This window comes from Campylobacter sp., from assembly GCF_019423325.1.
In the GTDB taxonomy this organism is placed as follows: Bacteria; Campylobacterota; Campylobacteria; order Campylobacterales; family Campylobacteraceae; genus Campylobacter_B.
The window spans coordinates 1-57671 of sequence record NZ_JAHZBQ010000002.1 but is presented as its reverse complement, the minus strand read 5'-3'; the positions used below and the strand labels follow the sequence as shown (position 1 = coordinate 57671).

Genomic DNA, 57671 nt, shown 5'->3' with positions numbered 1-57671 from the left:
CATCTCGTGCGCGTAAGTAGAAATTTTGCAGGAGTACTCAAACACGATCTGAACGATCTTCCAAGCTTTATGCAGGCTCTCGAAGCTCCCCCGCGCGCTAAAAATTTCTTCTCCCGCGCAAAATGCGCTTCCCTCGCGCGCTAGCCGCTGCGTCTCGCAGCCTAGGCGCGCCGCTACTTCGCGCGCGATTCCTCCACCGCTAAAGATCAGATCCTGCCTCGTTACGATCGAAAGTCGCGCGGGCGCGTTTAAATCCACGAAGTCCTGTAAAAGCTCGGTCGTAAGGTCCAAAAACGCGCCGTCGCTAGCGATTAGATCGTCGATTTTACTCTGCGAAATAAACATATCTAGCCTACGAAGTGAATTTTAGCGGGCTCAAAGCGCGAATGTGCCTTTGTGACGCGAGACGGAAAGCCCAAAGGCATAATGCAAAACGCCTCTAAATGACCAGGCAGATCCAAAATTTCTCTTACGCGCTCCATCGCGTAAATATCGGGCGCTACGCCCAGCCACGTGGTGCCAAGCCCTAGATGATGCGCTGCCAGCCAGAGATTTTCTGCCGCACAAGCGCAGTCGTAGCGAGCGTAGGGCTGGAATTTTAAGCCGCTTTTGCGCGTGCAAACTACGATTGCAAGCGGCGCATCTTTCGTGCAGCCGCCGTAGGTGCCGACGCTGCTAAGTAGCGTAAGCGTGGTGCGGTCGCGTACTACGTAAAACTCCCATGAGCGCTGGTTGCCTGCGCTAGGGGCTTGCATCGCGGCTTTTAGCACGAGCTCGATCTGATCGTCGCTCGGCATTTTTTCGGTAAAATTCCGCACGCTCGTGCGTGTAAAAATTTCATTCATCGCTGCTCCTTTAAATTAAATTTCTAAATTCCGCTTTTTGCGAGCGGTAAAAAATGGAATTTAGAAGTAGGCTTGCCGCTGCGTTTGCTTGAGCCTTGCTTACACGTTGCGCTATTTAGGCGCTACGCGGCGGCCGATGCGCGCTGATTTGGTTTATTTACCCAGGTGCGCCTCTTTTTGCATCGAAAAGCGTGAAGTTGCGATAAAATTTCAGCCTCATCACTATGAAACCCGCCGCAGAGGAGAGCTGCGCGAACTTAATTCAATCAAAATTTCGCTCACGAGCAAGCTCGCGACCTGTCCATTTAAATTTTAATCCTAGGCCGCTATCTGGCGCCCGCTAAAATAACCCGCCGTATACATCAGCCTGCGCGCGTAGCTTGTGCGGTCCTTAAATTTCATCTCGCACGCAAACTTGCGCCGATCTTTGCGGATAAAATTTTATCCTTCACGGCGAACAAAATTTCGCCTTTGCGCCGAGCAAATTTTATCTTCGTCGCCCGGTAAAATTCCGCTTTCGCCGCTTTTGAATTTTAACCGCATCGCGCGCCGCAAATCACCGGCCGCGCCGTACCGCATGCAAAGCGTGCTCGGATCGTAAGCTCAAAATATCTAAAATTTAACCGCCAAGTACGACTAGGCGGAGCCATGCGCCGAAACGCTATGAAATTTAACCGCCTAAGCCTGCTTGCTTATCAGCCTGCGCACGACGTAGCTTGCGATGAAAAGCCCGAAGCTTGCGGTCACGCCCATGAAGCTGCCCATAGATTTGACGCGCGGCGGCTCGCTTGAGCAGACGACGTCAAAATCGCCCGCAAAGCCGCGCTTTCGCAGCTCAGATCTGATCTTGCGCGCGAGAGGATCGCCTTGCGTCTGCCAGATTGAGCGGATTTCGATTTTAGCGGGATCGAGCCTCTTTGCGCCGCCCATCGAGCTTACGAAGCCCGCGCCCGCCTCGCTGCAGCGCAGCGCAAGCGCGATCTTAGCGCCCACGTCGTCGATCGCGTCGATTACGAAATCAAATTGCGCCAGATCAAATTTAGATAAAAATTCCTGATCGATCCTAGCGGCGATCGGCATCACGCCTTTAAATTTGCGCGCGAAAACCTTGCATTTTAGCTCGCCTACGTGCTCGCTTCCAAGCTGGCGGTTTTGATTGGTGATCTCGAAGCGATCGCAATCGATTACGCTTAAGCTTACCGCGCCGCTGCGGTACAGCGCCTCTATCGCCGCTCCGCCCACGCCGCCGCAGCCGCAGATTAAAATTTTAGCGCTTTGAAGCCTTGCAAAATCCTCGCCGAAAAGTAGGCGCGAGCGCGAAAAGCGGTCTATTACGACCTCACTCATCGTTTTTCATCCACCTTTCTAGCGCGCTCATCTGCTCGTGCGCGGTCAAATTTAACTTAATCGGACTTAACGTCGCCCGCCCCTCAAAAAGTACCGAAATGTCGCTATTTTCGTTTTTGCTTGCATCAAAACTGAGCGTAGATTTGCCTAGCCAATAATACTCCATCCCGCGCGGATTGCGGTTTAGCTGCGCGTCGGTGTCGTAGAGCTTCTCGCCGCAGGGCGCAACCGTTAGCCCCTTAAAATCTTGCTTTGAGACGGCAGGGACGTTTAAATTTAAAAACTGCTTCGGCGGCAGCGGAAAGCCGTTTTTAAAAATTTTTTCCACCAGATCAACCGCAAGCTCGCATGCGAGATCAAACCCATATCGCTGCAGCGAATCCGCGACGTAAAACTGGCTCACCGCGAGCGCGGGAATGCCTTGCAAAACCCCCTCCATCGCGCCTCCGCAAGTGCCCGAATAGGTCACGTCCTCCGCGACATTGGCGCCGTGATTTATGCCGCTTACCACAAGATCGGGCTTGCGGTTATACAGCGCGCGGAGCGCCAAATACACGCAGTCTGCGGGCGTAGCGTCGTCGAGTTTAAAAAATCCGTCGTCGAGCTTTACAAATCTAAGCGGGCGCGCGAGCGTGAGCGAGTGCGAGCATGCCGATTTTTCCGAGCTCGGCGCTACGATGGTTACGTTTGCGACCGATCTTAGCGCACTTGCGAGCTCCAAAAGCCCGCGCGCTTCGAATCCATCGTCATTGGTAATTAAAATTTCTTTCATATTTTCTCTTTAACTAAAATTTCACGACAGACCTATCGGGGCGGAATTCCGTCTGTAAAATTTTAGCGCTTAATTCTTTACTATGCAAAAATTGCTACTTAGCCTTGCGCGGCGTAAAATTCCATCTTTTTGCTACGAAATTTTATCTTTTTTCACTACAAATTTTTATAGCCTGTCACGCAATTTCATTGCCTAAATTTCGTTTTCGAAATTCCTTAAATTAAATTTTGCGACTGCACTCCGCAACTCGCCACAAAATTTCGCCTTTTAAATTTTCGCGCCGATGTAAATCTGCGACATAAAATTACGCGAGATTATCTATAACCCTGCTTTGCGGCATATCTCCTCGCTCACCTGCGAATCAAGTAGGTGCGAGTTCGGATAATCGTAGAAAAATCGGTGCACTTCACGCACTCCGCTTCGCAATAAAGCTCGCGTACTAGGTGCATTGCAGTCATTTTCGGTAATATCCTTGGTTAGCAATTTGAGATATTTTTGCCGATCGGAGCTTTTCAGGCCCGCCCAGCCAGGGCTTAGCGAGTAGGCATAGATCAGATCGCTTCCTTGTGCGCTAATTTCTTCGAGGAAGGCAAACTGCGCAACCTTAACGTGGGGCTTGGCGCCACCTACGTCTGATGCGATCTCGCTAGCTGCGGCTTTAGCGACGAGTGCGGGCGAGCCTAGCTTACTAAGCGCCTCAAAACGCGCCGTTACTGCGGGATCCTCGGTGACTTGACGCTTTTGGTATTTAGCCGCGCCGCAACCGCCCAGCAACATCGCGAACGCGCCGCATAACGCTAAAATTTTAAAATTTTTCATCTTAAATCCTTTGTCGGCTTAATTTTAGCACATTTTGCTATAATTAACAAAAATTTAAAAGGCTAAATTTGAAATATTTAATCTCTTGCCTAGAGCCCTCTGCGAACCTCCATTTTAAAGGGGTTTTTGAGCATCTTAAAAAGCTCGATCCCGCTTGCGAGATTTGCGGAATTTTCGATGAAAAGTTTGGCTCGCCAATATATAAAAGCAGCGAGTTTTCGGCGATGGGCTTTATAGAAATTCTGCCGCTGATCTTAAAAGCTAAGCGCGCAATGGCGCAGATGACGCGACTTGCGACGGAGTGCGACCGCGTGCTACTTATCGACTCGCCCGCGTTTAATCTGCCGCTTGCTCGCGCGATCAAGGAAAGCGGCGCGCGCGCGGAAATTTCATATTATATCCTGCCGCAGGTTTGGGCGTGGAAGCCGCACAGAGCGGAGAAGCTGAAAAAATTCTGCGATAATCTGCTCTCCATCTGGCCTTTTGAGGCGAAATTTTTCGGCGCGGACTACGAGGTAGATAAAGGCGCTGCACCGCAAGAAGCGGAGAGCAAAGACTCTGCGCTACAAGAAATAAAAGACAAAGACGCTGCACCGAAAGAGGATGCCGCGCGCCAAAGCAGTCAAAGCGCCGAAACCGCGAAATACTCTTTCGTGGGGCATCCATTATTAGACGAGATAACGCTGCGAAAGCAAAGCTACGAAAAGCAGAGCAAGATCGCCTTTATGCCGGGCTCTCGCAGAGCTGAAATTTCAAGGCTGATGCCGATTTTTAGAGCACTTGCGCCTAAATTTGAAAATAGCGAGCGAGTCTTAATAATCCCGCCGCATCTGATGGATCAAAGGGATGAAATTTACGGGCCTCTGGACGGCTTTAGCATCGCAAACGATACTCCCGCCACGCTTAAAGATTGCGATTTTGCCTTCATCTGCTCGGGTACGGCGACGCTTGAGGCGGCGCTCATCGGCACTCCGTTCGTGCTGTGCTACAAGGCTCGCGCGTTTGACGTTTGGCTCGCGCGAAAGCTCGTAAAGCTAAAGCATGTGGGGCTTGCAAATATTATTTTTGATTTTTTGGGCGAGGAGCCGCTGCACGAGGAGCTTTTACAATCAGAAGTAAGCGCGCAAAACCTACTCGCCGCATACGAGCGCTGCGACGCCGCTAAATTTAAACTTGCGAGCAAGAAGCTGCGAGATTATCTAAAGCTCGGCTCCAGCGAAAACGTGGCAAAAATTTTAACGCAGCCTGCGAGCTAAAATTTTAAGGCTAAAACTTATATAATTTGATAAAAAGAAAGGAAGATTATGACGACAGAACCAATGACGCTTTACGGATATGAAAAGATCACCTCCGAGCTCAAGGAGCTTCAGAGCGTGAAGCTACCTCACATAGTGCAGCAGATAGACATCGCGCGCGGACACGGCGATCTGAAAGAAAATGCCGAGTATCACGCGGCACGCGAAGAGCAGGCGTTTCTGCTCTCGCGTATCGCTGAGCTTAGCGACATCGTCTCTCGAAGTAAAATCATCGATCCCTCGACCTACGAGCACGACCGCGTAAAATTCGGCTCCACCGTTACCTTCATGGACGTAGAGACCGAGCGGGAGGAGACCTACGTCATCGTAGGCCTTAGCGAGGCGGATATCTCGCGCAAACTCATCAACATCAATACGCCGCTCGCGCGCCAGCTTTTAGGTAAAGCCGAGGGCGATGAGGTGGTGCTTCAGCTGCCATCAGGCACGCGCGATGTGGAAATTTTAAGCGTCGAATACAAGCCGATAAAATTTGAGAATTAGCGTGAAAAAAGTAGGCATCATCGGCGTTAGCGGCTATACGGGGCTTGAGCTGATTAAGGCTCTACTTTCTCACCCGGGCTTTGAAATTTCGTATTTAGGCGCCTCGACGCAGGGCGAAATAAGCGAAATTTTCCCGCAGCTTCGCGGCGTGTTTGAGATGCGCGTAGAAGCTGCGGACGCTCGCGTTGCGGCACAAAGATGTGATCTTATTTTTTTGGCGCTGCCACATGAAAAAGCGATGGAATTTGCCCGCAAAATTTTAAAATTTAAAAGCGTCAAGGTAGTCGATCTATCGGCTGATTACCGGCTAAGTCGCGAGCTTTACGAGAAAAACTACACCGCGCATTTAGACCCTCGTAATTTAGCCCACGCCGTTTACGGACTGCCCGAGCTAAATCGCGAAAAGATCCGCGCCGCGCGCCTTACGGCAAATCCGGGCTGCTATCCCACCTGCTCTATTTTGGCGCTCGCGCCGTTTATGCGGCTACTCAATCCGGATATCGGCGTATTTATCGACGCAAAAAGCGGAGTAAGCGGCGCGGGCAAGGCTCTTAAAACGAGCAGCCATTTCGTAAGTGTAAACGAAAACGCGGGCGCCTACTCGCCGATCTCGCATCGCCACGCAGACGAGATCAAAGAGCAGCTGCAAATTTTAAAAGGCGGCGAATTTAGCACGCTTTTCGTGCCGAATTTGCTGCCGATTACGCGCGGAATGCTGGTTAGCGCGTTTGGCGTACTGCAAAAGAGCGTGGATGCAGAGGCGGTGCTACGGGAATTTTACGAAAATGAGCCTTTCGTGCGCGTCCGAAGCGAGCCCGTAAGTATAAAAAACGTCGCAGGGACGCACTTTTGCGATATTTTTGTAAAAACTGCCGGCGATAAAATTTGGATTAACTCGGCGATCGATAATCTTTTGCGCGGAGCATCGTCGCAGGCGATCGCAAACGCAAATTTAATGTGCGGATTCGCCGAAACTACGGCACTGCCGCGTATCGCACACGGAATTTAAGCGATGAACTTTTTTGCAAAAGCCGTTACGCGCGGGAGCCTAGATGCAAAATGATCAAATTCGGACGATAAAACCGGGCGCGATCTTTATCGGCGATGCGCACGCGGGCGCGAGCAGGCCGCAATTTTTGAAATTTCTGCGCGCGCTGAAGGCTGAGCCTACGCCGCCTCAAATTTTTATGATGGGCGATATGTTTGATTTTTTGGCAAACACGACCTACGTGCAGCGCTTCTACGAAGAGGAGATCGCGCTAATAAACGAGCTGTCGCAAAAATGCGAAATTTTTTACTTCGAGGGCAACCATGATTTTAATCTGCGCGAAATTTTCCCCTGCGCAAAAGTTTATCCAAACGGCGCGCAGCCCGTTAAATTTATCTGCGAGAGCGGCGAGGCGGTGCAGGTCGCGCACGGCGATCTGTTTTTGCCGCGTCTGACGCAGTTTGCTCTGCTTTCGCTGCGAAACAGAACTTTTCTGAAATTTATGGACCTGCTCGATCGCGCTTTAAAATTTAAAATTTCAAAGATGATCTTAAAATCGCAAGAGGGGAAAAACCTCTACAGAAAAATGCCAAATTTTAACGATATAATCGCGCCGAAGATCGATTCTTACGCGGCAAATTTAATCATCGAGGGGCACTATCATCAAGATGAAATTTTATATTTTGGCGAAAAAAAATATATAAATTTATGCTCGTTCGGGGTTAGGAGTAAAATTTACGAGGTCGCAAAAAGCGAAAAATTTATGCTAATTCCAAAAAACTTAAACTTAAATTAGCTATAATTCCTAAATTTTTGCGAGGATATTTATGATAAAGCTTTGTGTTTTCGACTTTGATTCTACGCTGATGGACGGCGAGACGATAAGTTTTTTCGCCGCTAAAATGGGCACGCAGCGACAAGTTAGCGAAATTACGAAGCGCGCGATGGCGGGCGAGCTTGATTTTTTCGAGAGCCTTAGCGAGCGAGTGGCGCTGATAAAGGGGATGAAGCTTAGCGATGCTAAAGCTATCGCAGAAAGCCTGCCTTTTGTTTGCGGCGCTAGCGAGATCATCGCATATCTGAAAAATAAAGGCATAAAGGTGATCGTCTTTAGCGGCGGATTTCATCTAGCCACCGACGCCGCGCAGAAAAAGCTAGGCTTTGACGCGAGCTTTGCAAACTATCTGCATGAAAAGGACGGAATTTTAACCGGGCTTTTTGGCGGCGAGATGATGTTTGGCTACTCAAAAGGCGCGCTACTTGCGCAGCTTAAATCGCTGATGGGCCTAAGCGCAAGCGAAGTAATGTGCGTGGGAGACGGCGCGAACGATGTTTCGATGTTCCGCGAGGCGGGACTTAAAATCGCCTTTTGCGCGAATGAAATTTTAAAAGAGCATGCGAGCGTCTGCATTGAAAAAAAGGATTTGAAGGAGATTATGAAATATGTATGATAAAGCCCTAAATTTCAGCCTTTGGTGCGACTTTTTGGAGCGCGATTTTATCGATAAAGATTTCGACGAGCTGATCAAAAAAGGGATAATTAACGGCGCTACCTCCAATCCCGCGATCTTTAAAAACGCGATCCTAAGCTCCCCAGCATACGATGCGGCTAAAGAGGAATTTAGAAAAAAAGAGCCCAAAAAGCTGTATGAAATTTTAGCCACCGCGGACATCAGAAGCGCGGCGGAGAGCCTGCTTAAAAATTTTATTAACGACGATGACGGCTTTGTGAGTATTGAGGTCGATCCATATTTCGCAGACGACGCCGAGGCGATGTATCGCGAGGGCAAACACCTATACGGCACGATCGGCATGCCAAACGTAATGATAAAAATCCCCGCGACCAAGGCAGGTTACGAAGCGATGCGCGATCTGCTAAAAAAGGGGATCAGCGTAAACGCGACCTTGGTTTTTTCGCCCGAGCAAACCGCAAAATGTATCGAGGCGATAAAAGAGGGTATCGCGGGCTTTCGCCGCTACTTCCCGAAAGCAAATTTACCAAAAACCGTAATTAGCATCTTCGTTAGCCGCTTCGATAGGTTACTGGATGAAAAAATGGCCGCGTCGGGCCTTCCTACCGGCAAAATCGGCACGATGAACGCTTCAAAATGCTACAATATCATCGCTAAAGAAAATTTAAACTACGTAAAACCGCTGTTTGCGAGTACGGGCGTAAAAGGAGACGATCTGCCGAAGGATTACTACGTCAGCGAGCTAATGTATCCGGGCTGCGTAAATACTGCGCCGCTTGAGACGATAGAGGCTTTTATAAGCGGCGATCAAAAGCCCAAAATGCCGCCTAGCGACGCGCAGATAGAGCATTTTTTCGCTCGCGTAGCGGATGCGAAGATCGATATGAAAAAGGCATATAAAAAGCTGCTGGATGACGGACTGGTGGCCTTTGAAGAAGCATTTAAAGAGATAATAAAAACACTTAAAAAGGAGAAATGATGGCGGGTTCTATAGATTATTCGCAGTATCAAGTTGACGCTTCTACGCTGGATTTTAAGCAGCGAGATAGGCTAAATAAATATCTGGAATTTTTGATCCAAAATGGCGGTAGCGACCTTCACATAAAATCAGGCGCGGTCATCAGAGGGCGCATCCACGGCGAGCTAGTAAAATTTAGTAAAACGCCTTTTTTAAAAGAGGATGCGATGACGCTAGCTAAGGAGCTTCTCATTACGCGCTTTCCGGAGCTTATCGAGAAAAAGAGCGTGGATTTTACCTATAAGCTAAACGAAGATTATCGCTTCCGCGTTAATATTTTCTTTCAGATCGACGGTATCAGCGCGGTTTTCCGAACGATTCCGGTTAAAATTCCGGAGATCGACGATCTAGGTCTGCCGCCTTCGATCAAAGATATTTGCGACACGGCTATGCGCGGCGTCGTGCTGCTTACGGGACCTACCGGAAGCGGAAAGACGACAACGATCGCAAGCATGATCAATCGCATAAATAGACAAAGAACTAGCCACGTCGTTACGATCGAGGATCCCGTCGAGTTCGTATTTAAAGACGATAAATGCATCATCAATCAGCGCGCTATCGGCGAGGACTGCAACAACTTCGCCGATTCGCTTCGCGCCGCGCTGCGAGAGGATCCAGACGTCATATTTGTGGGCGAGATGCGCGATTTGGAGACGATCGAGACCGCGCTTCACGCCGCAGAAACGGGACACTTAGTGTTTTCGACGGTGCACACCATCGACGCAAAAGAGACGGTAAACCGAATCATCGCGATGTTTGAGCAGGCTGAGCAGGAGCGTATCCGAATGACGCTAGCATCCGTCCTAGAGGCGGTCATCTCTCAGCGCCTTGCCCGTACTATCGAGGGCAAGCGCGTGGCTGTCGTTGAAATTCTACGCAAAAACACCCGTATTAAGGATATGATACTTGATGCGCGCGACGATGAAATTCCAGACGCGATCGCCGACGGTCGCAACACATATGGCATGCAGACCTTTGATCAGCACCTGCTTGATCTTTACAGAGACGGCATCATTACCCGTGAGGAAGCACTGGATAAGGCTTCTAAGCGAAACGATCTCGATCTGCAGATAAAAAACGTGGATCTTGCCAAAAAAAGAGATTTGGCGGCAGAATCCGGAGAGAGCGCCGAAGAGATGCTCGCCGGCGAAGTCGTACAGCTAAAAGAGATCCGCTAAGTCGTAAATTTTAAAATTCTAAATTTTTACGATTTGAAATTTTAAATAATTCTGCCTGCCGCCGCGCAGGCAGAATTCTATTCGCTTGCCCGCTGCTACTCGGGTAGATGCTACGTTAAATTTCATTTTAAAATATCTATAATTTCGATTAAAATTCCACGTCCGATTAATCTTATAAAATTTCTATTCATTTAATCTTTGATAAACAAAATTTCAACCAAATTTCAGGGGGGGGGGTATAATTACGCATATTTTTTCTAAAAGGAGTAAGAGATGGCAAGTCATGGACCAAGAAATCACGACAACAGAACCAGGACGGGATCTTGCAGAACCCCCAAGCAAAGAGCGGGCGATAAAAAACGCCGCAAAAAGTAGCGATCTCGCGTCGTAAGCCGGCGTAAGATTAAAATTTAAAGCGCTGCGAGCCGAAACTCTCGGCGCTTTAATAAATTTTAAATCGTGCAAACAACCAAATGGATAAAATTTTAGAATTTCATCGCAAGAGAATTTCATGAAATACGAGATAATCGACGTCCATACTGCACTAGAAATCGTTTTTAAAAATTTTAAATGGACTTTGCTCATTGGAATTTTGCTGTTGCCGTTAGGCGTGGGTGCCGTGATTTTAGTATTTTTGCCGTTTCAAAGCATTTTGATCTACAACAAAAATAAAAGATACCTGATTGATATGCAAACAGGTAAAATCACTTTCCCTAGAAGCGACGTTGAAAATAGCATTGTAGCCGTTTTGCTCTGTGCGCCGTATTGGAATTTAATGCGCAGCAGAACCGTCACGGCAGATCAAATCGAGGATATGCGCTTAGAGAAAAAAGAGGTAAAAAGCGTAAATATTTTTAAAATTTTCCTAGCGGTGATTAAATTTTTTAGGATGAGCTCCAAAAACGCCAAAAACGCTAGGCTGGGGCGGCGCATTAATGACATCCAAACAAGATATTATCTCTACGTCTTAGGAAGCTTCGGCTCGACGGGACTATACTTTTATGACAAACAAAAGCGCGACGAGGTACGTAACGCCATACGAGAATGCGTGCGTAAATTTAGCGCCAAAAATATAGATAGGAATTTATTCTGAGATGATAATTATAAATCGAATGTTTTCGGGCGGCTATTTGAACGAGAGCTTGGGGCACGAAATCATCAATCTTTTTAAGGCAGACAACGGCAGGCATTACATCTACGTAAATCCTTACGGCACGATAAACGAGGATGCAAAGGACGCACACAAAGTCCTTTTAGTGCGTGCTATCTCGAAACACTGTTTCGAAATTTTAGCTTGCGCTAGCGAGTTAAAGCTTCTTTTGGGCGATGAACTTTTTGCTAGCAGCAGAAAGCGTGGCGCTAAAGAGGAGCTTAAAAGACAATCCGAAATGATTGAAGCACAAAATATCGCTTACGGCGGTGTGCCTCTAAACGAGCTATTTGAAAGCGAAAACGATAGCCCCAATGCGGCGTATATAACATTTGAGACGTCGAATTTTAAAAAACCAAAATTTAAATTTTACATCGTTGATGATGAGAAACTGATAGACGAAACGCATTTTTTAGTGCCATTTAAATTTTCCTCGCAATCTTTAAAGCAATATGTCCAGGGCGAAAGCGCGCTGGATAAAATTTTCTCGCCCGAGCTTTGGCAAGAGAACGATACTACGAAGCGGATCGGGCTAAATGAAATTTTAAATTTCAAAGCTAAAGAGCAAAATATCTTAGAGATAATCGGCAAGATGGACGATGAGTTAAGCTTTTCAAATTGGATAGTCTATTATCTGCGAAACGATGCGAAGCTATTTTTAAAATTTGCGAGCGAAATTTTACGGCTAAACATAAGCGAGGATGCGCAAATTTTAAGAGAATACAAAAATATAGATATTTTCATAAAAGATCAAAACCACGCAATCGTCATCGAAAATAAGATCAAATCCGGTATCAACGGGATAAGACACGATTTGCAAAGCGGCGTAATACGCTCTCAGCTAGATAAATATTCAAAGATTGCCGATAAGCAGGATTCAGGCGGCAGGGCAAAGTGCTTTTTGCTTCTACCTGATTATAGCTATATAGATAGGGAGTTAGCGAAATTTGATGAGTATGGGCGCTATTCGGTCATAAGATACAGCGCGCTTTTAAGATTTTTTGAAACTTGCGAGTGCGGCTTGAAATTCTACGACGAATTCAAAGACGCGTTGCGAAAGCATGCGAGCGAATACAAAAAGGATTTTTACGAAATCATGGGGGAGCGGCTAATTATGATAATTTTGCGGCATAAACAAGGTGCGTGATAAGTCACGTATTTTTTAAAAAATAAAGGAGAAAAAATGGAAACCGTTCATAACATAGTTTCGGTGCTGACGCCAATTACTCTAGTTATACTTATAGCACTTTTTATCAAGTGGAGAAGAGCATTTCGGAATGCAGCTATATTTTTATTTATATTAAGCTTAGTGAGCTTTTTAATTACCGATTGGCTTGGAGTAAATATAGATATCGCAGGGCTTATAAGTATGAGTATTTTTATTGGTATATCAATAATGATGTATTCGGGTGTAATAAAAGATGAAATGGAAGCTAAAGAGAAAGCCGAAAAAGAAAGACTGGAAGCCGAGGAAGAAGCAGAAAGAAAGCGAATAAGAGAAGAAAGACTAAAAAGAGAGGCTGAGGAGGAGGCTAAACGAAAAAGGATCCGAGCCAAAGAGGAAGCTGAAAGACAAAGAATAAAAGCTGAAAAAGAAGCTGAAAGGCAACGACAAATAGAAGAACATAAAAAAAATTTTGAGCGTTTAAAAGAAACAATAATGCAAATAGACGATGAAAAAGAATTAGATGAGCTTAAAGAAAATGGCAAAAAAATCAGACTAGTAGTAAAAAATATCGAAGAACAGGGGGAAGATTTCAAAAGAACGGAATATGAATTTCTAAGAAAAGCTGAAAAATACGGCGCAAATTTAATCTTGATAAAAGAAAAAGCCTTAAATAAAACCCAAGTAGATACTGGCGAGCGCGAAGAAATAGAGACGATAACCAAAACAGGGCAGCCGAGAAAGGTAAAAAGGGCCGTTATGAAGGATGTGGAATTCTATAAGATTGTGGGTGATTTTTATAAGATGGCGGATTAAATCCGCCTTTGAATTCCGATAGGCGCTTAAATAGATTTAAAGCAACATTTAGCTATTATCACGCTTCATTTTTTCACAAAGGAAACCTAATGTTAGAAGGTATCGTTAGAGATAGTATCGGTAAAAGGGCTTCAAAATCCCTAAAACGAGATGGTTATCTAATCGCTAATATTTATGCGAAAGGATTTGAAAATATTAACGCAGCGTTTAAGGTAAACGACTTTATCAAAGCTATGCGCGCAAAAGAGGATCTTCCTTTCGAGGTTAGCGTGGGCGGTAAGACATATCGCGTTATAGTGCAAGAATACCAAAAGCACCCCGTCACAAACACCCTAACTCACGTAGATTTGCGCGTAGTTCAGGATGACGTGGTAAGTAAATATCTAGTGCCGGTTAAGGTAACTGGCGTCGCTAAAGGCTTAAAAAACAAAGGTATTTTGGTGCAATCCAAGCGCCGTATCGCCGTAAAATGCGCAGGCAAAGATCTACCAAACGATTTTACGCTCGATGTGAGCGATCTTGACGTAGGCGATTCGCTTTTGATCCGAGACATTCCGGTAAAAGAGGGCGTCGGCATCATTCTAGACGGCTCAGTAGCGGTAGTCGGAGTTACTTCGGCTAAATAGGGGCGCCTATGATACTGATCGCAGGACTTGGGAATCCTGCTCAGAAATACGCAGACACCAGACACAATGTCGGTTTTATGCTAATCGACGAAATTTTAAAGACGGGCGGCTTTAGCGAGCTCGGCTCGTCTAAATTCCAAGGCGAGCTTTTTAAAAAGGGCTCGCTTCTTCTTTTAAAACCCCAAACTTTTATGAACTTAAGCGGCAACTCCGTAAAGGCGGTGAACGATTTTTATAAGCCCGAGCGCATCATTGTGGTGCACGACGATATAGATTTGGATCTGGGCGCCGTTAAATTTAAAAAAGGCGGCAGTAGCGGCGGGCACAACGGGATCAAATCGATCGACGCGCTAATCGGCGCGGATTACGAGCGCGTGCGTATCGGCGTGGGTAAAAAACAGCAAGGGCAGGACGCGGCAAATTTCGTACTCGGAAATTTTAACGAAAGCGAGCGCGAGAAGCTGAGTGAAATTTTACCCTATGTCGCGCGCGCGGTAGAAGAGCTCATTTGCTCGGATATAGAGCAGATCGCGCAAAAATTTACGATTAAAAAGGCTAGGGTGTGAAGTTATACGTAAAATACGCGGCTCTTTCTTATCTGAAGTATTTTTTTATCCTGCTAATAGCCCTTGAGTGCTTTTATGTAGGCATCGATGTGCTTACTAATCTCAAAGATTTTCCTTCAAGCGCGAATACCGCTCTTTTGTATATCGCTCTAACTGCAGCGGTCGCGCTTAGTTACACGCTGCCGCTAAGTCTTATTTTTGCGCTTATTTTGATGGGCTTTAATATGATCCGTAGCAACGAGCTGGTGAGCTTTTATGCGCTTGGAGTTAGCAAAAACGCGCTGATAATCCCTCCATTTTTGATCGCACTTGCGATTACTGCAGGCTTTATAGCTTTAAATTCCACCCCGTTTGCATACGCATTAAAATTTCAAAAGAATTTAACCGATTTATCGCCTACGGGGGGAGATATGTTTTTGAAATTTGAGGGTAAATATATCTACATCAAAGCTCTAAACGGCAAAAACGCAAATGATATAACGATCTTTGATATAGGGGATAACTCCGTTGCTTCGCGCTCGCATGCAAGCTCTGGCGAATACGCAGGCAAAATTTGGCATCTGCGCGACGTAAATACCACCACTTTACCAGCGCAGCTTAAGCTTGGAGGAAGTGGATTAAGAAGTGAGTTTAGCGCGCAGAGCGAGGCGCTTAAGGGCTTTGATCCAAGCTCAATTGCAAGCGTTTATGATACGAGTAATGTATATTCGATCAGGGATGCTTTGCGTTCGATCCGCACCTTTTCGCATCAAGGCGTGAATATCTCCACTATAAAAGCAAGTCTTTATAATATGATATTTTTTCCGTTATTTGCGCCTTTAGCGGTATTGGTGCTGTATTATTACCTGCCCGTTACGGGGCGATTTTTTAATCTCGCGCTACTAAGCTTTGGATTTTTTATCGCTACGCTATGCGCTTGGGGCGTGCTTTTCGTGTTAATTAGGTTTTCTCTCAACGGCGTCATCATCCCAGAACTTGGCATTATCGTGCCCATAACAGCGCTATTAGGCTTTGCGGCATTTTTAGTTTTTAAGCATCGTTAAGCCTTGATTTGTTAGAATGGCGCAAAATTTATCGGTGGAAATTCTATGGATTATTCAAGCTTAGCCCGCAAATACGGCACTCCTTTATACGTTTACGATTTTAACGAGATACAAAAGAATTTTATAGCGCTCAAAGAGGCCTTCGCAGCGCGCAAGTCGCTCGTCTGCTTCGCGATTAAGGCAAGCTCTAATTTAAGCATTTTAAAATTTCTATCGGATCTGGGCAGCGGCTTTGACTGCGTCAGTATCGGCGAGTTGCGCCGCGCTCTGTATATCGGCGCAAAGAGCTATAAGATCATATTTTCAGGCGTCGGTAAGCAAGATAGCGAGCTCGAGTTTGCGCTAAAGTCGGACATCTTGCTGATAAATTTAGAAAGCGAAGCCGAGATGCTGCGCCTCGAGCAAATCGCGCAAAAGCTAAATAAGCCCGTTCGCATTAGCATCCGCGTAAATCCGAACGTTGATGCTAAGACCCACCCCTACATCTCCACGGGGCTAAATGAGAACAAATTCGGCGTTAGTATCGGGACCGCGCGCAAGATGTATATCTACGCCAAAAAGAGCAAATTTTTAAATCCCGTCGGTATCCACTTTCACATCGGCAGCCAGCTTACGGACATTTCTCCGATCTGCGATGCCGCAAAGATCGTAAGCGATCTGCTGCGAGAGCTGCGAGCCCTTGAGATCGATATAAAATTTTTCGACGTGGGCGGCGGCATCGGCATCCGCTACGAGGATGAAAAACAGATCGTGCTCTACGACTACGCGCAGGGGATCTTGCGCAGTCTAAGCGGGCTAGACGTCACGATCGTGTGCGAGCCAGGGCGCTTCATCGCGGGGGCTGCGGGGGTATTTCTTACCCGCGTGCTTTATGAAAAACAAAACTGCGGCAAGCGCTTCGTCATCGTTGACGGCGCGATGAACGATCTCATACGTCCGAGCCTCTACGGCGCGCACCACGCCATCGAGATCGTTAGCGCTTCGGAGGGTATAAATTTAGACGAAGCTGGCGCGAGCGAAGTAAATTTAAGCGGCAGGGGCTCGGATCAAACAAGCGGCTGCTGCGCGGATGAAAAAATTTTGGGCGGCGCAAATTTAGCCGCAGCTAGCCTCTGCGACGTCGTGGGGCCGATCTGCGAAAGCGGCGATTTTTTGGCCAAAGGCGTTAGCCTGCCTAGCCTACAAAGCGGCGATCTGCTCGCGATCAAAAGCGCCGGCGCCTACGGCTTTTCGATGTCGAGCAACTACAACACCCGCTGTCGCGCCGCCGAGGTCGCGGTTTACGACGGACAGGACCGCCTGATTAGAAAGCGCGAGAGCTTTGATGATCTAATCGCGCTCGAAAAGGATCTCGTATGAGCCGCGCGGCGAGCCGTCTAAAACAGGGCGCGATCTTAAATTTCAAATCTGAGCGCGCAGCGGCTTTAAATTTTAACGCAGCAGCAAGCACGGTCTTAAATTTTAAACGCACCGCTGCTTTAAATTCCAAGCCAGGATGCATGGCCCCTTTAAATTTTAGATCTCGCTGCGACGGATTTTATCGCGCCTTCTTAGTGCGCGGAAGTTGCGGCACAGTAATCGCAAGCGATGAAATTTTAAGTTCGCGCGGTAAAAATTTCAAAGCGTACGGCAAAAGAGGCGGCGTGAAATTTCTAAAATCCGTGCCGAAATTTGAGGGCAAGCAAAAGGAGGGTTGTGATGCAAAACATCGATGATCTGCGCGTTTGTATCGACAGGCTGGATGATGAAATTTTGCGCCTTATCGACGAGCGCATGGGGTTTGTCAAAAAGATCGGCGAGCTGAAGCAGACCGCTGGCAGCGCGATCTACCGCCCGGAGCGCGAGCGCTCGATCATCAGTAGGCTGGATGGCGGAAAGGCGCGAAATTTAAGCAAAGAGGCGATCGAGGCGATATTTTTTGAAATTTTTTCGGTTTCGCGAAATTTAGAAAAGCCGCAAATCGTCGCGTTTTTAGGGCCTTTCGGCACCTATTCGCACCAAGCCGCCAAGAGCCGTTTCGGCGCGGTAAGCTCCTATCTGCCGCTATCGAACATCGAGGCGGTCTTTAAGGAGCTTGATAGTGGAGAGGCCAAATACGGCGTCGTGCCGATCGAAAACAACACCGAAGGCGCGGTGGGCGCGACGCTTGATTGCTTGCGAAAATATGAGGGCGTCAAGATCGTCGCCGAAATTTATATGGATATCCACCACTGTTTTGCGAGCCACTGCGACGACGTAAGCACGGTGGATCAGATATTCTCGCATCCGCAAGGATATAATCAGTGCCTTAAATTTCTAGACGATCACGGCCTTAGCGGAGTTAAATTTACCGCGACCAAATCGACTGCGCTTGCGGCGCAGATGGCAGCCGCTACGCCGCACTCCGCCGCGATCTGCTCCAAGATCGCCGCCGATCTTTACGGCGTGCCGATGATGTTTCAAAAGATCGAGGACAACTCCGCCAATCGCACGCGCTTTTTCGTGCTGAGCGACTTTAAAAACCAAAAGAGCGACCGCAACAAAACGAGCATCCTAGCCAAAACAGACGACCGTCCGGGCGGACTCGTGGACTTTTTGCAGATGTTTCGCAACGAGGGGATAAATTTAACCAAATTAGAAAGCCGCCCTGTCAAGCTTAGGGATTTTAAATGTGTCTTTTATGTCGATTTTGAGGGACATATCGACGACGAGCGAGTGGCGCGCGTGCTGCAAAACGCGCAGAAAAACGGCCACGAAATCACATGGCTGGGAAGTTACATAAACGGAGGGGAGTGATGAAATTTAATGAATTTGTAGAAAATTTAAGCAATTACGAAGCGGGCAAGCCGATCGAGCTTGTGGTGCGGGAGTTTGGTATCCGCAAGCAGGACGTGCTAAAGCTTGCCAGCAACGAAAACCCCTTCGGCACTAGTGAGGCGGTGCAGGAGGTAATCGTGCAAAATGCCGCCTGTGCGCATCTTTACCCCGATGATTCGATGTATGAGCTAAAGGGCGCGCTCGCCTCTAAATTCAGCATAGAGCCGCAAAATATCATCATCGGCGCGGGCAGCGATCAGATCATCGAGTTTGCGCTGCACGCCAAGCTCAATTCGCGCCGCGCGATACTGCAAGCGGGCGTCACTTTCGCGATGTACGGCATCTACGCAAGCCACTGCGAGGCTAAAGTTTACAAAACGAGCGCACAGGAGCACGATCTGGCTGAGCTTTTAAAAATTTATAACGCGCACAGGGATGAAATTTCGGTCATCTTTTTGTGCGTGCCGAACAATCCGCTAGGCGAGTGCTTGGATGCGGAGGCAGTGTATGAGTTCGCTCGTAGCGTGGATGAGGATACGCTTTTGGTGATCGATGCCGCATATAACGAATTTGCGGCGTTTAAAGATAAACGCAAAAAGCTCGATCCGAAATTTTTAATTCAAAATTTTAAAAACGTGCTCTATCTAGGCACCTTCTCAAAGGTTTACGGCCTGGGCGGTATGCGCGTAGGCTACGGCATCGCGCCGCGCGTAATCATAAACGCGCTTTATAAGCTACGCCCGCCTTTTAATATCACTACGCTTAGCCTCGCAGCGGCGATTGCGGCACTAAAAGACGAGGCTTTCGTGCAAAAGAGCTTGCAAAACAACGCCGCGCAGATGAGCCGCTTCGAGGATTTTGCGCGCGAGCGAAATTTAGAATTTACCCCTAGCTACGCAAATTTCATCACGTTTAAACTTAGCCGGCCGATAGATAGCAGCGAGCTTTGCGAGAGCCTTCTGCGCCGTGGCATCATCGTTAGAAATTTAAAAAGCTACGGGCTAAACGCCGTGCGTATCACGATCGGCACACAGGGGCAAAACGATCGCGTCTTGGGCGCTCTGGGAGAGATTTTGAGTGGATATTAAAAACAAAAATCTAGAGGAGCTACGGGAACTCTGCACGCAGATCAGAGCGCGCATAATCAAAGTCGTGAGCAAAAACGGCGGCCATTTAAGCTCAAATATGGGCGCCGTCGAGCTCATCGTGGCGATGCACTACGTATTCGACGCCGCGAGCGATCCGTTTATCTTCGACGTAAGCCACCAAAGCTACGCACACAAGCTTCTGACGGACCGCTGGGAGGAGTTCGGCTCGCTTAGGCAGTTCGGCGGTATCAGCGGCTACACGAAGCCTAGCGAGAGTAAATTTGATTACTTCGTCGCAGGGCACGCCTCGACGTCGATCTCTTTAGCCGTGGGCGCGGCAAAAGCGATAAGCCTAAAGCGCGAAGATCGCGTGCCGGTCGTACTCATCGGCGACGGATCGATGAGCGGCGGCATGACTTATGAGGCGATGAACGAGCTCGGCGATCTGCGCCTGCCCTGCATCATCATCCTAAACGACAACAAAATGAGTATCAGCAAGCCGATCGGCGCCTTTAGCAAATATCTAAGCCAAGCGATGGCGGGCGAGACCTATCAAAAATTTAAATCCCACGTAAGAGAGCTGCTCTCCCACGCTCCGCAAAGTGCCACATACATGGCAAAGCGCTTTGAAAATTCCCTAAAGCTCATTATACCTGGGATGTATTTTGAGGAGCTGGGGCTCGAATACATCGGCCCGGTGGACGGCCATAACCTAGCCGATCTCATATCGGCGCTAAAGACGGCAAAAAGCGCACGCAAACCCGTCGTCGTGCACGCTCAAACGATCAAAGGCAAGGGGTACGACAAGGCCGAGGGCTATTTGGAGAGCTGGCACGGCGTAGGGCCTTTCGACATTCAAAGCGGAGAATTTAAGAAAAAATCCGCCGCCAAAAGTGCCACGCAAATTTATGCCGAAGCGCTTTTAAGCTTAGCCGCCAAGCATGAAAACGTCGTGGGCGTGACTGCCGCGATGCCAAGCGGCACGGGTATGGATAAGCTGATCGAGAAATTTCCGCACCGCTTCTGGGATGTAGCGATCGCAGAGCCGCATGCGCTAAGCTCGATGGCTGCGATGGCGCGCGAAGGTTTTAAGCCGTACGTTACGATATATTCGACCTTCATGCAGCGCGCGTTCGATCAGATCGTTCACGACGCGGCGATTATGAATCTAAGCTTAGTCCTTGCGATGGATCGCGCGGGCATCGTGGGCGAGGACGGCGAGACGCACGAGGGGGTCTTTGATGTGAGCTTCTTAAACGCGATCCCGAACGTCAGCATGTGCGCGCCGAGGGACGAGGCGAGCTTCAAACGGATCATCGAGTACTCCTACGCGCACGAGGGGGTTTTGGCGATCCGCTATCCGCGCGGAAGCTTTATCTTGGGCTGCGACGAGGCCAGCGCGCCTGCGGTGGAGCTTACAAAATCGGTGTTTTTAAAGCGCAGCGATAGCGCGCAAGTGGCGCTGATCGGCTACGGAAACGGCGCTGGCAGAGCGTATAAAACGGCTGAAGCGCTAGAGGGACAGATGGAGGTGGACGTCGTGGATCTAGTCTTTGCAAAGCCTTTGGACGCCGAGTTTTTGCGAAATTTGGCTCGCAAAGATAAAATTTGGTACGTCTTTAGCGACAACGCCAAAAAGGGCGGCATCGGTGAAATTTTAAGCGCATTTTTGCAAGAAAATGAAATTTCGGACGTAAAGATCGTGAGCTTTGAGTTTGCCGATATCTTTTTGCCGCACGGCAAGACCGCCGACGTGGAGCGCAGCTTGGGCTTGGATATCCAAACTCTAACCGAGCGAATATTAAGTGATAAAAAGTATTAGTTAATATCAACTTTGTTTAAAGTAAAATTTGATAATATAACTTTAAAATTTTTTGAAGGACAAAAATGAGCCACGTAGAACTACTCAAAACTTGCGGTTTGAAAGCAACTCCTCAAAGATTGTGCATCCTAAAGGTGCTCGATCGCCACGAACATCCAAGCATAGATGACCTATACGAGGGGATTAAGGAGGACTATCCATCTATTTCGCTAGCGACGGTTTATAAAAATTTAAACACCCTGCTCGACGAAGGGGTCGTGGTCGAGGTGAACGCGCCGAATAAAAAGAGCCGCTACGACATCTATCAGATGCCGCATATCCACGTCGTCTGCGAAAAATGCGGCAACGTCACGGATCTTTTCATGGACGATGCCTTTAATAAGGATGTTTTGAAAAACATCGAGCGCAAAGCGGGCAATTTCATCCGCAAGCTAAATATCACCGCTACGGTCGAAGACTGCGAAAAGTGTAGATAGTTTAAAGAATTTTCTGCTATTATTACCCACTTTATTTTTGGAGCGGGTATGCAAACTAAGCGTAAATTTTTATTGAGCGACGATTCGATTCTGCGGACGCTAGAGCGTGCGGGGCTGAAATGTCGCAAGGTAAAGATCGCTTGGTTTTATACTTCGTTCTATCCCGAAATTTACTACATCCGCCAAAACGACGAATGCTCTTTGCACCACAAAAAAGAGGATCTCGACAGACAAACTCTAAATTTTAAAATTTCAAAAGATGATTTCAAAGAGGCTTTAAAAAGCAGGGTCGCTCGCGTCGTGCAAAAGAACCGCTACGGCTTTGCCAGCGACGAAGCGGAGTTTTGGCTAGAGCTTTACGGCGGCGAGTTAAGCACGCTCGTGATTTTACGAGCAAAATTTCAAAGCGAGGCGGCAAGCGCAAATTTTGATTTTGTAAAAACCTTCGGCAGCACCGATTTTTGCGAGATCACCGACGATTATCGCTACAAAAGCCGCTATCTGGCGCGCTACGGCATACCGCCGCGATCTCTTGATTTCGCACACGCTCGCAACGTTTTTAAAAAATTTAGCCGAGTTAAATTTTTCGCGCCGCCCTATGCGGACAGCGTTAAGCTCGCGCGCTTGGCGCTTGAGCTAGCGTGGATACGGGCATGCGGCGCAAAAAGCGAGTATCAAAAGAACCTCTCCCCCGAAGCTCTTCACGAGCTGCGCGTGCAAACCCGCAAGGCAAGGGCGCTTCTAAAGCTATCCGCGCCGCTTTTCGAAGCGGAAAAAAAGGATGAAATTTTAAAACTGCTCGCAGAATTTATGAGCCGCACCAATCAGCTGCGGGACCTTCACGTTTTTGCGGAGTTTTTAAAAGCCGATGACGCGCCTGCGAGCTTTTTGCAGCAGCTAAATCTTATCGCAAAGCGCTCGGAGGATAAAATTTTAGAATTTCTTTCTAGCGCGGAATTTGCAGATTTAAACGGCGTTCTTAGCGGCTTTTTAAGTGGCGCGGACGGCATCTACGCGCGCAGCGAATATGAAAAAATTTCAAAAAAGTTCGCCTCCGCTCGCCTCTGCAAGCTGATTAAAAGCTTGCGCGCGGAGCTAAAAAATTTGAAGCAAGGCTCATCGCTGCAGGCATTTCACGACGCGCGCATAGGGCTAAAGAGACTGCGATACGCGCTTGAAATTTTTGCAAGAAGCTTTGATGAAGGCTGCGTCAGGGAGCTGTTTAAACGCACCAAGGTCGCCTGCGAGGATTTCGGCGCGCTGCAAGATATCAGCGTGTGGCAAAATTTTATCGCGATCTATCAAAAAGCAAGCGATAAAAGCGGCGTCGCGTTTGCGTATCTGCTGGCTCTGGACGCCCGCCTAAACGACCGCCGCGCCGAGCTGGAGGAAAAAATTTTAAATGAAAAAGAGGCTCTTTTGCGCGCTCTGAAAAGATCGCTACGTAAAATCAAAGCATACGAATAAGGAAGACCCGTGCAAAAACAGGAAAAAATCATAAAGATGTTTGATGAGATCGCGCCTACCTACGATCTGGCAAACCGCGCCATCAGCTTCGGCGTGGACGTTTCGTGGCGCAAAAAGGCGGTAGAGCTGACGCTTGAAAAGCTTAAAGGAAGGCTCGTGAGTATCGCCGACGTCGCGTGCGGTACGGGCGATATGATAAGCTCGTGGCGCGACGGCGCAGCGCAGCACGGCGTGCAGATCGAGCGGATCGTGGGGATAGATCCTAGCGAGGGGATGCTTGAAGTAGCTAGGCAAAAATTCCCTAGCTGCGAGTTTATCAAAGCGACCGCGGGCGCCACGACGCTAGATGATGCAAGCGTGGATATTTTAAGCATCAGCTATGGCATAAGAAACGTCGTGGAGCTGGACGCGGCGCTTGCGGAGTTTAATAGGATCATCAAACCGGGCGGATCGCTCGTGGTTTTGGAATTTACCAAAGCTGCAAGCGGCGGGCTCGCGTTTAAAATCAGAGATTTTTACGTGAGCAAAATTTTACCCAAAATCGGCGCCTTTATCTCGAAAAACAAAGAAGCCTACGAGTATCTACCAAGCTCCATCGGTAGCTTTCTAGACGCCGCGAGCTTTAGCGAAAAGCTCAAAAATGCGGGCTTTGAGCTGCGCGTACAAAAGGGCTTCAGCTTCGACGTCAGCACGCTTTTCATCGCGGAGAAAATCGCGCGGAAGAGCGACGATGCTTAGCGTAAGCGAGTTAAACGCCCAAGCCAAGACGCTTTTGGAGACGAGCTTTAGCTTCGTCGAAGTCGAGGGCGAAATATCTAAGTTTAGAATTCAAAGCACGAGCGGACACTGGTATTTCACGATCAAAGACGCGAGCGCGGCGATCGATTGCGCGATGTTTAAATTTAACGCCGCGCGGATAAATTTTATCCCCGCCGTCGGCGATAAGCTCATCGTAAACGGCAAGGTCTCGCTATACGCCCCCACGGGCGCGTATCAGATCCAGGTCTCAAATATCCGCAAAAGCGGCGAGGGCGAGCTGGAAGCGGCATTTGCCGCGCTAAAGCAGAAGCTTAGCAAAGAGGGGCTTTTCGATGCTGCGCACAAAAAACAGCTTCCGAAATTTGCCCAAAGCATCGCGATCATCACGAGTGCGGGTTCCGCGGCGCAGGCGGATATGCTTCGCACGGCGCAGGACCGCTTCGCGCTTTGCAAGATCGATCTGTATAACGCGCTAGTGCAAGGCGAAGGCGCGCCTGCTTCGATCATAAGCGCATTGCGCGTAGCCGACGGGAAGGGCTACGATGCGATCGTCATCGCTCGCGGCGGCGGTTCGCGCGAGGATCTGTGGTGCTTCAACGACGAGGCCTTGGCGCGCGCGATCTACGCAGCCAAAACGCCCGTCATCTCGGCGGTAGGGCACGAGATCGATTTTAGTATCAGCGATTTCGTAGCCGATCACCGAAGCCTCACGCCCACCGCCGCGATGATCGATCTGCTACCCGATATTTGCGCGATCTTTCAGAGCCTAGACGGTATAAGCGACGCCTTTGATAGGCTGATAAAAGATAAAATTTCATCCGCACAAAACGCGCTGAGCCTCGCAGCTTTACAGCTTAAATCAAAATCTATCGAGCCAAAAATTTCAGGCTCGCTTGCAAAGCTTTTAAATTTCGAGCTTAAATTTAAAAACTTCATCGGCTCCAGGCTAAGCGCGGCAGAGCACGCGCTAAGCGCAAAGGACGAGCTTTTGGCGCAAAAGGCGAAATTTTTTGAGATCACCAAAGACCTCGTTCAAATCCAAAAGGGCGGTAAAACGGTGAGCTTGGGTGAGCTTGCCGCGGGCGACGAGTTCGTCCTTTGCTCGCAGCAGCTCAGCAAAAATGCAAAAATCATCTAAAGGAGGCAAAATGGATAGGATTTTAAATTTTAGCGCAGGACCTAGCACCATCCCGCTGGGCGTGCTAAAGCAGGCTCAAGAGGAGCTGCTGAATTACAGGGGGCTGGGATTTTCGATAATGGAGATCTCGCACCGCACCAAAATTTTTGAGGAGGTTTTACATAGCGCGATGAGCCGCGTGCGCGATCTCTACGGCTTTTCGGATGATTTTACGATTTTATTTTTACAAGGCGGCGCGAGCCTTCAGTTCGCGCAGGTGCCTATGAACTTATACGCGGGCGGCGTCGCAGAATACGCCAACACGGGCAACTGGACGAGCAAGGCGATCAAAGAAGCGGGCGTGCTCGGCATAAACTACCGCGTGGTCGCAAGCAGCGAGGAGAGCAAATTCGACCGCATTCCCGAGGTCAAATTCTCTGGTGACGCCGATTACGGCTACATCTGCTCGAACAACACGATCTACGGCACGCAGTATCCGCAGTTGCCGCAGTGCGGCTGTCCGCTCGTAGTCGATAGCTCGAGCGATCTGTTTTCGCGCCCCGTGGATCTTAGCAGCGTGGGGATGTTTTACGGCGGCATTCAGAAAAACGGCGGCCCCGCTGGCGTTACGATGGTGGCGATCCGCAAGGATCTGCTGGACCGCGCAAACCCCAAAACGCCGATGATCCTGCGCTACAAAACGCAGGCGGACGCGGACTCGATGAGCAACACCCCGAATACTTTCGGAATTTACATGCTAAATTTAATGCTCGGCTGGATCAAGGACGAAATCGGCGGGCTCGCGGCGATGCACGAGCGCAACAAGCGCAAAGCGGCGCTACTTTACGGCACGATCGATGCTAGCGGCGGCTTCTACCGCGGCCACGCGCAAAAAACTAGCCGTAGCCTGATGAACGTGAGCTTTAATATCGCAGACGCCGCGCTTGAGCCCGTTTTCGTCGCGCAGGCGGAGGCAGCGGGGATGATCGGGCTTAAAGGACACCGCGTTTTAGGCGGCATCCGCGCATCGATCTACAACGCGATAAACTACGAGGACGTGGGAAAACTAGTCGCTTTTATGAGCGAGTTTGCGCGCAAAAACGGCTAGCGGGCGGTTAAATTTAGAGGGTTTGAGCGCAGCTCGCGCTTATAGACGAGATTGTTTAGGATCCGCGCCTGCCTTGCCGCTAAGCTGGTATTTACCATAGTCCTCGCTTTTATAGCCGGTATTTTACGGCAGAAATAGCTTTGATGCGGCTTGGATTTCGCTGTTAGAATTTTATTGAAGACAAAATTTATGATGTTAAAATTTTGCATTGGATGAAGTCTGGTGGCTTTGATTTTACATCGGCGAGCGGACTTGGCGCTGCTGGGATTTATTAGGTAGGATTTAACATTGAAACGCTATTATCGGTGTTCGAGGAGGGTCGGCGTTTATTTATTTAGACGCAGGTTACTTAGCTTATCTGGCGTCTAAATTTAAGCTTAACCCTAAAAACGGGCAAAATTAAACGAAAGGATTTAAATGAGTTTTAAGAGATTTTTTGCAGTAGCGCTTGCGGTGGGCGCTTTCGCTTCGGTGAGCGCAGAGGCTAGCGCTGCTGGGGATTTTTGTATCAAAAATGGCGGCGAGCTGATCGTCCGCAAAGACGGCAACGGCGTGGATTACACCGTTTGTAAGCTGCCTGACGGTACTATGATCGACGCTGAAGAATTTTATAAAACAGGCGGTGATTTGAGTAAATTTAAGAGCGTAAATCGATAGAATTTTATCGCTTGCGAGATTTGCGGCAGCGAAATTCCATAAAATTCTGCGTCAAAATTACTCTTTAAAATTTAGATAAATTCTAACTAGCAAGCGTTAGTGCAAGTAAATTATTTGGGTACCTCATACAAAGTGAGGGCAGCAGGGTGATGGAAAAAATTCAATTATCCAAACATCAACGATGTGTGGAGATTTTGCTCCAGTAAGGCGCTGAAAGTGGCGGCTACGCAAAGCAGAAATATTTTAAGCGATTTGACGCAACGTAGACAACCTGCTAGATTGCTTGATTACGACGCAGGTTTTTTGGATATGCGATAAGCGTTTGCGCTCATAGTTGCTGAGCTTAAATTTCAGCCGTTCGTGGACGTCGCTCGCTTTATTGTTAAAAAAGCTCAAATTTTAACTGCTTGCGAGCGTTCATTCGCTTCCTTTGCCTGCGTAAATTTAGCGCGTAAAAACCACGATCTCGCCGCGCTCAAACGTGATCTGCCGTCCCGCTAGATACAGCTCGAAGTAGGGCTTCAAAAAGTCCTCCTGCGGCCTTTGCGCGTAGTTTGGATACTGCAAGTACGCCGAGAGCAGGTAGTCGCAGTTGATCGAATAGTACGCCTCGCCGAGCACCCATAGCTTCATATCGAGCTTGGGCGAATCTATCATCCACTCCGTGATCGCCTCATAGACGGCGCACGCAAGCTCGTCTTTACTATGCGCGAGATCAAAGTTCTCCTGCACGCGAGCGGATTTTATCTGCTCAAGCATCTCTAAAAGCTCGTCATCGCCGAGAAACTCGGCGAAAATTTTTAAATTTCGAACGTGCGCTAAAGCTAGGCTCTTAAGTCCTTCGTCATCAAATTTCGGATCCTGCGGCGGGCAAAAATACCCGGGCGCCATGCCCTGATCGAATGCTTCCCGCGTCCGCTGCGCCGTGACTGCGTAGATCGGCATTATGCGCGCTTGTAGCTCAGCGCCGTTTTGCAGCGGCGCAAACACCGCTCCCACGCCCGCGCCCTCGGGCATAAAGCACTGAAAAAGCCCGTAAAACTTATCCTGCAGATCGATCTCTTTGCAATCTAAATCAAGATCCAGCCCCGCAGCCTCGTCAATGCGGCGTGCGTACTTGAAATTCGTCATCTTCGCCCTTTTAAATTTTGACCGTCAAAGCGTTTGGGTGGAATTTACCTAAATTTTGCGTATTTTCCGAATTAAATTTACGCGCGATAAGACTTTTGTAGAATTTAAAATTTAGCGGTTCGGTTTGGGTTCAGTACTGCGACAAAGCGGCAGAGCGATTGGCGGCGGCAGGTGTCGCGTGACGGGGTGATGAGCGGCGGAGATGGGTTATCGCGCGGCGGAGGCGTCGCCCGACAGCGGCACCTACTGCATGTGGCGACGGGCGATAACCGATGGTCGCGACCGCAGAGCTCGCAGGTTACTTGCTCGCAGAAGCGGACTTTTCGCGCTCAGGCCGTCGCAAAATGGCGGGCAGTGTCTTGGATGACGGCAGCACTCGCAGTCGCTTACAAAAACGGGCTTTTCGCCGCTCAGAGCGCGCATTAGCGGCGCAAGGTCGGCGGCATTATCCGATCCGTTGCGCGCGAAATGAAATTTAGCTCTAAATTTAAAAGGACGAAATTTTCAAACCGCGCATTAAGTAGTGTGAAATTTTATTTGGTTTTGTTTCGCCGCGCAGCGGTTTGCGCGGCTTGCTTTAAATTTTATTCTATCCCCGCAAATGCTGCTTTTGCGTCCGCCAGATCCTTCTCGTCGGGGTGTTTCGCAGCCTCCGCCCAGCGCGCAAGTCGCTCGGGGGTGATAGGGTGGGGCGAGTTGCCGCCGGCCGCCATTTTGCGCATCATTTCAAGTAGATTCGGATCGATCGCGCCCTGGCAGGCAAACTCCCTTACAATCTCGTTGCCGTTTGCTTTAAGCCCCTCTTCAAAGGTATCCAGGCACTTGCGCGAGTGCTCGCCGTCCGGCTCCGCGCCCAGAGTCATAAAAACGCCAAGCTTCTTGCCGTGAATCTTGCGTAAAAAGCGCATAAATTTCGCTTCGGCTTCGCCCTTATCGACGTAAAAGCCCAAGGCTATGAAATCGTAGTCATCGACCTCACCCTCAAAGTCGCGGAAATTTAGACTCTCGCAGCCCAGTTGCTCGGCGATCGCGTCGCCCACCTTTTTCGTGTTACCCGTTTGTGAGGTGTAAAGCACGATTTTTTTCATACAAAATCCTTTCTAACAATGTTTGCTATCTCTTCGTTGATGTTGTTGCCCCAAAAAATTCCGTCCAAGCTCAAGATCGATCTTTGATCTTTTAGCTCTAAAAGCCCCCAGCTCTCAAATTCTTTGAGCTTTTGCACCGCTTCGTCGTAAATGCTCGCACTCAGAGCCTCTTTTAGCTCGTTTAAGCTTACGATCGGGTATTGAAACAGATTGTTTAGCGCGCTATATTTTGCCTCGCGCTCATCGATTCGCGAGATCATCTTGTGTCCCGACACGCCGTAAATTCCGAAGCCTGCTACGTGTCCGCCCGCGCCGTTGCCGATAGGCAGGATATCCGTGCCCTTGTGGCTTAGCTTGATGTAGCCGTAGTTATCGCGACCTTTGCGAGCAAGCTTGGTAAGCTCCAAAACCTCGAAATTCCCGCTTTGCAGTAGCGCCTCTGCGAAAGCGTGGTGCAGCTTCTTATCGATCTCTAGATCATAGTAGGATTTGTCGATCTTTTTGGATAGCTCCGAGCCATCGAAAAACATCAGCGAGTAAAAGCTAGCGCTATCTAGACCTAGCTCATCTACATAGCGCGCGTCCGCGACCGCCTCCTCTACGCTTTCGTTCGGGAAGTTGTAGATGATGTCGCAACAGAGCATGCCGTCAAATTTTTCTCTAAGATCCTTTAGTCGCTCGATTGCGCGAGCGGGCTTATGCACGCGGTTCAGAAGCGCGCGCCCCTGTCTGCTGAAGGTCTGCACGCCGATGCTAAAGCGGTTTACGCCGAAGCTTTGCAAGGCAAGCGCTTTTTGCGTATCTAGATTATGCAGCGTGGTTTCTATGCTGATCTCGCAGTCGTCCGCGATTTTAAAATTTTTATGCAGCGCGCCCAGAACCTTTTCGAAGTGAGCTTCGCTAAATACGCTCGGCGTACCGCCGCCGAAGTAGATACTTTTAACGCTTTTGGTATCGAAGTAGGGCATCTCGCCGTAGTCTTTGATCTGGCGGATTAAAAATTTAGCGTATTCGTCCAGCTCGTCGCCGAGTTTGGAGCGCATCATCGAACAAAACGAGCAGATATTATCGCAAAAGGGCACATGAAGATAGATCACGCAATCGCTGTCTTTCGCAGGCTGCTCCAGCGCGTCGAACAGCTCGTTTTCGCTTGCGGAAACGCTCTCGAAAAGTTTGGAGCGGTGGTGGGATTTAATGCGTTCTTTAAACATCTATTTCGTTGCCTCCGCGTAAATTTCATCCACCGTCTCGCCGATCTGCGGGCTGCCCCGCAAGATGAGCGTCGGAGCTTTTAAAATTTTGCCCGATTTTACCGCTTTGGTGTTGCTAAGGATCGGATTTGCCTTTAAAAAATCCTCCGTCTCGCCGCCCACAACTACGATTATATCGGGGTTTTGCTCGAGGATATATTCGGCAGATACCGAAGGCGTGCTACCTTTTAGGCCGTCTGCGATGTTTTTAGCGCCGAGACGAGCAAAAATATCGCCGATGAGGGTTTTGTCGTTGAAAGCCATCGTAGCGTTCGCGCCGAAAAACATAGCCACTTTTTTACTGCGAAGCGCGGGTTTATTCGCAAAGACGCCGTCCATCTGCGCGCAAATTTTATCCGCCTCGCTCTCCTTTTTTACGATCACCGCGACCTTCTTTACGTTTTGGCAGATATCTGCGGTAGAGTTTGCATCCATCGCAAGGCTTTTAAGTCCCAGCTTTTGTAGATTCTCGCTAACGCCTGCGGAGCGGAAGCTCGTAATAACCAGATCAGGCTTAAGCTCGACGATCTTTTCCATATTCGGCTTTACGTAGGTGCCTACGCTAGGCAGTTTTGCGGTTTCAGCCTGCGGGCGGATCTTGCTCATCGAAGTGGTGGCGATCGCAGCGATCTGATCCTGCGCGCCCAAAGCGTAGATGATCTCGACTGCGGCGGGATCAAGTACGACTAGACCTTTGGCAAATACAAAGCTCGCCGCAGTCAAAGCTATAAGAATTTTTTTCATAATTTCTCCTTTTTGGGTAGTATAAACTTTACTCCGTTTTCTTCTACTATTAAGGCTTCAAAGCCGTAAATTTCTTTTATGATCTGCGGCGTAAAAAGTTCGCTCGCACTGCCGCGATATCTCACTGCGCCGTCTTTTAGCATAAAAATTTCATCGCAAAATAGCGAGGCTAAATTTAGATCGTGCAGCACGATGACGCTCGTTAAATTTAAAGAGCGCGTCAGGTTTTCGCAGATGCTCATCGCCTCGATGGCGTAGTTCATATCTAGCGCGCCCGTGGGCTCATCGAGCAGTAAAATTTCAGGCTCGCTGACGAGCGCTCTAGCAAGCAGCACGCGCCCGAACTCCCCGCCGCTTAGCTCAAATGCGCTACGCTCTAGGAATTTTTTCACGTCCAAAAGCTCTGCCATTTGCTCCACTTTAGCGTGATCGCTCGCATCGTAGCCGCTAAAAGCGCTTTTTAATCGGCAAAATCTGCCCGCAAGCAAAATTTCTTTCACGCTAAGCGGCGCGGCGAGGGCTGTTTTTTGCGGTACGAAGCCGATGAGTGCGGCAAGCTCTTTTAGGCCGTATTCGCTTGCTCTTTTGCCGTTTATTTCGATGATCCCGCTTGCAGGCTTTAAAATTTGCAATATGTTTTTTAGCAAAGTGCTCTTGCCACAGCCGTTAGGGCCCAAAATCCCGTAAAATTTACCCCGTTCTAAATTCAGACATACGTCTTGCAGGATCGCCCGCTTGCCGTAGCTGAAGTTTAGCGCTGAAATTTTCATGCATGCTTCCTAAACGCGAGGTATAGGAAAAATGGCGCTCCGAAAAACGAAGTCACCACGCCGATCGGAATTTCTACCGGTGAGAGGATGTTTTTGGCTATGACGTCGCAAAACAAAAGAAAAAGCCCGCCCGTAAGCGCGCTAGCGGGGATCAGCACGGCGTTGCTAGACGTGCGAAGCGCCATGCGAAGCGTATGCGGAATGATGAGCCCCACGAAGCCTATCATCCCCGTAAATGCGACCGAAAAGCCGATGATGAGCGAGGAGACGATGAGCAGGCTTTTTTTGGATTTCTCGACGTTGAGCCCCAGCGACTTCGCCTCCTCGTCGCCGTTTAAGATGATATTTAGCTCGTGGCGCTTCGCGTAAAAATACGCCATGCAAAACAGCAACGGCGGCAGTAAAAGCGCGATCTTCTGCCAGTTGGCGCCGCCTAGATAGCCCATCATCCACGCCGTAATCCTAAAGCTATCCTCTCCGATGAGATAGACCGCGAAAGAGGTAAATGCGCCCAAAAACGAAGACACGGCGATACCTACGATCAGTAGCGTCGAGATCGAGCGGGTGTGAGCGGCGAGCTTAAAGATCACGATCGACAACGCGCTTGCGCTTAAAAACGCGAAAATTCCGTAAAAAACGTCGCTAAGCCCTAGTAGATAGGCTATGACTGCGCCAAAAGTCGCTGCCGAGGCGATGCCGATGATGTAAGGGTCTGCGAGCGGGTTTAAAAATACGCTTTGCACAACCACCCCCGAAGTTGCCAGCAGCGCACCCACTAAGATGCCCATTACTAGGCGCGGCAGGCGCATTTGTAGCAAGATGAGCTGCTTGGTCTCGTCTATCTCGCCGAAGGTGAAAAATTTCGCGATGTCGCCTAGCGAAATGCTCGCTCCGCCGCTACTTACGGCTACTAAAGCAAGCAATACGAAAGCTGCGATTAGAAAGAGATAAAATTTAAAGCTCATAGCCCACCAGGCGAACTACACGCGCAAATTTCGTCGCGGCGGATATTTTTAAAATTTAAGCGGCGCCAGGAATTTATGCGCGTGGAATTTATGAAATTCTCGCGGCTCGCATCGTCGTTTTTACGGCTTGCATAGCTTTTGATATCAGCACGAAAAAGTACGTAGCCGCACACCTGATCCGGCATAAATTTCCTCCTAAAAGTATTCGCGATTTTTATTAAGAAATTAAAATCGTTATCATGGGATTTTATCGCTTGATTTCTTAAACCGCGATAAATTCCGTAACGTCTAAGAGCTGCGGGGTTAAATTTAGGACGATTAAATGTTAAAATTTCGTGCGCCGCCAAGCCGTATATTTAAATTTGAAATTCAAAATTTAGGCGTTAAATTTAAACGCCGAAAGAGCTCTTTTTAATTTCGCGATTCAGCTTTAAATTATAAAAACGCCGATAAAATACGCACTAAATTTTATTTAACGAGTCCCGCTTTAAAGGCGCAAGCCGTTTTGTTAAACGACGAATTGCGCCAAAGCCGCTCGCTAAGCTTTAAGGAGTGAGCATGAAATTTTGGCAAAAGATCCTTTGGGCGGCGGTTGCCGTCATAGGAGCGTGGTGTTTCGGCGTACTTGCGCTAAATAAGGGCGAGAGTATCAGCGCCGTCTGGCTCGTAGTGGCCAGCGCGTGCATCTATCTGATCGGATACACCTTCTACGGGCGCTTTATCGCGTATCGCGTCTTTGAGCTGAACGATCGCCGCGCAACTCCTGCGGTGATCCGAAACGACGGACGCGATTACGTCCCTACGAACAAATACGTCCTTTTCGGCCACCATTTCGCCGCTATCGCTGGCGCCGGACCGCTCGTAGGTCCAGTAGTGGCCGCACAGATGGGCTATCTGCCCGGCACTATTTGGCTTTTGGTAGGCGTCGTGCTCGCAGGCGCGGTGCATGATTTCATCGTGCTCGTGCTCTCCACACGACGCGGCGGCAAGAGCCTCGGCGAGATGATCAAAGAGGAGATGGGTAAGCTCACGGGCGGCATCGCGATGATCGGGATTTTTTTCATCATGCTGATCATCGTGGCGATCTTGGCGATGGTCGTCGTAAAGGCGCTCGCAAACTCGCCGTGGGGGCTTTTTACGATCGCGATGACGATACCGATCGCCATATTTATGGGAATTTACATGAGGTTCTTGCGCCCGGGCAAGGTCAGCGAGGCATCGATCATCGGCTTTGTTTTGCTGATGCTTGCGCTTTGGGGCGGACATTACGTCTCGATCGATCCGTACTGGCACGACGTTTTTTCGCTAAAGGGTGAGACGCTCGCGCTTCTTACGATCGGCTACGGCTTTATCGCGGCGATCTTGCCCGTGTGGCTGCTGCTTGCGCCGCGCGATTATCTAAGCACCTTCCTTAAGCTTGGCGTAATCATCGGCATGGCAGTCGCGATAATCTTTGTCGCACCCGAGCTTAAAATGCCCGCTACGACGAAATTTATCGACGGCACGGGTCCTGTTTTTGCAGGCCCGATATTTCCGTTTTTGTTTATTACGATCGCGTGCGGCGCGATCTCGGGCTTTCATGCGCTGATCTCCAGCGGTACGACGCCGAAGATGCTCGAGCGCGAAACCCACACTCTTTTCATCGGCTACGGCTCGATGCTTATGGAAAGCCTCGTGGGCGTAATGGCGCTCGTAGCGGCGTGCATCCTAAGCCCGGGCGAATACTTCGCTATCAACTCGCCAGCTGCGGTACTGGGCAAAGACGCGGTAAGCGCCGCGGCGTACATAAATTCTATCGGATTTAGCATTACGCCCGAGCAGATCGGCGCCTTGGCTTCAAACGTCGGCGAAACCACGATGATGAGCCGCACGGGCGGCGCTCCTACCTTTGCGATGGGACTAACGATGCTGCTGCATCAGATCATCGGCGGCAAGGAGCTGATGGCGTTTTGGTACCATTTCGCGATTTTATTTGAGGCGCTATTTATTCTAACCGCGGTCGATGCTGGCACGCGCACCGGTCGCTTTATGGTGCAAGAAATTTTAGGCAACGTCTATAAGCCATTCTCCGATACCAAAAACTCCCTCTACGGCATCATTGCGACGCTGATCTGCGTGGCGGGCTGGGGCTATCTGCTCTACAGCGGCGTTACCGATCCTATGGGCGGAATTTACACGCTGTGGCCGCTTTTCGGCGCGTCCAATCAGATGCTCGCGGGCATCGCGCTGTTGCTCGCTACGGTGGTGCTTTTTAAAATGGGCAAGCAAAAATACGCCTTCGTCACGATCGCTCCTGCGATCTGGGTGCTTATAACCACGCTTTATGCGGCGATCTTGAAGCTGATGCCGGCTAACGGTGAGCGCGTGCACGACGCGGTAAGCCACGTGGCTATCGCGCAAAATACCGCCGCTAAGCTCGCTAGTCTAAGCGATCCTGCGGCGATCGAAAAGGCGCAGGCTATCATCAGAAATAACGTCATCGACGCCGTGCTATGTGCTCTTTTCGTCGTCGTTACGATCATCGTCATCGCCCAAACGATAAGGATGTGCCTTAAAATTTCAAAAGGCGGCGCGAGCGAGGGATATTTTAAGCTGGCGGAAAGCGAGTACGTGGATAGGGGCGTTTATGAAAAAGTTTAAATTTAATCCGCTCGCAGCCCCGAAGGCAGTGGCGAGGTTTTTGGCGCGCGCGGATGCCGCACTTACGCCGCTCATCGGGCTCGGCGATTACGAGGGCTATCTACGCCATTTCAGAAGCGCTCATCCGGACGAAATCCCGCTAAGCAGGGCGGAATTTTTCCGCGCGATGCAAGACAGCAAGGCAAAAAACGTCAAGTGCTGATAGCGGCGAAAGGGCGCGGTCGCGCCGTACAAATCGTCGTTGATCTGAAATTTTAAATTTGATAGGGTGCGGGCGCGCCGTACTCAGCGCCGTAGAATTTGAAATTTAGAACGCACCGCTCGAGATAAAATTTTGCGAATGCCTTTTGAATAGCGCTTTAAATTTGCTCGCACTTAGGGCGTTAAGATTTATCCTTGCCGTCGCGCCCTATTCATCGCAAACCCGCGATTTTTTGCAATGGTCTCGCCTGCATGTCGTAGAATTTTTAAACGGGTATTTGCCGCGTCTTGGTAGAATTCTATATAAAATTTTTGCAAAATTTTTAGCAAACCTGCCTTAATTAAAGGCGTGAAATCATAGCTGCAAATTTTAAATCAGGAATATATGCGTGCTTGAATGGACCATGGCTTAGATCTCATAGCAGGTTAAAATTTGCTCCATATCCTCGTCGTAGGCGTTATCGACTAGTACGAGATCGCGGGCGCGCTCGGGCGTGCGATGCCTGCGTTTTTCATTTTCACCGTGAGCGAGGAGTGAATATTCACGGTTTTCGATACCGCGGCCGCCTTCGGGCGCTAAATTTTGCTCGGCAAATGCGTCCTTTTGCTCCGCTTTGTATTTTGCGCTCGCAGCCCGGCAAGAAGCAGCCGTAACGACGCCTAAAATTCTCGCGCCCTTTTGTTTAAATTTATGCGTCAAAACAGGCTTTGTCGCGAGATATCGGACGGGCTCATTTTGTTCAAATTTATCCATCGCTTCGCACCTGGATTTACTCGCCTCGCCCTGAGTAAATTTGCCCGAGCTGCCGTGCTCAAAGCCGCCCGCCTCGCTACGCAGATCAAGAACTCTCAGCTCATTCGGCTCGTTTATAAAGTGCCCGCGCCAGCAGTCCGGTCCATCCGCCGCAAGCTCGAATCTATCGAAATCAAAATCGAGCTTCACGTAGAATTTAACGTTAAAATTTGCGTCCGTAAAAACAAGCTCGTTAGCACTCTTTATTTCGCCGTTTTCGCCAGCCTCGCCCGCGCGAATGCAATATCCGCCGCTCGCGCGCTGTGCCTGCGTCATAGGGCAAGTTTTAGCGATGATTTTAAGCTCGCAACCGCTTAAATTTAAGCCGTAAATTTGACCCGAGCGCGTAAAAATCAAGAAATTTAGCTCATCTTGCTTAAAAATCGCCGTGCAGCCCTTTAATCGCTTTCGCGTGCCCGTCTGCGTCTTAAAATCGTAGATAAAAAGCGTGTCATCGGTCGCCGTAATGGCCTTTTTATCGCCGTCCTTGCTACTTAGTGCGATAAAGTTGCCGTATTTTAGCACGCCCTTTTTGTGCTTTGAGATGAGCGCGAGATCTGCAGCGTTAAATTTATAAATCGTGTCAATAAAGCCCAAAACTACGAGCGTGCGGCCGTCATCGTCAAAGGTCGCAGCGCGGGTAAAATCACGGAAAGGCGCGCCGGCTAGCTGCTCGCCGCTTGCGAGCGAGAATTTTCTAAGCTTCATCTGCTTGTTCGTCGTTATCACCTATGTAAAATGCGCGATCGCCCTTTATCAGGACGTTTTCGCCGATATCGCGAAGTCTGTTTTGAAGCCTACTTTGCCATAAAATTTTCATCGGTCGCTCCTTCCGTCTGCGCGCAAAGAACGCAGCGCGATTTATCGCTTTAATTTGCGCTAGCGGTTTTTCAGCGCGCGTGCCAATCCTTGAATTTATTGCATTGAAATTTACGCTATTTGCGCGGTGCTCGCTACCAATTTAATCGACATTTTAACTATGCTTTGCAGGCAAATTTATCTGCGCAGCGTTTGTACCGGGCTAGAAATTTAGCTGCGCGCTGTTTGAGCGAAACCGCAAAATTAGCCTCGCAAATTTAGATCATTTTTTCGGTTTATTTTCTTTGATATAATCCACGGCAATACGCTGGCAGGCGATTTTATCGTTCTTTTCGAGGCATAAAGTCTCCAGCTCCTCGCGGCTGAAATTTTTGTAATCCTTGATCGTCTTTTTGCCGCCGTCACCCATCACGAAGTATATGAGAGCCGCTAAAATCGCCATCACGGCGATTAATCTAAGCATAATTACCTCCTTGAATTTTATAAATTTTGCACTGAATACACGTATAAAATTTATGCGCGCATTTGTTTAAAATAGGCAATCAAAATTCTACGCCACGCGGATTTTGCGAGCAGCGCATTTTAAAATTTAAAGCAAATTAATCTGCTTCGGAAAGTACCTATCCAGCGTCTGCGCTACCTGCTCTAACCAGACCTTTCGCTCGACCTCGTCGCTATCTGCGACCACTCTAAACATCAGCCGCTCAAGGGTTTTTATATCGCAAAATCAGAAACGGAGCTTTGCCCACGCAAGCCCCCAATGAACGCGTTTAGACTTTTTATTAAGGATGCGCCGAAACGACGTAGATTTCTTTTATCTTAATCTTCCTATTTTTTGCATTTCACACGCTTAATTAAATTACACATAATTATAGTGGAAATTTTACCTATATTTTTTTGTTGGTATTTCTGTTGGCAAATATGACATCAGGGCTGACACAAATTTTTTCTTATTTTCTTCATCTTTAGACATCATACCGATGACTGTTGCGATATATTCTTTATTTTCAATTCCAAAATAGTGACCGATCGTACTTGCCAAGTTCTTTTCATTGAATATTTTAATAATATCTTTGTAATTATCGTTTGATAATGCATTTTGAAATTTGTCATTTTGTTCTTTCCATATATCTTCATATTTTAAGGATGATATAAAATTTTTAAGCGAATTATCTATTTCCTTTTTATTTTTGCCGTCTATAGCGGAATTTGATAACCTATACTTTATCTCATACAAGACGCTCTTGGATATTTGGCTATCGATTTGTTTTTCAAATCTTTCTTTTACTATATAATTTTTAATTGTTGAAAAAATATCATTTTCATCCTTACCAAAAAGATTAGATATAAATCGCACAACTTCTTCGGTTATAAATAAATTTTCAATTTCCGCGACATTAATGGCATACACATTTTTCGCTTTATATATTTCCAATTCATGTTCACTACGAAAATCTCTATCTATTATTCCATATACTTCAAAATGATGTAGTGTATTGGTATTTCTAAATGCTTTTGTTCGAGATATAACCTGCTCGCAGCTTCCACAAGGAATTATGTAATAATCTGGATACAATATTGAATAAAGTCGTATATCACAACTAAATTTACCGCCCTCGACAAACAATACGCTTTTTCTACTTCCAAGTATATCCAGTAGTAAATTTTCAGGAAGATTTATATCTTTTTCAATTTTCTTAAAAACCCATTTTACACCATCATATTGTTTTATCCAAAATTTGTCTGCATGCTCATGTAAAGTAGCAAAATTTATATCGTGTGTAATATAAATAAATAAACAATCTTTACGATATTGCTCGAGCGTAGTCCATAAAGTGTTCATTATAGATTCGTGCAAATGAATTTCTGGCTCATCTATGATTAAAATTTTATCTTTAGGAACGCATAATACCTGAGAGGCAAAATATAAAACTGAACGCTCACCGTCACTCATTTGATTAGCAGGATATTTTTGATCCCCCAATACTGCATAAAATTTTGAATCACATATATAAAGTTTCCTTTGAGGAAATACGTAATCCCATATAGTCTGTAGCTTATCAATAACTGTTGTTGGAGGATCAGGCATGTTGTTGTGATTTGATTCTTTACCTTTCTTGTATTCACTAACAAATGCATCATTTTCTTCATTTTTTAATGCAAGTATAGCCGAGAGAACAGCTTCAAAATCATCTATCATTTTTGTTGTCAATTGTCTTCCCCAGTCCCATCGATAGTTCTTATCTATCTTAAAGTTAGGATCAACAGTCCCATAAAATACTAGATCTTCTGATTGGGAATAATTTCTTAAAGAAATATTTTCATTGAAATTTAAATTCCTTTGTGCTCCTATGCGATGAACCAAATCCATACTCTGCTGTTCTATCCATGCTCCCAGTTTACTTTTTCCAGAGCCATTAGCGCCGACTACAATAATTGCATTTTTATCTGTTTCATACTCTTTTTTCTCATTTTCTTCGTCTGGCAACCAATATTTAAATTTCATATCTTTGGCTCTTTGCATTAAATTGATTTATAAATTTTTTACTCCCACTCTATCGTTGCGGGCGGTTTGCTCGAGATGTCGTAAACTACGCGGTTGATGCCGTCTACTTCGTTTATTATGCGGCGAGAGATGTTTTCTAGCAAGTCGTACGGCAGGCGCGAAAAGCTAGCCGTCATTCCGTCACTAGCGTCCACTACGCGTATGCACACGGCGTTTTCGTAGGTGCGGTTATCGCCCATGACGCCCACGGAGTGCACGTTTAGTAGTACGCAAAACGCCTGCCATGTTTTGTTGTACCAGCCGCTTGATTTTAGCTCGTCGCGTAGGATCACGTCGGCTTTGCGCAGTAGCTCGAGGCTCGGCGTATTTACCTCGCCCATTATGCGGATCGCAAGGCCCGGCCCCGGGAATGGATGGCGGAAAACGACTTCGCGCGAAAGACCTAGCTCAAGCCCTAGCTGGCGCACTTCGTCTTTAAAAATTTCGCGCAAAGGCTCGATCAGTTCAAATTTCATATCCTTAGGCAGGCCGCCTACGTTGTGATGGCTTTTGATCGTCTTACTTGAGCCTGCGACCGAGCTTTCGATGATGTCGGTATAGAGCGTGCCTTGAGCTAGAAATTTTACGTTTTTGTGTTTTGCCGCTTCTTTGCTGAAAACTTCAATGAAGGTCGCGCCGATGATTTTGCGTTTTTGCTCGGGATCGACCACCCCTTTCAGTCTGCTTAAAAACAGCTCGCTGGCATCGATCACGTCTAAGCTCACGCCGAGTTTGAGCCTAAACATCTCCTCTACCGCCTTGCGCTCGCCCGTGCGAAGTAGTCCGTTGTCGACGAAAACCGCTATTAGGCCCTGCGGCACCGCATGCGCCAAAAGCGCTGCTACGACCGAACTATCCACGCCGCCGCTTACCGCGCAAAGCACTTTGGCGCTGCCTACGCGCTCTTTTATTTTGATCATCTGCTCTTTGGCGAAGCTACCCATATTCCAAGTGCTGGTTATTCCGCAGATCTCTTTGGCAAAATTTTTTAAAATTCTATCGCCGAACTCGCTGTGGCAGACTTCGGGGTGAAACTGTAGCGCGTAAATTTTACGGGTCTCGTCACCAAATACGCACCACTCGCTCTCATCCGAGCTTGCCATCACCTCAAAGCCCTCCGGCAGGCTCTCGACCTTGTCCGAGTGGCTCATCCAGACAGTAGAGTTATCCTCCACGCCGCCAAATAGCCTGCTAGCGCGAAGCAGTTTCAAAGAGGCTTTGCCATACTCTTTTTTACCCGCAGGCACGACGCTGGCGCCAAATTTATGCGCGATGAGCTGCATGCCGTAGCAGATACCTAAAATTGGAATTCCAAGCTCAAAAATTCTATCGTCGCAAAAATACGCATCTTTGGCGTAAACGCTAGCGGGTCCTCCGCTTAAAATAAGGCCTTTAGGGTTTTTTGCTTTTATCTTATCGATCGGTGCGTCGTATGCGATCAGCTCGGTGTAAACGCCTTGTTCGCGCAAGCGCCTAGCGATCAGCTGGGTGTATTGGGAGCCGAAGTCCAACACTAAAATGTCTGCCGTCTGCATGAAATTCCTTTGTAAAAATTTTTAAAAGTATAACAAAGCAAAGCTAAAAGTAGGCTATTTATCGCGTAAAATTCTAACGCCGCCTTTCGTGTCGTTTGTTTTGTTGCCATCCGCGGCGGATGCTTCTGCGTTCGCGGTTTGCTCATCCGCGTCCGAGTAAAAAGGCGGTGCTTTGTATCCGCAGCCGCTAAGCAAAACTAAGATAAAAAATGCTAAAATCCGTCTATGGAAAATGCAAGAGAAATAATCGCTCATATCAGAAAAAATCCTTTATATGCCAAGATGCGAGAAAGAGGCGAGTTTTTAGCGATTTTGCCGCTTAGTTGGCAAAGGCTGATCGCTTTCATCTACGTCAAAGATGGCATTTTGATGATAGCCGCGAAGCATCCGGCGGGGCTTTGCGAACTAAAACGCGATAGTAATATAAATTTAATAAAAGACGTATTAAAGCGATTCGTAGCCGCTAGAGAGACGGCGGAGCTTTACGGTGTGCGCGATATAAAATTTTTCGTCGCAGATAGAGTAATGAGCAGAAGAAGGGCGCAAATTTATAAAGCTCATTTGCGCCGGGATGGCGAAGCTTTATCTTTGGAGCGCGCAAAGGGGGAGTTTAAAAACAAAATCCAAGATCCGCAAATTTATAAAATTTTTGAAGAGATAAGAGGACTGATCCTTGCTAATAGAGGAGATTAAGAGCCTGCCTGCCAGACCCGGCGTGTATCAATACTTCGACGCCGCGGGCAAGCTGCTATACGTTGGCAAGGCAAAAATTTTAAAAAATCGCGTCAAAAGCTACTTTTCTTTCACGCCCGCTCTCGCTCCGAGCCCGCGCTTAAGTGCGCGCATCGCAAAGATGATAAGCGAGGCGGCGCATTTAGAATACATCATAACGCCCAGCGAGAGCGACGCGCTGATACTAGAAAATTCCTTCATCAAGCAGCTAAAGCCCAAATACAACATCCTGCTTCGCGACGATAAGACCTATCCATATATTTACGTAAATTTAGACGACGACTTTCCGCGCTTTGAGATCACGCGAAAGATCATAAAGGGCAGAAACATCAGATATTTCGGCCCATATTTTCACGGCGCGAAGGAAATTTTACAGACGCTTTACATGCAGTTTCCGCTCGTGCAGAAGAAAAATTGCGTCAAGGGCAAAAAGGCCTGTTTGTTCTACCAGATCGGGCGTTGCGCCGCTCCGTGCGAGGATAAAATTTCAAAGCAGGATTACGTTCGTATCGTGCAGAGCGCGCTTGCCGCCCTAAAAAATCCGCAAAAGATGGTGCCGCAGCTTTTGCAGCGGATGGCGCGGCTCGCGCAGAGCGAAAATTTTGAAGAAGCCGCGCAGATCCGCGATAAGATTGAAATTTTAAAACAGATGAACGTAAAGGTAGAGGTCGATCTGGCAAAGCTCGATGATTTCGAGGTCTTTGCGATTGCCGCACGCGACGGGCTCGTCTGCGCCGTGCATTTTAGCATACGCGAGGGTAAAATTTCAGCTTCAAGCTCGCATATAATTAACTGCAAAGCCCCGAGCGCCGATGATATCGCAAACGCCTACAAGCAGATGATCTTAAGCGCCTTTCCTGCCGCAGCTCCCGTGGCGTGCGCTAAAATTTACGTCTACGACGAGTTTGACGATGCGGATCTGGTATGCGAAATTTTATCCAAGCGGCACGAAAGAGCGTTTAAAATTTATGCGCCGAAAATCGGCGAGAAGCGTAAAATTTGCGAGATCGCATACCAAAACTGCGAGATCAATATCAAAAAGCATCTAAAAACGCACGATTACGCGTTTTTGCAGGAGCTGAAGGATTATTTTGATCTTACGAATTTGCCGGTAAATATCGAAGTTTTCGACAATTCGCATATGTTCGGCGCCGCGCCCGTGGGAGCTATGATAAGCTTTCAAGACGGCGAGTTTAACAAGCAAAACTACCGCCACAAGCACCTTAGCTCAAATAACGACTACGATCAGATGCGCGAGTATCTAACTAGCCGCGCGCTTAAATTTGACGAGCTCGCAGCGCCCGATCTGTGGCTCATCGACGGCGGAACGGCTCTGCTAAACTTGGCAGAGGAAATAATTTGCAGCGTCGGAGCAAACGTCGATATAATCGCTATCTCTAAAGAAAAGATCGACGCTAAAGCCCACCGCGCAAAGGGGGCCGCGAAGGATAAAATTTGCACGAAGGGCGGGATTTTTTCGCTAGCAACGGATGATAAAAAATTGCAGTTTTTTCAGCGTCTGCGCGATGAAGCGCACCGCTTTGCGATCTCGTTTCACCAAAAGAGCAAACGCAAGCTCGATCTGCAAAGCTCAAAGCTGCTAAGCTTGGGCGTTAGCAAAGGAAGCCTGAAGAAGCTTTTGGACTTTTACGGCGATTTTGAGAGCATTTATGCGGCGAGCTTCGATGAGATCAGATCGCTTACGAATATCCAAACCGCCGAAAAAATTTTAAACAATCATTAACGAAAACCTAACGCAAAAAGCTATATTTAAAGATTTGTTTAGTAAAATCACCCATTAACTTTGCAGGACGGCTAAATCGTCTCCGCCTAGCGTGACGGAAGCGACTTCGTTTCTCCGGTTGAATAAAATTTAACGTCGCGTAAGCTGCGCTTTGAAGGATTTTGTATGAATTTAAATACTACAAGTGCTTTGAGACTTGTTAGCGGTATCCCGCTACTTTTGATTTTCGCGTTTGCATCATATTTCTTGTTTATTTCCTTACAGGATTACGCCAGAGTTGGAATTTTGCAGCAGCAGATTGCTAAAAATAGCAATCTCGCGGCGTTAGTAGAGCAGGTAGATAAAGAGCGCGGTATCACTTCGGCGTTTTTGGGTAGCGAGGGAAACCCTGGTATGGGAACCCTTCTATCGGGTCAACGCAAAAAAACAGACGATGCGCTTGCAAAGTACAAAGAAAGCAAAAATATCAGTGAAAATGTCGTAAAAAAGACCATTTTTGATATTTTCGCTTACGGCACCGGTAATGACGAGCTTTTGGCTGCCGAGACCGATATAGACGGTTTATTAGACAAGCTTCCGCAGGTAAGAAGGGATGTCGATGCTCAAAGCAAAAGCTTCGGTGAGCTTTTCAGCTCATATTTTCAAAAATTCGACGATGATGTAAAAACAATCCAACGAGTGCTAAGAGAGGGTCTTGTAAGCTCAAATATTACCGTTTGGACGGTTTCATTGCTTAATACCTATGAGGCGATGGATGCCACTGCATCGGAGCGCGACTATATTATCGAATACATTATCGGTAGCAAGGCGATGAATCAGGCGCAGCTAAGGACTTGGGCTAGCTTCAACCTATCTAGTTCGCTTCCTAATTACTACTTCTTGCCGGAATCGGATGCTAGAGCCGCGATTTTAAAAATTCTAGACGGAGAGGAATTTCAAAACGCATTAAGAGAAACTGCTAAAATTTCAGCCACATTGCAGCAAGAAGCGGACGAAGGACACTATAGCGTACCTTTTCAAGAGTGGTTTGCCTCTACTACACTTAAATATAAAAAGCTAAGCGAAATTTCTGAAAAGATCAATGCTGAGCTTGCGGCGCATGCCGATACTTACCTAGCACAAAGACTAAGAAACCTATTTATCGCTCTTGGTATATGGGTTTTAGCGGCTATTTTGGTCGTTTTTGCCTTGGGTATTACAAGACGTTTAAGACAGAACGTTACCGACCTTGGCAACGTGCTTAGCCGAATCGGCGATTTGACGAATCAGCACGAGCATATCGACGTTAGGACTAGTGAGGGTGTTAACAAGGCATATTCGCTTATCGAGGACGCGCTCGATCTGATTGCATATCAAAAGGGCGCTGCGGAGGATGCCAACAAGGCAAAATCGATCTTCCTGGCCAATATGTCGCACGAGATCAGGACGCCGCTTAACGGCATCATCGGCTTTACGGAGCTTCTTAAAAATACCGATTTGGACGAGGAGAAGCGCGATTATGTTGATACTATCGAAAAATCGTCCGAAAACCTTCTAACGATCATTAATAACATTTTGGATGTCTCTAAGATCGAGAGCAATAAGGTCGAGCTTGAGGATATTTTATTCAATCCGATCCAAGACTTTGAAAGCGCCGTTGAAATTTACGTCGCAAAAGCCGCGGAGAAAAATATCGACATCCTACTCTACATCGATCCTACACTCGTGCACCATCTATACGGAGACATCACGAAGATCAAAGAGGTTCTTATCAACCTCATGTCAAATGCTGTCAAATTTACCCCTGAGCACGGCACTATCGTAGTTGAAATTTTAAGGGAGCCTAGCAAAGCTCCTGGAGAGGCGATCGTAACGTTTAGCGTAGAAGATACCGGCATTGGAATTTCTGAAGATAAGCTCGCAAATGTATTTAACGCCTTCTCTCAAGCTGACTCTACAATCACGCGCAAATATGGCGGAACAGGTCTTGGACTTACGATTTCATCGAAATACGTAGCGATGATGGGCGGTAAGCTTCAGGTCAAATCTACAGTAGGAAAGGGTACTAGATTTTATTTCACCCTTGCTTTCAAAGAGACACAAAAGACTGATGCGGACGCAGTATTTGAAAGTATCAAAGGACTAAATTTTGCGCTTTTAGCCGATAGCGCCGATACGATGTATAATGATATCGTTAAAAACTACATCAGCAAGCTAGGTGGTAAAATTTCGATATTTAATACGAACGCGCAGTTCCGCTCAGCGCAAAATAATAACAAATATGATGCTCTTATCACTAGATTTAAGAATTACGGCGAGGTTAGCGATATATTGAGTATGCCTACGATCTTAACTCTTAAGCCAAAAGAGCTTCAAAGTATTAGTATTTCAAATTCCAAAATTTTTACCCTTACAGAGCCTTTTAACTTAACTAAATTCGTTAAGACGCTAGATAAAATTTCAAAATCCGGAATTGCTCTAAGTAGATCGGATTTTGCTCCACAGACGCATGAGATTAAGCTGGATGCCGAGGTAGAAAAGCCTATCGTCGCTGATGAAATGATTATGGAAGAGCCAATAGTAAAAGAAAGACCTATCATCAACAAGCTCGATGAATTACGACATGCTACTACTTCGTCGGCAGACGAGCTACGCGCTATCTTGCAAAGCAGAAGACGTACGCATGATGCCAAGGCTCATTCTGCGCATAAAGAGGAGGCTGTTAGTAAGTCTAGTATCGCTCAAGAGCTCAAAAAAGAAGCTCCTAAAGCAGAAGAGCCGGTCATTAAGCCTATAGATATCGAGCCTATGAGTGATATTAAGATTGAAAAGACAGAGCCTGAATCACCAAAGATCGATATTGATATTCCTGAAATAGTAATCCCGCACGCAGAAAAGCCAAAAGTAGAGCCTTCAAGCACAAAGGATGCCCAGACCGATATCGATGAGCCTATATCTTTGGAAATTCCTGATGATTTTGTGGGGCTCAAAACACATGCGGCGCAGACCCAGGCTCCTAAAGCCGAAACTCCTAGCATTGATCTTTCCGATATCGAAATAGAGCTTCCTAAGATTAAGAAAGAGGAAGAAGAAGTAAAGGTTGAGCCTGCAAAAATAGAAATTCCAAAGGCTAAGGTTGAGACGCCTAAGGCTGAGATTGAAATTCCTGATATAGATATCGATCTTTCGGATATCAAACCGAGCGTCAAAGCGCAAGAGCCTGTTAAAAAGGTTGAAATTCCAAGCGTAGAAGAAGAAATTCCTGTAGCCATTAAAACCGAGCCTGAAATTCCTATCGCTAAAGCTTCGAAGCCTGATACTTCAAGTGTTTCTACTCATGAAGATGAAATTTCAAGTGTTAAACTTTCAGAACCTGAAATTCCAACTGAAAAGATAATCGAATCAGAACCTATCGCTGTTGAGCCAGAGCCGGTAGCAATTGAGCCCGAACTAAAACCTATAGAGCCAAAACTTGAAGAGGTTAAACAGGAGCCTTCAAATATCGAGTTTGAATCGATAACGCCAGTAGTAGAACCAGCGGCTCAAAATATTCCTGCCGAAGAGCCGAGTATTGAGCCGGAGCCTGTGGATATTCAAAAGGTAGAGCCTGCTACTCAAAACGTCCATGTCGAAGAGCCCGAGATCGAGCCTGTTAGCGTAAAAGTCGAACCGGTAGTTATCTCGCAGCCTGAGGAAGAGGAGATGGTCGAGGTGCCCGTTACCGTGTACGAAGACGAGCAGCAGGAAGAAACCATTATGGTCGAAGAGGATGTCGAAGTCGAAGAAGAGGTTGAAGTACCGGTAGAGCGAAATCCTGCCGACGAAAATGTACCTTTGGTCAATAGAAAATATAACGCCAAAATCCTTATTGCGGAGGATAATGAGATCAACCAAAAGCTTATGAAGCATACACTAAATAGCTTTAATATGAATTTAACGATAGTCGAAAACGGGCTTTTGGCGCTGGAAGCCAGAAAAGCCAATAACGACTATGATCTCATATTTATGGATATTTCGATGCCTGTTATGGACGGTATCGAATCTACAAAGCAGATCAAGCAATACGAACACGAGAATAATCTCCGCCACATCCCGATCGTGGCTGTTACTGCCAATGCGCTAAAGGGCGATAGAGAGAAATTTATGGCAGCAGGGCTTGACGAATACTGCACCAAGCCGATCAAAAAGGATATCTTAGCCCAAATGCTAGATAATTTTATCGGCGATAAACGATCCGATGCAGCGCCTGCCGGTGGAACTACAAAGAAGCTGGTTAAAAAGCTTGTAAAACGTCAGGTACCTAAGACGGTCATTAAAACTGTCAAAGTGCCAAAGACGATAATGAAGCTAGTTCCTAAAAAAAGCATAGTTTCTGATGACGTAGTGAAAGCTAAGGGTGCACGCGTGCCGACAAAAGATATACTTATATGTAAGGCAAACATTATGGAAAGTAAAATTTTTGCCAGCATATTAAAACACCAGTATAAAGACGTAGAAATTGCGGGCAATTTCGACCAGCTTATTTCTATGGCGGCTACGGGCAGCTATAAGCTTGTTTTGATTGATAAAAAGCTAGCGGGGCTAGATTTAGCGGCGTTAGAGAGCTTGCGCCGAAAAGCATCTGCGACCAAGCTAGTGCTGTTTTCTAACGACAACGATGAAAATCCACTATTTAGCGAAGTCGCTAGTTACAATATCACCAAGTCGGGTCTTGAGAAACTCGCACAAAAATATATATAAGGATGAGGTCTTAAATGAGAGATTTGAAAGTTTTAACGGTTGATGACGACGCTATAAATTTAAAGCTACTTGAAGTTATGCTAAAAAAATACGGCAAATTCCAAACCATACTCCAAGCCAAAAACGGCTTGGACGCCCTTGCCGTACTCGAAGTTCAGCCCGTTGATTTGATTTTATTAGATATTGTAATGCCTGTGATGAATGGGCTGGAATTTTTAGATAATCTTCACGCTAGAGAAAGTATAGCTCATATCCCCGTCATCGTCCTTACGACGGACGAGACCGCTAAACGAGAGGCTTTAAATAAGGGTGCTTATGACTTTATGACAAAGCCCATCAACGATAAAGATCTTCACAAAAAACTAGACGACGTTATGAATATTATCGGCGATTAAATTGCCGATTTTGTCCTCGTAGCTCAGTAGGATAGAGCGCAAAATTCCTAATTTTGAGGCCACAGGTTCGAATCCTGTCGGGGACACCATCTATCAAATTTCCCCCCTAATTTTAGTTTTTTGATTTTTTTAGAAGCCCTGTTTTACGGCTTTTTCAAATTTTTTAAAAAAATTTCAAATCTTAAAAATGCTAGACTATGCAGTAGGCTTAAGAGAAACTAATATATATTAAAAAATATATATTAGTTCTAAACTCTTTGAAAACTTTTATAATCTCTCCTATGAAAATATATGAAATTTTAAAGGATAAACGGTTATGAAAGTTTTTTCCAAAATTAAAGACGATCCGGCTTTTAAAACAGACCCCGATAAAGTCATCTAGACATATTGTTCGCTCTTTTTTTATTGCGCTTCGCTTTTAAAATTTTCATAATGCACATCCGCTCCTTTGTGATAGATTTTGTGGTAAATTTAAAGATTACCGCTCCTATTATAACGGGAGAATAAAAAAATGGTAGGAAGCTTTGTTATTCTTTAGGAGCCTCGTTGTTTTTCAGAGGTGTCATCGTTTTTTATAGAAAAGGCTTGGTGATAGAGAATGGTAAAATCTGATATGTGGATGTTTTGAATGGTATGAGGGAATAAGTGTTCATTTTTTGAATTAGACTTTATGGGGGGGGGGGGGTCTATAAAAAGATCGAGATTGCGGGTGTGATAAAATCTAAAATCTCAATTAGCACCAAAACCTAAGAAACCTTACCAAAAAATTTAAAAAATTAGTGTATTATCGCCAATTTTAATTGATAGCTCCTAGTGGAAGACAAAGCCTATAAAAAGCGAATATATGCCAATAGATGCTTTGCCATGCTTAAACTATAAAGTTTTTTGCGGCGATATTCCAATCGTAAAAAATAGGCGCAATCGATGTTTTATAAAAACCATTATCTTATCGCTACGATAGTAAATTTAAAGGAGCCTCTTTGCAACCCCGCGGCGTTAAAAGCGTCAAGCTTATTCTGGTCTCTATCTTTATAGGCTTAAGCCTAGCTCTTAAAGTGTTAATGGCTACTCCTGCCGATATTTCTGGCGCCATAAATTCCGAAGAGCAAAGAATAAGATCAATTAGACAAGGCGCCGAGGATCCCTTCATAACGATACGCAGCGAAGAGTCTCCCGTTTCAAACGCAACCGCGGAGCCCAAGAAAGCAGGAATTTGCTTTAAAATTTATGAGATCAAACTGATTAACGCAGAAGCGCAAAACGAGCAGAAAAGTAGCGCGGATTCTAAATTTAACGAAGCGGATTACGAATCTAAAAACAAAGATGATCTGAAAACTCCAGCCGTCAACCCTAAATACGGTGCCGGCTCGGGCGTCATTATCTATAAACCGAATGATGAAAACTTGGGGCGCGCGAAAGTAAAAACTCCCGCTAAGTCCATTGGTCCTACCTCGAATTCCGACCATTCAGTTCCGCCGGGGTTTGAAAGAATTTTAAACTCAACTCTAAAAGAGCTTAAATTTAAAAGCAGCGATTGCTTGGGAGGCGATGAAATTTTAGCTCTGGCAAGAGCGTATAACAATAAAATCATATCCGCAGGCTTTATTACTACCTCCGTTTCCATCCCCCAGCAAAACATCTCCTCGGGCACCCTTCTTTTAGCTCTGCATCCAGGACGCATAGGCGAGATATCGCTTGAGCCCGGCTCTGAAGCTAAGAACCAAAGAAGTATCTTTACCGCATTCGGCGGCGATAAGAGGGGAGAGATTTTAAACTTAAGAGATCTGGAGCAGGCTATGGAAAATTTCAATGCCGCTTCAAGAAGCGAGGCGGAGATAAGCTTAAGCCCTTCCGCAAAGCAGGGCTACTCCGATATCAATATCTCTAAACAGCAAAGCTTGCCTCTGCTGTTTAGACTAAGCGCTGATAATCTGGGTTCCAAATCTAGCGGCAAATACCAAGGCACGGCTATGCTTTACGGCTTAAATTTACTTGGATTAAACGAGAGCGTATTTGCTTCTTACGGTAGAAATTTTTTAAGAGGAGATAAAAAATCTTTAGGGGATGATAGCAAAAGCGGCAGATCAGCTAACTACTACGCAGGCTTTAGTATACCTTTCGGATACTTCTCTCTATCTTTTTGGCAGAACAGATACACCTACGATCAAATAGTGCCTGGAGCGTATGAGCTTTATACCTATAGCGGAAGCAGCGTTAGAAGAAATTTGGATCTTAACTACGTATATTTTAGAAATCAAAACTCCAAAAATTCTCTGTTTTTTAGAATTTGGCAAAAAAAGTATAAAAACTATATACAAGATTATGAGCTTAGTAACCAAAGAAAACGTGAGGGCGGCTATGAAGCGGGGCTAAAATCCAAGGTATTTTTTGATAACTCTTCGGTGGAGATGATGCTTTCGTACCTAAAATCCACGGGGGCGTTTAACGCCCTAAGAGCGCCCGATGAAGACTTCGGCGGCGGGAGCTCAAGGTATCATTTGATAAACGCTGCGTTAAATTTTAAAACTAGATCCTCCGCTATCCCTTTAAGCTACGAGCTGGAACTTTACGCAAGAAGAGCCAGCACCCATCTTAGCCCTATAGATAGGCTAAATATCGGCGGATACTATAGCGTTAGAGGATTTGACTCTCAGATGAGCCTGCTTGGAGATAGCGGCTTTTATATAAGAAATACCTTGGAATATAAGTATTTTAAAAATAACGGCGTTTACCTGGCCTTTGATGTCGGTAAGCTTAGCTCTAAGGGAAAAGATTATCCCTCGCAGGGCGAAATGCTTAGCGGCGGGGGCGTAGGCCTTAGAGGAAATATTTCAGGCTCTTTTGGATATGATCTTTTGGTAGCTTTTCCTATTAGTAAACCGGAAAATTTTAAAACGGACACTCCTGCTTTAAATTTCTCTTTAAGCTACGACTTTTAAATTTATCGTTTAAAAATGTAGCGAAATTTTATCGGCGCTTATCGCGGCATTTAATATAAACGAAGACTATATAACTCTTAGTAAATTTTACTAACTATTTTAGCGCAGATACGCCATACTAAGAGCCGAAAAATAGCAGTCCTGCGCCCAAATCGAGCCCTAAAATAAATTCAAACAAATTTTAAATAAAATATTTGAAATTTACTATTTTTTTAAGAAAGTATTCAAGAAATTTAAGATATAAAACCATCGCAATCGGAGGTTATAGGTATGCAAATTGTAGGTTTTAATTCTATCTTTAATAGCTCGGGGCGACTTGGCGCTTCTACTGATACAAAAGGATATTTCGACGTCTTTACCCAAGTAAGCAAGCGCCTTGCCGCTCTTTTGCTTCTTAGCTTGCTGGCTCCTTGTTTTTCATATTGCGAGATAATACCCGATAACTCCGCCCCCGTAAATCATAGAGCTTCGGTGTCTCAAACTCCGAATGCTCCGGCCATTCAAATAGATATCGCCTCTCCTAACGACAAGGGGATTTCTATCAACGAATACTCCAAGCTTAACACTCCTAAAGAGGGCACGGTATTTAATAACTCTCAAGGCGGAGCCATAAGTAAAACTGCAGGCTATATACCGCCAAATCCGAGGCTCAATCGCGGCGAGGCTAAGCTTATAATCAATCAGGTAAACTCGCCTCTTCCTTCAAATTTACAAGGGAGTATTGAGATAGCAGGCAGAAAAGCCGATCTCATCATCGCCAATCCTAGCGGCATCAACGTAAACGGCGCTACCATAATAAATTCCTCCTCCACTACGTTAAGCACCGCCACGCCCTCCTATGAAAACGGACATCTTAAATCTCTAAACATAAGCAAAGATGGTTCTATAAATATAGGAGCGGACGGCCTAAACGATAACGGAGATTATCTAAACGTAATATCTAATAGCCTAAAGCTGGAGGGTAAAATTTACGCAAACGAGATAAACGTAGTAGCGACGGACGGTAAGGTATCTTTAAAAAATACAAACTCCGGATTGAGGCAGGATAATTTAAAGATCGAGCAAGAAGGAGGATCGCATCCTAAGGGCGTATCCATAGACTCCTCAGCCCTAGGGGGAATGTATGCGGGCAAGATAAATATAATATCTACTAAAGATGGAGCGGGCATCAATAATAAAGGGGCTATCTTAGCGGACAGCTCTTTAAAGATAGACGCCAACGGAGATCTGATAAATGAAGGAAAGCTGGGTTCCAACGGACAGGCTCAAATCAGCTCAAAGACCATCTCCAACCAAAAGGGCTCTAAAATTTCAGCCTCCAATCTGGGTATAAAAGCCTCCTCGGTAGAAAACAGAGGAAATATACAGGCTAATACTCTAAAGATAAAAGCCGATAGGTTAGATAATATAAAAGGCTCCATAAGCTCAAGCTCCGCCTTAAAGATAGAGGCCAGAAGCCTAAGCAACAAAGATAGAGCCGTAATAGGAGCGGCTAAGAGCGAAAGACTAAAGGAGTTAAGCTTAGATGAGAGCAAAGACTCTTTTAAAACAGGAGTTATTCCTCCTTCCAAAAACGAGCTTAGCATAATAAGCGCGGATCACATATCAAATATAGGCGGAGCGATACTTTCAAACGAAAGCTATTTGGATATAAAAGAGAGTCTCTTAAATGATAATAGCCTAATGGTATTAAGGGCATTGGATTCCGAAATTCCAAATTTTTATAACCTTTCAGGTTCTACCTTTATAGTACAAGAGGGCTTAAGCTTGCGCGGCAACAATCTACGCAACGAAAGCTCAAAGATCATCTCCCTAGGAGGCGTTCTTTTGGGCTACGACAGCATAGATAATTCTAAGGGCTCTATCCTAAGCGGAGGAAATTTAATCATAAACAAAGGCGCTCTTAATAATGAAGAGGGACTTATAAGCTCCAAAGGAGATCTCGCTTTAAACCTAGATAGTCTTAGCGCTTTAGGTAAGCTAAACTCGGACGGTAGTTTATATCTGGGGCTAAAGGAGGATTTGAGCTATAACGGAGGGATCTACGCAAGCGGCGATATATATTTAAACCTACAAGGAAATTTTATTGCCTTGCAAAGGCTGATCTCCAATAAAGATCTGATCATAAACGCAAAGGGTATCAAAAACGAAAGCATCATAGCCGCACTTAGAAATTTGGCTTTAAAAGCAAAGGAGCAAATTTTAAATTTAGGCTCTTTAATCGCGCGCGGCGAGCTGATAACAAACTCTGAAAGCCTAATAAACAAAAAAGCCCTCGTTTATGCGCAAGACGGCATGGCTTTAAACGCTAAAAATATCCTCAATCAAGACGCGTCCAATATACTTAGCGGAGGGGATATAGTTATAAATACGAGCTTTCTTAGCAACGAAGCGCTATCTAACATCATCTCTCAAAGAAATTTAAATATTTTTAATGAAAGAGGCGGGGAGGGCAAGGCAGACGAGATAACCAACGCCTCCTCTTTGATATATGCAAGGGGCGCTCTTAATATCAATACTAAAAAGCTAAATAACCGCTCGGTTAACGAGCCCGTAAAGAGAGTTCAAAGCACCGGCTATAATATAGATTTTACCTGCAATGGTGACGGTTGGGGTTGCAGCGGCGTAGCCATCCCTTTAAAGGTCAATGCAGCCGAGATAAAAGAGCGCATCCTTAAGCAAAATCCTAATATTAGCCAGGACGAGTTAAACGCTAAGATCATGGAGGAGCTTAGCGAGCAGGATATGAATCTATACGTATTAAGCTTATATAAAAATACTAGGCTTCCAGGGGAGGATACTAGGCTATATGACGCTATAATGTTAAATTTAAAAGATAATCTTTTCGGCATAAGAAGAAGCAAGCCTCATAAGAAGGAGAGATTAAGGCAGATAAGCTACAGCATCAATAAAGAGTATATAACTGAAGATAGCCTAAGTAAATTTATGGGCTCAAACATAATCTCCGCAGGGGATAGCAACCTTAACATAGATGAGCTAAATAACGATAAGAGCGTAATTTATGCCTATAACGATCTATCTTTAAATGTAAAGAGCCTAAACAACCGCTCTTTAAGTCTAAATCATAGTATAACGAGCCAGGCGGAGTATAGATGGAAACATAAAAGCCACGGCGGTAAAGGCGGCTATAGCGACCAAAAGAATATCTACTACTCCCAGCCTGCTATTATCTCCATAATAGGAGCTAAAAAAGATATAAAAGGCTACGCGGGCGATATTTCAAATTTAAACTCACACGGGCAGATAAACTCTGGTAACGCTCCTGCTCTTATAAAGGAAGCTTTTTCTAAAATAGATTACTCCCTAATAGGCAAGGGGCTCGGTAATCCTAACGCTTTAAATCTAAATAAAAACGATCTTGCGCCTAGCCTTAATAACGAAGCGGATATGCAAGATATCATTAGACCTAGCTATATAAACAATCTCTTTTCGCCTATAAGCAGTAAATTTTATAACACCTTCTACGTTTATAGCGAGCTGATACCGGATTTTTCATATATGCACAATAAGCTAAGCTTGCTTTATGATAAAAAAAGGACATCCTTGAACTCTTCGGAGGAAGATGACGGCACTCTACTTGGCTCCGCACCTTCTTTGATATACGCAGGAGGCAGCATAGATCTAAGCGTAAACGGCGATCTTAGAAACGAAGGGATAATCTACGCGGGCTCTAATATGAGCCTCAAAGCGGGCAGCGTATCAAATTTAAACTCCGCCTCCATCATCGCCGCGAACGCCTTAAGCATATCGGCCAAAAAGGATATAATAAACGCATCCTCTTTGATACAAGGACGCAGCGTAAGCTTAAACGCCGGTAGAGATATAGTACATAAAACTCTAAGTAAAGAGATAAACCTAAATAGAGCCTACGGCGATCAAAGCAGCACCTATATAGGCACTATCTCAAATATAAAATCTACCGAAGGCAGCGTAGCATTAAATGCGGCTCGCGATATAACCGTAACCGGAGCGAGCATAGACTCGGCTGCAAATTTAATCCTAAACGCCGCAAAGAGCGTAGACATAAATAGCGCGGAGGAGAAGCTAAGCTATAACTTTAAAAGCAAGGGCGGATACTATAAAGAGGATATCGTTAAGAATACAAGCTCTAAACTTAACGCCAAAGATAATATCCTAATTAAAGCAGGCGGTATAGGTATAAGCGGAGCGGATATTAATGCGCGCGGCGGAGATGCTTTGCTGCAGGCAAAGAACTCCATAAATCTAAGTGGGGATATCGATAGCAACTACTACGAGAGCGAATTTAAAGAAAAGGGCTTTGCGTCTAAAAAAAGCACTACTACTAAAGCTTTAAATCAAAGCGTAGTGCCTACTAGCATAAGCGCTAAAAATATAATGCTTAGCTCGCAAGAGGCCGATATTAATATAGCAGGCTCTGCGTTAAAAGCTAAAGAAGCCATAGATATGCAGGCGGGAAACAATATAAATATATCGCCTCTAAGCTATAGCTTCTTAAACTATAAAAATAGCTCCAAATCCTCTTTGGGTGGATTGAAAGCTAGTATGGATATGCACTCGCTTTATAAACGAAATTTGCAAAGCTCCTCCCTCTCTAGCGAAACAGCAGATATAAACTTAAGAGCAAAGAACGATCTAAGCTTAATATCTGCGGATATTTCAAGCGGACGCAATCTAAACTTAGGCGCGGGAAATTCCATAAATATCCTAGCAGCCAAGGAATATAAAGAGGAGCGAAGCGCCCATAAAAAAACGAGATTCAACCCTATATCGGTTCTAACATATTCCGGTTTGGTAGCAGCATCTATCATAGCTCCGGAAAATGCTATAGCTGCTATAGGAGTAGAAAAGATAGGCGGCAAGACCTTTACTGAGATATATAGATCGGATTATAATAGCAAGCAGGTAAAGGAAGGTATATCTAAACTATCCGATATCAAAGCTGCGGGCGATATAGGCTTAAACTCTCCTACAGCTTTTATAACTTCAAATATGAAAGCGGGCGGAGATATAAATGTAGACGCCAAAAACCTAACGATATCCGCTGCCGCTAACGAATATAGCGAACAAAGCTTGCAAAAAAGCACCTCCGTATCTGTTGCTAAAGTAAAAGATATCCTAAGTCAGATGAAGCCGAAGTCCTTAGACGAACTTAAGAAGGATACGAGCATTAAAGTAAAGCTAGCCGATGCCTCATACGATAAATCCAATACGAACCTATACGGTACCGAGACCGTCTCTTCTAATATGGAAGCTAAAAATATAACTCTTAGAGGGGATAATAGCCTAAGCGTTATAGGCTCAAACTTAAAGGCCGAAGAGGATCTTAACTTAATATCCAAAGATGGAAATATAAATATAATAAATTCCACCGATACCGCAAGCTCCTCATCTAACTCTAAGCATCTGGAAGGCTCCATATCTCTTACCGTTCAAAACGAATACGCTCAAATAGCTCCTGCGGCTATCGCCTTGCAAGAAGCGATAAAACAGCTAAATCAGACCAAAAAGCAATATAAGGAGTATAAGGATCAGAAAAATGCTCTACAAGACAAACTTGTTGAGTTAAAGAACCGCTATAAGGCTAAAGAGGTAGGCATAGACTACTCCGATATCGAAGACCTACAAAACATAATAGAGGACGTAAAGGACGAGGAGAAATACTATCTATCAAATATCGCTCTAGCTACCGCCAACGTAGCCTCTAAAACCGCTGCCCTCATCTCCCAAGGATCTGCCGCATCCTCTAGCTGGGTTACCTGGGGCTTTA

General features: G+C 46.4%; 51 protein-coding genes and 1 tRNA gene (1 of these 52 running past the window's edge). 34 read left to right on the top strand and 18 right to left on the bottom strand.

Annotated features, from left to right (window positions below; genetic code table 11):
• The 5 genes from modD to QZ367_RS05085 all read right to left on the bottom strand — a co-directional run.
• Positions 1 to 345 carry the start of a ModD protein gene (gene modD / locus QZ367_RS05105; protein WP_291938253.1) on the bottom strand. 507 nt of this gene lie to the left of the window's left edge, so the window shows 345 of its 852 coding nt (coding positions 1-345); the start codon lies at positions 343 to 345; its stop codon lies off the left edge, out of view.
• Positions 346 to 347: 2 nt separating this feature from the next.
• Positions 348 to 845, bottom strand: coding sequence for a nitroreductase family protein (locus QZ367_RS05100; protein ID WP_291938251.1), 498 nt, complete (start codon positions 843 to 845; stop codon positions 348 to 350).
• 678 nt (positions 846 to 1523) lie between these two features.
• On the bottom strand, positions 1524 to 2192 hold the full coding sequence (locus QZ367_RS05095; protein ID WP_291938249.1) for a ThiF family adenylyltransferase: 669 nt from the start codon (positions 2190 to 2192) through the stop codon (positions 1524 to 1526).
• Positions 2185 to 2964 (bottom strand): 5'/3'-nucleotidase SurE, encoded by a 780-nt coding sequence (gene surE / locus QZ367_RS05090; protein WP_291938247.1) that lies wholly within the window; start codon positions 2962 to 2964, stop codon positions 2185 to 2187. The genes QZ367_RS05095 and surE overlap by 8 nt, the downstream gene beginning before the upstream one ends.
• Positions 2965 to 3282: 318 nt before the next feature.
• Entirely contained in the window at positions 3283 to 3783 is a 501-nt protein-coding gene (locus tag QZ367_RS05085) for a hypothetical protein (RefSeq protein WP_291938245.1), read from the bottom strand.
• A gap of 68 nt (positions 3784 to 3851) precedes the next feature.
• On the opposite strand from QZ367_RS05085, the gene QZ367_RS05080 reads away from it, so the two are divergent.
• The 24 genes from QZ367_RS05080 to QZ367_RS04965 all read left to right on the top strand — a co-directional run bounded on the left by QZ367_RS05080 (position 3852) and on the right by QZ367_RS04965 (position 26891).
• A complete protein-coding gene (locus QZ367_RS05080) occupies positions 3852 to 5039 on the top strand; it encodes a lipid-A-disaccharide synthase (RefSeq protein ID WP_291938243.1) in 1188 nt (395 codons plus the stop codon).
• A 48-nt stretch (positions 5040 to 5087) separates the two neighbouring features.
• Positions 5088 to 5579: a transcription elongation factor GreA gene (gene greA / locus QZ367_RS05075; protein WP_291938241.1), complete on the top strand. Its 492-nt coding sequence runs from the start codon at positions 5088 to 5090 to the stop codon at positions 5577 to 5579.
• A gap of 1 nt (position 5580) precedes the next feature.
• The gene (argC, locus tag QZ367_RS05070) at positions 5581 to 6588 is read left to right on the top strand and encodes an N-acetyl-gamma-glutamyl-phosphate reductase (RefSeq protein ID WP_291938239.1); all 1008 of its coding nucleotides are present in this window, start codon (positions 5581 to 5583) and stop codon (positions 6586 to 6588) included.
• Between the two features lie 43 nt (positions 6589 to 6631).
• Positions 6632 to 7363 (top strand): metallophosphoesterase, encoded by a 732-nt coding sequence (locus QZ367_RS05065; protein ID WP_291938237.1) that lies wholly within the window; start codon positions 6632 to 6634, stop codon positions 7361 to 7363.
• A 31-nt stretch (positions 7364 to 7394) separates the two neighbouring features.
• Positions 7395 to 8018, top strand: a complete 624-nt coding sequence (gene serB, locus QZ367_RS05060) for a phosphoserine phosphatase SerB (protein WP_291938235.1) — start codon at positions 7395 to 7397, stop codon at positions 8016 to 8018.
• Positions 8011 to 9018 (top strand): transaldolase, encoded by a 1008-nt coding sequence (locus QZ367_RS05055; RefSeq protein ID WP_291938233.1) that lies wholly within the window; start codon positions 8011 to 8013, stop codon positions 9016 to 9018. Before serB ends, QZ367_RS05055 begins: the two co-directional genes overlap by 8 nt.
• Entirely contained in the window at positions 9018 to 10235 is a 1218-nt protein-coding gene (locus tag QZ367_RS05050) for a type IV pilus twitching motility protein PilT (protein WP_177388521.1), read from the top strand. The genes QZ367_RS05055 and QZ367_RS05050 overlap by 1 nt, the downstream gene beginning before the upstream one ends.
• 511 nt (positions 10236 to 10746) lie before the next feature.
• A complete protein-coding gene (locus tag QZ367_RS05045; protein ID WP_291938229.1) occupies positions 10747 to 11328 on the top strand; it encodes a hypothetical protein in 582 nt (193 codons plus the stop codon).
• A 1-nt stretch (position 11329) separates the two neighbouring features.
• Positions 11330 to 12532, top strand: a complete 1203-nt coding sequence (locus QZ367_RS05040) for a PD-(D/E)XK nuclease family protein (RefSeq protein ID WP_291938227.1) — start codon at positions 11330 to 11332, stop codon at positions 12530 to 12532.
• Positions 12533 to 12568: 36 nt separating this feature from the next.
• Entirely contained in the window at positions 12569 to 13366 is a 798-nt protein-coding gene (locus tag QZ367_RS05035; RefSeq protein WP_291938225.1) for a hypothetical protein, read from the top strand.
• A gap of 89 nt (positions 13367 to 13455) precedes the next feature.
• Complete coding sequence (locus QZ367_RS05030) at positions 13456 to 13992, top strand: 50S ribosomal protein L25/general stress protein Ctc (RefSeq protein ID WP_291938224.1); 537 nt, start codon at positions 13456 to 13458, stop codon at positions 13990 to 13992.
• An 8-nt stretch (positions 13993 to 14000) separates the two neighbouring features.
• Positions 14001 to 14558, top strand: coding sequence for an aminoacyl-tRNA hydrolase (gene pth, locus QZ367_RS05025; protein ID WP_291938222.1), 558 nt, complete (start codon positions 14001 to 14003; stop codon positions 14556 to 14558).
• Positions 14555 to 15601 (top strand): LptF/LptG family permease, encoded by a 1047-nt coding sequence (locus QZ367_RS05020; RefSeq protein WP_291938220.1) that lies wholly within the window; start codon positions 14555 to 14557, stop codon positions 15599 to 15601. The genes pth and QZ367_RS05020 overlap by 4 nt, the downstream gene beginning before the upstream one ends.
• A gap of 45 nt (positions 15602 to 15646) precedes the next feature.
• Positions 15647 to 16960 carry a diaminopimelate decarboxylase gene (gene lysA, locus QZ367_RS05015; protein ID WP_291938219.1) on the top strand — a complete coding sequence of 438 codons (1314 nt, stop codon included), beginning with the start codon at positions 15647 to 15649 and terminating at the stop codon, positions 16958 to 16960.
• Positions 16957 to 17316, top strand: a complete 360-nt coding sequence (locus tag QZ367_RS05010; RefSeq protein ID WP_291938217.1) for a hypothetical protein — start codon at positions 16957 to 16959, stop codon at positions 17314 to 17316. Before lysA ends, QZ367_RS05010 begins: the two co-directional genes overlap by 4 nt.
• Positions 17300 to 18376, top strand: a complete 1077-nt coding sequence (pheA, locus tag QZ367_RS05005; RefSeq protein ID WP_005869547.1) for a prephenate dehydratase — start codon at positions 17300 to 17302, stop codon at positions 18374 to 18376. The genes QZ367_RS05010 and pheA overlap by 17 nt, the downstream gene beginning before the upstream one ends.
• Complete coding sequence (gene hisC / locus QZ367_RS05000) at positions 18376 to 19485, top strand: histidinol-phosphate transaminase (protein WP_291938214.1); 1110 nt, start codon at positions 18376 to 18378, stop codon at positions 19483 to 19485. Before pheA ends, hisC begins: the two co-directional genes overlap by 1 nt.
• On the top strand, positions 19475 to 21307 hold the full coding sequence (gene dxs, locus QZ367_RS04995) for a 1-deoxy-D-xylulose-5-phosphate synthase (protein WP_291938212.1): 1833 nt from the start codon (positions 19475 to 19477) through the stop codon (positions 21305 to 21307). The genes hisC and dxs overlap by 11 nt, the downstream gene beginning before the upstream one ends.
• Positions 21308 to 21372: 65 nt before the next feature.
• Positions 21373 to 21783 carry a Fur family transcriptional regulator gene (locus QZ367_RS04990; protein ID WP_005869540.1) on the top strand — a complete coding sequence of 137 codons (411 nt, stop codon included), beginning with the start codon at positions 21373 to 21375 and terminating at the stop codon, positions 21781 to 21783.
• 48 nt (positions 21784 to 21831) lie between these two features.
• Complete coding sequence (locus QZ367_RS04985; RefSeq protein WP_291938208.1) at positions 21832 to 23250, top strand: CHAD domain-containing protein; 1419 nt, start codon at positions 21832 to 21834, stop codon at positions 23248 to 23250.
• A gap of 9 nt (positions 23251 to 23259) precedes the next feature.
• On the top strand, positions 23260 to 23988 hold the full coding sequence (gene ubiE / locus QZ367_RS04980; protein ID WP_291938206.1) for a bifunctional demethylmenaquinone methyltransferase/2-methoxy-6-polyprenyl-1,4-benzoquinol methylase UbiE: 729 nt from the start codon (positions 23260 to 23262) through the stop codon (positions 23986 to 23988).
• Positions 23981 to 25147 (top strand): exodeoxyribonuclease VII large subunit, encoded by a 1167-nt coding sequence (gene xseA / locus QZ367_RS04975; protein WP_291938202.1) that lies wholly within the window; start codon positions 23981 to 23983, stop codon positions 25145 to 25147. Before ubiE ends, xseA begins: the two co-directional genes overlap by 8 nt.
• A 10-nt stretch (positions 25148 to 25157) precedes the next feature.
• On the top strand, positions 25158 to 26234 hold the full coding sequence (gene serC / locus QZ367_RS04970) for a 3-phosphoserine/phosphohydroxythreonine transaminase (RefSeq protein WP_291938200.1): 1077 nt from the start codon (positions 25158 to 25160) through the stop codon (positions 26232 to 26234).
• Positions 26235 to 26651: 417 nt separating this feature from the next.
• A complete protein-coding gene (locus QZ367_RS04965) occupies positions 26652 to 26891 on the top strand; it encodes a DUF333 domain-containing protein (protein ID WP_177388543.1) in 240 nt (79 codons plus the stop codon).
• A gap of 444 nt (positions 26892 to 27335) precedes the next feature.
• Here QZ367_RS04965 and QZ367_RS04960 read toward each other — a convergent pair whose 3' ends face one another.
• Complete coding sequence (locus QZ367_RS04960) at positions 27336 to 28022, bottom strand: hypothetical protein (RefSeq protein WP_291938199.1); 687 nt, start codon at positions 28020 to 28022, stop codon at positions 27336 to 27338.
• Between the two features lie 202 nt (positions 28023 to 28224).
• Here QZ367_RS04960 and QZ367_RS04955 point away from each other — a divergent pair, with 202 nt between their 5' ends.
• Positions 28225 to 28389, top strand: coding sequence for a hypothetical protein (locus QZ367_RS04955; protein WP_291938198.1), 165 nt, complete (start codon positions 28225 to 28227; stop codon positions 28387 to 28389).
• Positions 28390 to 28606: 217 nt separating this feature from the next.
• Here QZ367_RS04955 and QZ367_RS04950 read toward each other — a convergent pair whose 3' ends face one another.
• Genes QZ367_RS04950 through QZ367_RS04925 form a run of 6 tightly spaced genes read right to left on the bottom strand, consistent with a single transcriptional unit; the run spans position 28607 to position 33024 of the window.
• Entirely contained in the window at positions 28607 to 29110 is a 504-nt protein-coding gene (locus tag QZ367_RS04950) for a flavodoxin family protein (RefSeq protein ID WP_291938197.1), read from the bottom strand.
• Complete coding sequence (locus QZ367_RS04945) at positions 29107 to 30321, bottom strand: radical SAM protein (protein WP_291938196.1); 1215 nt, start codon at positions 30319 to 30321, stop codon at positions 29107 to 29109. Before QZ367_RS04945 ends, QZ367_RS04950 begins: the two co-directional genes overlap by 4 nt.
• On the bottom strand, positions 30322 to 31104 hold the full coding sequence (locus QZ367_RS04940) for a helical backbone metal receptor (RefSeq protein WP_291938195.1): 783 nt from the start codon (positions 31102 to 31104) through the stop codon (positions 30322 to 30324).
• The gene (locus QZ367_RS04935; RefSeq protein WP_291938194.1) at positions 31101 to 31874 is read right to left on the bottom strand and encodes an ABC transporter ATP-binding protein; all 774 of its coding nucleotides are present in this window, start codon (positions 31872 to 31874) and stop codon (positions 31101 to 31103) included. Before QZ367_RS04935 ends, QZ367_RS04940 begins: the two co-directional genes overlap by 4 nt.
• Positions 31871 to 32839: an iron ABC transporter permease gene (locus tag QZ367_RS04930; protein WP_291938193.1), complete on the bottom strand. Its 969-nt coding sequence runs from the start codon at positions 32837 to 32839 to the stop codon at positions 31871 to 31873. The genes QZ367_RS04935 and QZ367_RS04930 overlap by 4 nt, the downstream gene beginning before the upstream one ends.
• A complete protein-coding gene (locus QZ367_RS04925; protein WP_291938192.1) occupies positions 32836 to 33024 on the bottom strand; it encodes a hypothetical protein in 189 nt (62 codons plus the stop codon). The genes QZ367_RS04930 and QZ367_RS04925 overlap by 4 nt, the downstream gene beginning before the upstream one ends.
• A gap of 373 nt (positions 33025 to 33397) precedes the next feature.
• On the opposite strand from QZ367_RS04925, the gene QZ367_RS04920 reads away from it, so the two are divergent.
• Complete coding sequence (locus QZ367_RS04920) at positions 33398 to 35479, top strand: carbon starvation CstA family protein (protein WP_291938190.1); 2082 nt, start codon at positions 33398 to 33400, stop codon at positions 35477 to 35479.
• A complete protein-coding gene (kcuS, locus tag QZ367_RS04915; protein WP_291938188.1) occupies positions 35466 to 35681 on the top strand; it encodes a KCU-star family selenoprotein in 216 nt (71 codons plus the stop codon). Before QZ367_RS04920 ends, kcuS begins: the two co-directional genes overlap by 14 nt.
• Before the next feature lie 408 nt (positions 35682 to 36089).
• Here kcuS and QZ367_RS04910 read toward each other — a convergent pair whose 3' ends face one another.
• The 6 genes from QZ367_RS04910 to QZ367_RS04885 form a co-directional block, all read right to left on the bottom strand.
• Positions 36090 to 37181 (bottom strand): hypothetical protein, encoded by a 1092-nt coding sequence (locus QZ367_RS04910; protein WP_291938185.1) that lies wholly within the window; start codon positions 37179 to 37181, stop codon positions 36090 to 36092.
• Positions 37171 to 37293, bottom strand: coding sequence for a hypothetical protein (locus QZ367_RS04905; RefSeq protein WP_291938183.1), 123 nt, complete (start codon positions 37291 to 37293; stop codon positions 37171 to 37173). Before QZ367_RS04905 ends, QZ367_RS04910 begins: the two co-directional genes overlap by 11 nt.
• A gap of 261 nt (positions 37294 to 37554) precedes the next feature.
• Positions 37555 to 37755, bottom strand: a complete 201-nt coding sequence (locus tag QZ367_RS04900; protein ID WP_291938181.1) for a hypothetical protein — start codon at positions 37753 to 37755, stop codon at positions 37555 to 37557.
• 420 nt (positions 37756 to 38175) lie between these two features.
• Positions 38176 to 39798, bottom strand: a complete 1623-nt coding sequence (locus QZ367_RS04895) for a DUF4435 domain-containing protein (RefSeq protein WP_291938180.1) — start codon at positions 39796 to 39798, stop codon at positions 38176 to 38178.
• 38 nt (positions 39799 to 39836) lie between these two features.
• Entirely contained in the window at positions 39837 to 41372 is a 1536-nt protein-coding gene (gene guaA / locus QZ367_RS04890; RefSeq protein WP_291938178.1) for a glutamine-hydrolyzing GMP synthase, read from the bottom strand.
• Positions 41373 to 41426: 54 nt separating this feature from the next.
• Positions 41427 to 41627 carry a hypothetical protein gene (locus QZ367_RS04885; protein WP_291938176.1) on the bottom strand — a complete coding sequence of 67 codons (201 nt, stop codon included), beginning with the start codon at positions 41625 to 41627 and terminating at the stop codon, positions 41427 to 41429.
• A gap of 27 nt (positions 41628 to 41654) precedes the next feature.
• Between QZ367_RS04885 and QZ367_RS04880 the strand changes: the two genes are divergently transcribed.
• The 7 genes from QZ367_RS04880 to QZ367_RS04850 form a co-directional block, all read left to right on the top strand.
• Positions 41655 to 42065, top strand: a complete 411-nt coding sequence (locus tag QZ367_RS04880; RefSeq protein WP_291938174.1) for a hypothetical protein — start codon at positions 41655 to 41657, stop codon at positions 42063 to 42065.
• Positions 42046 to 43848, top strand: coding sequence for an excinuclease ABC subunit UvrC (gene uvrC, locus QZ367_RS04875; protein ID WP_291938172.1), 1803 nt, complete (start codon positions 42046 to 42048; stop codon positions 43846 to 43848). The genes QZ367_RS04880 and uvrC overlap by 20 nt, the downstream gene beginning before the upstream one ends.
• 165 nt (positions 43849 to 44013) lie before the next feature.
• Complete coding sequence (locus tag QZ367_RS04870; protein WP_291938170.1) at positions 44014 to 48567, top strand: ATP-binding protein; 4554 nt, start codon at positions 44014 to 44016, stop codon at positions 48565 to 48567.
• A gap of 14 nt (positions 48568 to 48581) precedes the next feature.
• Positions 48582 to 48962, top strand: coding sequence for a response regulator (locus QZ367_RS04865; RefSeq protein WP_005869488.1), 381 nt, complete (start codon positions 48582 to 48584; stop codon positions 48960 to 48962).
• A gap of 12 nt (positions 48963 to 48974) precedes the next feature.
• A tRNA-Arg gene (locus tag QZ367_RS04860) sits at positions 48975 to 49051 on the top strand.
• Positions 49052 to 49942: 891 nt separating this feature from the next.
• The gene (locus QZ367_RS04855) at positions 49943 to 51901 is read left to right on the top strand and encodes a ShlB/FhaC/HecB family hemolysin secretion/activation protein (protein ID WP_291938164.1); all 1959 of its coding nucleotides are present in this window, start codon (positions 49943 to 49945) and stop codon (positions 51899 to 51901) included.
• Positions 51902 to 52171: 270 nt separating this feature from the next.
• The coding region (locus QZ367_RS04850; protein ID WP_291938162.1) for a filamentous hemagglutinin N-terminal domain-containing protein at positions 52172 to 57671 on the top strand (5500 nt) is incomplete at its 3' end.

What these genes read in the sequence shown, in the direction of transcription:
- QZ367_RS05100 (WP_291938251.1), bottom strand. Translation starts at nt 845, where the DNA reads ATGAATGAAATTTTTACACGCACGAGCGTGCGGAATTTTACCGAAAAA.
- QZ367_RS05095 (WP_291938249.1), bottom strand. Translation starts at nt 2,192, where the DNA reads ATGAGTGAGGTCGTAATAGACCGCTTTTCGCGCTCGCGCCTACTTTTC.
- surE (WP_291938247.1), bottom strand. Translation starts at nt 2,964, where the DNA reads ATGAAAGAAATTTTAATTACCAATGACGATGGATTCGAAGCGCGCGGG.
- QZ367_RS05085 (WP_291938245.1), bottom strand. Translation starts at nt 3,783, where the DNA reads ATGAAAAATTTTAAAATTTTAGCGTTATGCGGCGCGTTCGCGATGTTG.
- greA (WP_291938241.1), top strand. Translation starts at nt 5,088, where the DNA reads ATGACGACAGAACCAATGACGCTTTACGGATATGAAAAGATCACCTCC.
- QZ367_RS05065 (WP_291938237.1), top strand. Translation starts at nt 6,632, where the DNA reads ATGCAAAATGATCAAATTCGGACGATAAAACCGGGCGCGATCTTTATC.
- serB (WP_291938235.1), top strand. Translation starts at nt 7,395, where the DNA reads ATGATAAAGCTTTGTGTTTTCGACTTTGATTCTACGCTGATGGACGGC.
- QZ367_RS05055 (WP_291938233.1), top strand. Translation starts at nt 8,011, where the DNA reads ATGTATGATAAAGCCCTAAATTTCAGCCTTTGGTGCGACTTTTTGGAG.
- QZ367_RS05050 (WP_177388521.1), top strand. Translation starts at nt 9,018, where the DNA reads ATGGCGGGTTCTATAGATTATTCGCAGTATCAAGTTGACGCTTCTACG.
- QZ367_RS05045 (WP_291938229.1), top strand. Translation starts at nt 10,747, where the DNA reads ATGAAATACGAGATAATCGACGTCCATACTGCACTAGAAATCGTTTTT.
- QZ367_RS05040 (WP_291938227.1), top strand. Translation starts at nt 11,330, where the DNA reads ATGATAATTATAAATCGAATGTTTTCGGGCGGCTATTTGAACGAGAGC.
- QZ367_RS05035 (WP_291938225.1), top strand. Translation starts at nt 12,569, where the DNA reads ATGGAAACCGTTCATAACATAGTTTCGGTGCTGACGCCAATTACTCTA.
- QZ367_RS05030 (WP_291938224.1), top strand. Translation starts at nt 13,456, where the DNA reads ATGTTAGAAGGTATCGTTAGAGATAGTATCGGTAAAAGGGCTTCAAAA.
- pth (WP_291938222.1), top strand. Translation starts at nt 14,001, where the DNA reads ATGATACTGATCGCAGGACTTGGGAATCCTGCTCAGAAATACGCAGAC.
- lysA (WP_291938219.1), top strand. Translation starts at nt 15,647, where the DNA reads ATGGATTATTCAAGCTTAGCCCGCAAATACGGCACTCCTTTATACGTT.
- QZ367_RS05010 (WP_291938217.1), top strand. Translation starts at nt 16,957, where the DNA reads ATGAGCCGCGCGGCGAGCCGTCTAAAACAGGGCGCGATCTTAAATTTC.
- pheA (WP_005869547.1), top strand. Translation starts at nt 17,300, where the DNA reads ATGCAAAACATCGATGATCTGCGCGTTTGTATCGACAGGCTGGATGAT.
- hisC (WP_291938214.1), top strand. Translation starts at nt 18,376, where the DNA reads ATGAAATTTAATGAATTTGTAGAAAATTTAAGCAATTACGAAGCGGGC.
- QZ367_RS04990 (WP_005869540.1), top strand. Translation starts at nt 21,373, where the DNA reads ATGAGCCACGTAGAACTACTCAAAACTTGCGGTTTGAAAGCAACTCCT.
- QZ367_RS04985 (WP_291938208.1), top strand. Translation starts at nt 21,832, where the DNA reads ATGCAAACTAAGCGTAAATTTTTATTGAGCGACGATTCGATTCTGCGG.
- xseA (WP_291938202.1), top strand. Translation starts at nt 23,981, where the DNA reads ATGCTTAGCGTAAGCGAGTTAAACGCCCAAGCCAAGACGCTTTTGGAG.
- serC (WP_291938200.1), top strand. Translation starts at nt 25,158, where the DNA reads ATGGATAGGATTTTAAATTTTAGCGCAGGACCTAGCACCATCCCGCTG.
- QZ367_RS04965 (WP_177388543.1), top strand. Translation starts at nt 26,652, where the DNA reads ATGAGTTTTAAGAGATTTTTTGCAGTAGCGCTTGCGGTGGGCGCTTTC.
- QZ367_RS04960 (WP_291938199.1), bottom strand. Translation starts at nt 28,022, where the DNA reads ATGACGAATTTCAAGTACGCACGCCGCATTGACGAGGCTGCGGGGCTG.
- QZ367_RS04955 (WP_291938198.1), top strand. Translation starts at nt 28,225, where the DNA reads ATGGGTTATCGCGCGGCGGAGGCGTCGCCCGACAGCGGCACCTACTGC.
- QZ367_RS04950 (WP_291938197.1), bottom strand. Translation starts at nt 29,110, where the DNA reads ATGAAAAAAATCGTGCTTTACACCTCACAAACGGGTAACACGAAAAAG.
- QZ367_RS04945 (WP_291938196.1), bottom strand. Translation starts at nt 30,321, where the DNA reads ATGTTTAAAGAACGCATTAAATCCCACCACCGCTCCAAACTTTTCGAG.
- QZ367_RS04940 (WP_291938195.1), bottom strand. Translation starts at nt 31,104, where the DNA reads ATGAAAAAAATTCTTATAGCTTTGACTGCGGCGAGCTTTGTATTTGCC.
- QZ367_RS04935 (WP_291938194.1), bottom strand. Translation starts at nt 31,874, where the DNA reads ATGAAAATTTCAGCGCTAAACTTCAGCTACGGCAAGCGGGCGATCCTG.
- QZ367_RS04930 (WP_291938193.1), bottom strand. Translation starts at nt 32,839, where the DNA reads ATGAGCTTTAAATTTTATCTCTTTCTAATCGCAGCTTTCGTATTGCTT.
- QZ367_RS04925 (WP_291938192.1), bottom strand. Translation starts at nt 33,024, where the DNA reads ATGCCGGATCAGGTGTGCGGCTACGTACTTTTTCGTGCTGATATCAAA.
- QZ367_RS04920 (WP_291938190.1), top strand. Translation starts at nt 33,398, where the DNA reads ATGAAATTTTGGCAAAAGATCCTTTGGGCGGCGGTTGCCGTCATAGGA.
- kcuS (WP_291938188.1), top strand. Translation starts at nt 35,466, where the DNA reads ATGAAAAAGTTTAAATTTAATCCGCTCGCAGCCCCGAAGGCAGTGGCG.
- QZ367_RS04910 (WP_291938185.1), bottom strand. Translation starts at nt 37,181, where the DNA reads ATGAAGCTTAGAAAATTCTCGCTCGCAAGCGGCGAGCAGCTAGCCGGC.
- QZ367_RS04905 (WP_291938183.1), bottom strand. Translation starts at nt 37,293, where the DNA reads ATGAAAATTTTATGGCAAAGTAGGCTTCAAAACAGACTTCGCGATATC.
- QZ367_RS04900 (WP_291938181.1), bottom strand. Translation starts at nt 37,755, where the DNA reads ATGCTTAGATTAATCGCCGTGATGGCGATTTTAGCGGCTCTCATATAC.
- QZ367_RS04895 (WP_291938180.1), bottom strand. Translation starts at nt 39,798, where the DNA reads ATGAAATTTAAATATTGGTTGCCAGACGAAGAAAATGAGAAAAAAGAG.
- guaA (WP_291938178.1), bottom strand. Translation starts at nt 41,372, where the DNA reads ATGCAGACGGCAGACATTTTAGTGTTGGACTTCGGCTCCCAATACACC.
- QZ367_RS04885 (WP_291938176.1), bottom strand. Translation starts at nt 41,627, where the DNA reads ATGAGCGATTATTTCTCTTGCATTTTCCATAGACGGATTTTAGCATTT.
- QZ367_RS04880 (WP_291938174.1), top strand. Translation starts at nt 41,655, where the DNA reads ATGCGAGAAAGAGGCGAGTTTTTAGCGATTTTGCCGCTTAGTTGGCAA.
- QZ367_RS04870 (WP_291938170.1), top strand. Translation starts at nt 44,014, where the DNA reads ATGAATTTAAATACTACAAGTGCTTTGAGACTTGTTAGCGGTATCCCG.
- QZ367_RS04865 (WP_005869488.1), top strand. Translation starts at nt 48,582, where the DNA reads ATGAGAGATTTGAAAGTTTTAACGGTTGATGACGACGCTATAAATTTA.